50 protein-coding genes and 1 tRNA gene (2 of these 51 running past the window's edge) are annotated in these 57,671 nt (G+C 48.7%); 19 read left to right on the forward strand and 32 right to left on the reverse strand.

What is annotated here, in order from left to right; translation table 11 throughout:
• The 5 genes from pal to tolQ form a co-directional block, all read right to left on the reverse strand.
• Positions 1–390, reverse strand: the 5' portion of a protein-coding gene (gene pal / locus AB1552_05135; protein MEW6053162.1) for a peptidoglycan-associated lipoprotein Pal. It extends 198 nt beyond the left edge of the window; only the first 390 of its 588 coding nucleotides appear in the window; its start codon is at positions 388–390; the stop codon falls past the left edge of the window.
• Between the two features lie 79 nt (positions 391–469).
• Positions 470–1,756, reverse strand: coding sequence for a Tol-Pal system beta propeller repeat protein TolB (gene tolB / locus AB1552_05140; GenBank protein MEW6053163.1), 1,287 nt, complete (start codon positions 1,754–1,756; stop codon positions 470–472).
• Positions 1,753–2,415, reverse strand: coding sequence for a cell envelope integrity protein TolA (locus tag AB1552_05145; GenBank protein ID MEW6053164.1), 663 nt, complete (start codon positions 2,413–2,415; stop codon positions 1,753–1,755). Before AB1552_05145 ends, tolB begins: the two co-directional genes overlap by 4 nt.
• On the reverse strand, positions 2,412–2,813 hold the full coding sequence (tolR, locus tag AB1552_05150) for a protein TolR (protein ID MEW6053165.1): 402 nt from the start codon (positions 2,811–2,813) through the stop codon (positions 2,412–2,414). The genes AB1552_05145 and tolR overlap by 4 nt, the downstream gene beginning before the upstream one ends.
• Positions 2,810–3,439, reverse strand: coding sequence for a protein TolQ (tolQ, locus tag AB1552_05155; protein MEW6053166.1), 630 nt, complete (start codon positions 3,437–3,439; stop codon positions 2,810–2,812). The genes tolR and tolQ overlap by 4 nt, the downstream gene beginning before the upstream one ends.
• 192 nt (positions 3,440–3,631) lie before the next feature.
• Between tolQ and AB1552_05160 the strand changes: the two genes are divergently transcribed.
• A tRNA-Ser gene (locus AB1552_05160) sits at positions 3,632–3,721 on the forward strand.
• A gap of 138 nt (positions 3,722–3,859) precedes the next feature.
• On the opposite strand, the gene AB1552_05165 is transcribed toward AB1552_05160, so the two are convergent.
• Positions 3,860–4,918 (reverse strand): PAS domain-containing sensor histidine kinase, encoded by a 1,059-nt coding sequence (locus AB1552_05165; GenBank protein ID MEW6053167.1) that lies wholly within the window; start codon positions 4,916–4,918, stop codon positions 3,860–3,862.
• A 270-nt stretch (positions 4,919–5,188) separates the two neighbouring features.
• Here AB1552_05165 and AB1552_05170 point away from each other — a divergent pair, with 270 nt between their 5' ends.
• The gene (locus tag AB1552_05170; GenBank protein MEW6053168.1) at positions 5,189–7,063 is read left to right on the forward strand and encodes a bifunctional diguanylate cyclase/phosphodiesterase; all 1,875 of its coding nucleotides are present in this window, start codon (positions 5,189–5,191) and stop codon (positions 7,061–7,063) included.
• Positions 7,064–7,276: 213 nt separating this feature from the next.
• Here the strand turns inward: AB1552_05170 and AB1552_05175 are convergent, their stop codons facing one another.
• The 10 genes from AB1552_05175 to AB1552_05220 form a co-directional block, all read right to left on the reverse strand.
• Entirely contained in the window at positions 7,277–7,912 is a 636-nt protein-coding gene (locus tag AB1552_05175; protein ID MEW6053169.1) for an iron-sulfur cluster assembly scaffold protein, read from the reverse strand.
• Positions 7,909–9,093: a cysteine desulfurase family protein gene (locus AB1552_05180; GenBank protein ID MEW6053170.1), complete on the reverse strand. Its 1,185-nt coding sequence runs from the start codon at positions 9,091–9,093 to the stop codon at positions 7,909–7,911. Before AB1552_05180 ends, AB1552_05175 begins: the two co-directional genes overlap by 4 nt.
• Positions 9,094–9,107: 14 nt before the next feature.
• Positions 9,108–9,527, reverse strand: coding sequence for a DsrE/DsrF/DrsH-like family protein (locus AB1552_05185; GenBank protein ID MEW6053171.1), 420 nt, complete (start codon positions 9,525–9,527; stop codon positions 9,108–9,110).
• A gap of 9 nt (positions 9,528–9,536) precedes the next feature.
• On the reverse strand, positions 9,537–9,758 hold the full coding sequence (locus AB1552_05190; GenBank protein MEW6053172.1) for a sulfurtransferase TusA family protein: 222 nt from the start codon (positions 9,756–9,758) through the stop codon (positions 9,537–9,539).
• 182 nt (positions 9,759–9,940) lie between these two features.
• Positions 9,941–10,234, reverse strand: a complete 294-nt coding sequence (locus AB1552_05195; GenBank protein ID MEW6053173.1) for an SdpI family protein — start codon at positions 10,232–10,234, stop codon at positions 9,941–9,943.
• 214 nt (positions 10,235–10,448) lie between these two features.
• The gene (locus AB1552_05200) at positions 10,449–10,817 is read right to left on the reverse strand and encodes a response regulator transcription factor (GenBank protein ID MEW6053174.1); all 369 of its coding nucleotides are present in this window, start codon (positions 10,815–10,817) and stop codon (positions 10,449–10,451) included.
• Entirely contained in the window at positions 10,795–11,958 is a 1,164-nt protein-coding gene (locus AB1552_05205; GenBank protein ID MEW6053175.1) for an ATP-binding protein, read from the reverse strand. The genes AB1552_05200 and AB1552_05205 overlap by 23 nt, the downstream gene beginning before the upstream one ends.
• Before the next feature lie 72 nt (positions 11,959–12,030).
• Positions 12,031–13,311, reverse strand: coding sequence for a PAS domain S-box protein (locus AB1552_05210; GenBank protein MEW6053176.1), 1,281 nt, complete (start codon positions 13,309–13,311; stop codon positions 12,031–12,033).
• Between the two features lie 21 nt (positions 13,312–13,332).
• On the reverse strand, positions 13,333–16,392 hold the full coding sequence (locus AB1552_05215; protein MEW6053177.1) for a chemotaxis protein CheB: 3,060 nt from the start codon (positions 16,390–16,392) through the stop codon (positions 13,333–13,335).
• Positions 16,393–17,161: 769 nt separating this feature from the next.
• A complete protein-coding gene (locus AB1552_05220; GenBank protein MEW6053178.1) occupies positions 17,162–17,503 on the reverse strand; it encodes a YtxH domain-containing protein in 342 nt (113 codons plus the stop codon).
• A gap of 126 nt (positions 17,504–17,629) precedes the next feature.
• On the opposite strand from AB1552_05220, the gene ftsH reads away from it, so the two are divergent.
• Entirely contained in the window at positions 17,630–19,510 is a 1,881-nt protein-coding gene (gene ftsH / locus AB1552_05225; GenBank protein MEW6053179.1) for an ATP-dependent zinc metalloprotease FtsH, read from the forward strand.
• 35 nt (positions 19,511–19,545) lie between these two features.
• On the opposite strand, the gene rsmA is transcribed toward ftsH, so the two are convergent.
• Complete coding sequence (gene rsmA, locus AB1552_05230) at positions 19,546–20,319, reverse strand: 16S rRNA (adenine(1518)-N(6)/adenine(1519)-N(6))-dimethyltransferase RsmA (GenBank protein MEW6053180.1); 774 nt, start codon at positions 20,317–20,319, stop codon at positions 19,546–19,548.
• A 21-nt stretch (positions 20,320–20,340) separates the two neighbouring features.
• Positions 20,341–21,591, reverse strand: coding sequence for an MFS transporter (locus AB1552_05235; GenBank protein MEW6053181.1), 1,251 nt, complete (start codon positions 21,589–21,591; stop codon positions 20,341–20,343).
• A 77-nt stretch (positions 21,592–21,668) separates the two neighbouring features.
• Between AB1552_05235 and AB1552_05240 the strand changes: the two genes are divergently transcribed.
• On the forward strand, positions 21,669–22,577 hold the full coding sequence (locus AB1552_05240) for a TIGR01777 family oxidoreductase (GenBank protein ID MEW6053182.1): 909 nt from the start codon (positions 21,669–21,671) through the stop codon (positions 22,575–22,577).
• Positions 22,578–22,623: 46 nt separating this feature from the next.
• On the opposite strand, the gene pdxA is transcribed toward AB1552_05240, so the two are convergent.
• The 5 genes from pdxA to AB1552_05265 are packed head-to-tail and all read right to left on the reverse strand — an operon-like array spanning position 22,624 to position 31,368.
• Complete coding sequence (gene pdxA / locus AB1552_05245) at positions 22,624–23,598, reverse strand: 4-hydroxythreonine-4-phosphate dehydrogenase PdxA (protein MEW6053183.1); 975 nt, start codon at positions 23,596–23,598, stop codon at positions 22,624–22,626.
• Positions 23,595–24,011: a secondary thiamine-phosphate synthase enzyme YjbQ gene (locus AB1552_05250; protein ID MEW6053184.1), complete on the reverse strand. Its 417-nt coding sequence runs from the start codon at positions 24,009–24,011 to the stop codon at positions 23,595–23,597. Before AB1552_05250 ends, pdxA begins: the two co-directional genes overlap by 4 nt.
• 7 nt (positions 24,012–24,018) lie before the next feature.
• On the reverse strand, positions 24,019–24,582 hold the full coding sequence (locus tag AB1552_05255) for a hypothetical protein (GenBank protein MEW6053185.1): 564 nt from the start codon (positions 24,580–24,582) through the stop codon (positions 24,019–24,021).
• Positions 24,572–27,274, reverse strand: coding sequence for an outer membrane protein assembly factor BamA (gene bamA, locus AB1552_05260; protein MEW6053186.1), 2,703 nt, complete (start codon positions 27,272–27,274; stop codon positions 24,572–24,574). The genes AB1552_05255 and bamA overlap by 11 nt, the downstream gene beginning before the upstream one ends.
• A gap of 14 nt (positions 27,275–27,288) precedes the next feature.
• On the reverse strand, positions 27,289–31,368 hold the full coding sequence (locus AB1552_05265) for a translocation/assembly module TamB domain-containing protein (GenBank protein MEW6053187.1): 4,080 nt from the start codon (positions 31,366–31,368) through the stop codon (positions 27,289–27,291).
• Between the two features lie 211 nt (positions 31,369–31,579).
• Between AB1552_05265 and AB1552_05270 the strand changes: the two genes are divergently transcribed.
• Both AB1552_05270 and msrB read left to right on the forward strand, forming a co-directional pair.
• Positions 31,580–32,164, forward strand: coding sequence for a DUF4412 domain-containing protein (locus AB1552_05270; protein MEW6053188.1), 585 nt, complete (start codon positions 31,580–31,582; stop codon positions 32,162–32,164).
• Between the two features lie 286 nt (positions 32,165–32,450).
• Positions 32,451–33,500, forward strand: a complete 1,050-nt coding sequence (msrB, locus tag AB1552_05275) for a peptide-methionine (R)-S-oxide reductase MsrB (GenBank protein ID MEW6053189.1) — start codon at positions 32,451–32,453, stop codon at positions 33,498–33,500.
• Positions 33,501–33,526: 26 nt separating this feature from the next.
• Here msrB and AB1552_05280 read toward each other — a convergent pair whose 3' ends face one another.
• The 3 genes from AB1552_05280 to AB1552_05290 all read right to left on the reverse strand — a co-directional run bounded on the left by AB1552_05280 (position 33,527) and on the right by AB1552_05290 (position 36,469).
• Complete coding sequence (locus AB1552_05280) at positions 33,527–33,895, reverse strand: hypothetical protein (GenBank protein MEW6053190.1); 369 nt, start codon at positions 33,893–33,895, stop codon at positions 33,527–33,529.
• A 157-nt stretch (positions 33,896–34,052) separates the two neighbouring features.
• The gene (locus AB1552_05285) at positions 34,053–34,769 is read right to left on the reverse strand and encodes a cytochrome b/b6 domain-containing protein (GenBank protein ID MEW6053191.1); all 717 of its coding nucleotides are present in this window, start codon (positions 34,767–34,769) and stop codon (positions 34,053–34,055) included.
• The gene (locus AB1552_05290) at positions 34,769–36,469 is read right to left on the reverse strand and encodes a cytochrome c3 family protein (GenBank protein ID MEW6053192.1); all 1,701 of its coding nucleotides are present in this window, start codon (positions 36,467–36,469) and stop codon (positions 34,769–34,771) included. Before AB1552_05290 ends, AB1552_05285 begins: the two co-directional genes overlap by 1 nt.
• A gap of 186 nt (positions 36,470–36,655) precedes the next feature.
• Between AB1552_05290 and AB1552_05295 the strand changes: the two genes are divergently transcribed.
• The 6 genes from AB1552_05295 (at position 36,656) to ispG (ending at position 42,615) form a co-directional block, all read left to right on the forward strand.
• The gene (locus tag AB1552_05295; GenBank protein MEW6053193.1) at positions 36,656–37,381 is read left to right on the forward strand and encodes a rhomboid family intramembrane serine protease; all 726 of its coding nucleotides are present in this window, start codon (positions 36,656–36,658) and stop codon (positions 37,379–37,381) included.
• The gene (locus AB1552_05300; protein MEW6053194.1) at positions 37,372–38,232 is read left to right on the forward strand and encodes a zinc-ribbon domain-containing protein; all 861 of its coding nucleotides are present in this window, start codon (positions 37,372–37,374) and stop codon (positions 38,230–38,232) included. Before AB1552_05295 ends, AB1552_05300 begins: the two co-directional genes overlap by 10 nt.
• 181 nt (positions 38,233–38,413) lie before the next feature.
• A complete protein-coding gene (gene groES / locus AB1552_05305; GenBank protein ID MEW6053195.1) occupies positions 38,414–38,701 on the forward strand; it encodes a co-chaperone GroES in 288 nt (95 codons plus the stop codon).
• A 34-nt stretch (positions 38,702–38,735) separates the two neighbouring features.
• Positions 38,736–40,364 carry a chaperonin GroEL gene (gene groL, locus AB1552_05310; protein MEW6053196.1) on the forward strand — a complete coding sequence of 543 codons (1,629 nt, stop codon included), beginning with the start codon at positions 38,736–38,738 and terminating at the stop codon, positions 40,362–40,364.
• 174 nt (positions 40,365–40,538) lie between these two features.
• Positions 40,539–41,579, forward strand: a complete 1,041-nt coding sequence (mltG, locus tag AB1552_05315) for an endolytic transglycosylase MltG (protein ID MEW6053197.1) — start codon at positions 40,539–40,541, stop codon at positions 41,577–41,579.
• The gene (ispG, locus tag AB1552_05320) at positions 41,566–42,615 is read left to right on the forward strand and encodes a flavodoxin-dependent (E)-4-hydroxy-3-methylbut-2-enyl-diphosphate synthase (GenBank protein ID MEW6053198.1); all 1,050 of its coding nucleotides are present in this window, start codon (positions 41,566–41,568) and stop codon (positions 42,613–42,615) included. Before mltG ends, ispG begins: the two co-directional genes overlap by 14 nt.
• Before the next feature lie 101 nt (positions 42,616–42,716).
• On the opposite strand, the gene AB1552_05325 is transcribed toward ispG, so the two are convergent.
• The 4 genes from AB1552_05325 to AB1552_05340 form a co-directional block, all read right to left on the reverse strand.
• A complete protein-coding gene (locus AB1552_05325) occupies positions 42,717–43,169 on the reverse strand; it encodes a 2Fe-2S iron-sulfur cluster-binding protein (GenBank protein ID MEW6053199.1) in 453 nt (150 codons plus the stop codon).
• 121 nt (positions 43,170–43,290) lie between these two features.
• Positions 43,291–43,512 (reverse strand): hypothetical protein, encoded by a 222-nt coding sequence (locus tag AB1552_05330; protein MEW6053200.1) that lies wholly within the window; start codon positions 43,510–43,512, stop codon positions 43,291–43,293.
• Between the two features lie 173 nt (positions 43,513–43,685).
• The gene (gene cimA, locus AB1552_05335) at positions 43,686–45,254 is read right to left on the reverse strand and encodes a citramalate synthase (protein MEW6053201.1); all 1,569 of its coding nucleotides are present in this window, start codon (positions 45,252–45,254) and stop codon (positions 43,686–43,688) included.
• A 16-nt stretch (positions 45,255–45,270) separates the two neighbouring features.
• Entirely contained in the window at positions 45,271–46,545 is a 1,275-nt protein-coding gene (locus AB1552_05340) for an aspartate kinase (GenBank protein ID MEW6053202.1), read from the reverse strand.
• 317 nt (positions 46,546–46,862) lie between these two features.
• Here AB1552_05340 and AB1552_05345 point away from each other — a divergent pair, with 317 nt between their 5' ends.
• The gene (locus tag AB1552_05345) at positions 46,863–48,728 is read left to right on the forward strand and encodes an ASKHA domain-containing protein (GenBank protein ID MEW6053203.1); all 1,866 of its coding nucleotides are present in this window, start codon (positions 46,863–46,865) and stop codon (positions 48,726–48,728) included.
• Between the two features lie 67 nt (positions 48,729–48,795).
• Here AB1552_05345 and AB1552_05350 read toward each other — a convergent pair whose 3' ends face one another.
• Together AB1552_05350 and panC are read right to left on the reverse strand one after the other, a co-directional pair.
• Entirely contained in the window at positions 48,796–49,137 is a 342-nt protein-coding gene (locus tag AB1552_05350) for a hypothetical protein (GenBank protein ID MEW6053204.1), read from the reverse strand.
• A gap of 5 nt (positions 49,138–49,142) precedes the next feature.
• Positions 49,143–50,003 carry a pantoate--beta-alanine ligase gene (panC, locus tag AB1552_05355; protein ID MEW6053205.1) on the reverse strand — a complete coding sequence of 287 codons (861 nt, stop codon included), beginning with the start codon at positions 50,001–50,003 and terminating at the stop codon, positions 49,143–49,145.
• Between the two features lie 119 nt (positions 50,004–50,122).
• On the opposite strand from panC, the gene AB1552_05360 reads away from it, so the two are divergent.
• The 6 genes from AB1552_05360 to lgt all read left to right on the forward strand — a co-directional run.
• A complete protein-coding gene (locus AB1552_05360; GenBank protein ID MEW6053206.1) occupies positions 50,123–50,578 on the forward strand; it encodes a SoxR reducing system RseC family protein in 456 nt (151 codons plus the stop codon).
• Between the two features lie 84 nt (positions 50,579–50,662).
• On the forward strand, positions 50,663–52,765 hold the full coding sequence (fusA, locus tag AB1552_05365; protein ID MEW6053207.1) for an elongation factor G: 2,103 nt from the start codon (positions 50,663–50,665) through the stop codon (positions 52,763–52,765).
• Between the two features lie 15 nt (positions 52,766–52,780).
• A complete protein-coding gene (gene ileS / locus AB1552_05370; GenBank protein ID MEW6053208.1) occupies positions 52,781–55,612 on the forward strand; it encodes an isoleucine--tRNA ligase in 2,832 nt (943 codons plus the stop codon).
• Between the two features lie 67 nt (positions 55,613–55,679).
• On the forward strand, positions 55,680–56,141 hold the full coding sequence (gene lspA, locus AB1552_05375) for a signal peptidase II (GenBank protein ID MEW6053209.1): 462 nt from the start codon (positions 55,680–55,682) through the stop codon (positions 56,139–56,141).
• A 169-nt stretch (positions 56,142–56,310) separates the two neighbouring features.
• Entirely contained in the window at positions 56,311–57,087 is a 777-nt protein-coding gene (locus tag AB1552_05380) for a surface-adhesin E family protein (GenBank protein MEW6053210.1), read from the forward strand.
• A gap of 56 nt (positions 57,088–57,143) precedes the next feature.
• On the forward strand, positions 57,144–57,671 hold the 5' portion of the coding sequence (gene lgt, locus AB1552_05385) for a prolipoprotein diacylglyceryl transferase (protein ID MEW6053211.1). The gene runs 258 nt beyond the window's last position; the window shows 528 of its 786 coding nt (coding positions 1–528); its start codon is at positions 57,144–57,146; the stop codon falls past the right edge of the window.

Raw genomic sequence — 57,671 nt, forward strand, 5'->3', positions numbered from 1 at the left:
ATCGCAATGGCCCTCTATCGAGAGCTTTGCTGAGGTGTTTTTCAGAAGCCATGACGCAACATTCTGCAGGACAGCTTTTGCCTCGGCAGAAATATCATACTGATCATAGTCGAAATAGATATCCTGGAACAGTCCTCTTTCCTCCCTGTACCGGGGGGCTTCCTCCTTTGTCTCCACCTTTGCCATCTGCTGTTCGGTAATCCTTTCCTCGGGCCTGAACACCCCCCGCCTCTCATCAGTGGCTTCGGGTGCAACAGACCGCGGCTGCATCTGCGGTTGTTGCGCCTGTTCAGCCGCTCCCGGCTGAGTCGGCTGCACGACCTTCTTTTGCGCGCACCCGGCAGCAATAAGCGCCGCTGCGAGGAGCGCACATACAAAAAGCTTTTTCATGAATCCTCCTTTTTTCTGCAGCGTAGTATTTGCCCTCTTCCTTCCCCCCCGTCTGAATCCCGCGGGAAAGAAGATGATCCTATTTCGGAGACCACCTCGGATTATAGGCCCTGATACTTCTTGATATAACTCTTTTCTGCGATTCCCCGTTTGCCCTCATTATATAGACGCCCTTCATTCCGTCACGGTCAGAGGAAAAAGTGATATACCTTCCGTCCGGAGAGAACGAGGGCTCCTCATTGTTCCCGCTGGTCGTCAGCTGCATTAAGTCAGTGCCGTCGGGGCTCACAGTAAATATCTGGTTTGTTCCCCGCCTTCCCGAAAACACAAGCTTGTCGCCTTTCGGCGACCAGGCAGGCGACGTGTTATATGCGCCTTCAAAGGTAACCCTCTTCACCTCTGTGCCGTCCCTGCGCATCGTGTAGACCTGGGGGCTTCCGCCTCTGTCCGAAACAAACGCGATATATCTTCCGTCAGGAGAAAACGACGGTGACACATCGATGCCATAGGATGATGTAAGCTTTGTCGCCGCGCCGCTCTTTATTTCAACGGAATAGAGGTCCGGGGTTCCGTCCCGTGAAGACGAAATGATAATATCATTGCCATCCGGATAAAAATCTCCGGCCATATTGGTGCCTTTCGCTGAGAAGACCTTCCTCTCAACCATGCTGGTAAAGTCTAACAAATATATTCCCCATTGTCTATTTCTTTCGAGGGAATAGAGAAGCCTTGAGCCGTCGCGGGCCCAGCGGGGAGAGAGGATGATATTCCCCTGCAACCCTGTCTTCGTCACCCTGTGCCCGTCCCAGTCCATGAGGTAAAGCGACTTCTCGCCCTTCGTGTCTCCCACAAACGCGATTCTCGACCTGAAGATCCCCGCTTCCCCGGTAAGCGCATGGTAAATATCGTTTGCGATTGCATGGGAAACCGGCCTGATCAGTCCTTTCGCTGCCTTGTACTCTTTCCGCAGTATCTCTTTCCCTTCGAACACATCATACAGCGTCACGGATACGACGATCTCCTGCCCTTCCCTTGCAGACCCCTTCACCACTGCCTCCGCACCCAGGGGGGTCCAGTTTTTCGGATTGAACGGCTGGGACGCGGTTTCTATATGGGCATTCTTGTCGATGTATGCAAAAAGCCCGGTAAAATCAAGATCGTCCCTGATCGTGTCCGATATTTCTTCGCCAAACGGGCCGGAGAATTCCTGGACCGCAATCGGGAGTTTTTTCGAGGCAGGCGATGAGATGTCTATATAGACCTTCGCCTCGGCAACAGTACACGGCAAGCAGCAGACAGCAACCAGCAAGAGAAGAACTCGCCAGAATCCGCAGACTGAACCGTGAATATCACATGCGTTCGTCATGGGGAAAACCTTACGCCGATTTCCATTTCATAGGGAGGAGGGGAAAGCGGGCTTGCCTTTGCCAATGCCTTCAGTGCAGACCTGTCAAAGAGCGCGTTCCCTGAGCTTTTCTCAATGTTCTGCACAAGGGCTGTCCCGTCTTTCAGTATCCTCACCGCGACGATCGCCTCGACGGTCTTTTTCCCGGTATCCGGATATACCCACTGCTGCCAGATCTCCCTGGTGATTTTGGCGTAGTAGTCATCGAACATGGTGCTCTTTCCCTGGGGCGCAGGCGGGGTACCTGAATGGCTCGGGCTTTTGGTCCCTGCAGCTTTCAGGGATATCACGGAACGCAGCCTGGCGATCTTTTCGATCTTCTTCTTTGCGGCGATGGCAGATATTTTTTTCTCGATCAATGCCTTTTCCGCGTCCGTGTCCCTGCGGGCTGTCTTTGCAGGTTCCGGCGGCAATGCAATTTTTTCGGCCTCTTTGCTCTTTTCGGCGATTGCCTTTGTCCCGGCGTTGGTCTGCATGTCAGGACTGACAAGGCTGACCGTATAGGGAGGCGGGATGATCACATGATTTGTCTGTCGCAAGACAAGAAACCCGATGAGGAATGCGGTCATGTGGAGGGCAAGGGATATTATGGCCGTTTTCTGGAGGCTGGGTCCCCTCATTTAAGACTGATTTTTGGCTCCGTAATCATACCAAGCTTTTCTATGCCCGCATCCTTTATCTCTCCCATTACCTCCACCACAAACCCGTACTGCACATCTTTGTCAGCTTTCAAAAAGACATTCGGATTGAGCTTGCTGAGGGCTTCAAGTTTCCTTCTCATCTCCTGCAGGGAAACAGGGTTGTCGTTCATATAGATAACCCCTCCCTTCTTGACGATGAGGGTTATCCTTTCCTCCGGGGGAAGATCCTTGCCCTTCGCCTTGGGAAGGTTCACATCGATTCCCTGCTGAAGCAGGGGGGCGGTTACCATGAAGATGACCAGAAGCACGAGCATCACATCAACGAACGGGGTAACGTTTATCTCAGAGAGCACGTTCCGTTCCCTGTTGAATTTCATGCGCTGTCCCCGGTAAAGAAATCGAGCAGTTCCTCAGAAAAGTCCTCCATCTCGATGATCATCCGCCTCGCCATGCTGAGGTAGTAGTTGTAGGCGATAACCGCAGGGATGGCGGCTGCAAGTCCGGCTGCGGTTGCGATGAGGGCCTCTGCGATGCCTGGCGCAACGACCGCAAGTGATGCAGCTCCGGCTGACCCGATGTTCCTGAAAGAATTCATGATGCCCCAGACGGTGCCGAACAGGCCGATAAAGGGCGTTGTTGAGCCGGTCGTCGCAAGGAAGTTCAGATACTTCTCGAGCTTTGCGGATTCGAGGGCTCCGTACCGTTTCAGGAGGCGCTTCGTATCCCTCTTTTCCTTCCTGATTTCGTCTGAATATACCGCCTTGAAAAGGTTCGCGATCGGACTGATCATAAGGCTTTTCGTCGCCTGATACAGTCCCTTTGCATCCCTGCTCGACCTGTACGCCCGCAGGAACTGTTCTGTCTCTTTATTCGCCCGCGAAAAATATCTCTGTTTAAAGAAGATGATCGCCCAGGATACTATGGAGAAAAACAGGAGGATGAGCATCACCACCTTCACCACATACCCCGCCTGCAGGATCAGCTGAATGGCAGAATCTTTCATAGCAACCTCATGATAGTAAATTTAAATCAATTTTTATTAAAATGAATTCAGCCCAAAAAGTCAAATGAAACAATTCCGCTGCGCCGGAGATGAAGGCAGTTCGCAATATTTTCAGGACAGGTTTCTGGTATAATATCACGCGGATGTATTCTGCATGCTTTCCGCTGCTCGCTTTCTTTATTCAATAACGCCGGAGGGGTTGCCGAGTGGTTTAAGGCGACGGTCTTGAAAATCGTTGTAGGGGTGACTCTACCGTGAGTTCGAATCTCACCCCCTCCGCCATTCTACTTCTTGATCTATATACCCAACTCCAGCGATACATAACGCAAACGTTTGGTAAACCGGTCATTCCGTATCGCTGGATTTTGGATCTACATTTCCTCCGGGACACGACAACATTGGAAAGAACAACCTGCTACATTATCCTTTATTTTTTGGCAGGGTGAAGCTGAAAGTGCATCCCTTTCCCGTCTGACTTTTTACCCATATCTTCCCACCGTGTGCTTCAACAATCGCCTTAGCGATGGAAAGTCCGAGACCCGAGCCTTCTGAGTCTCTGTGAACACGGAAAAAGGCATCAAAGATATAAGGAATGTGTTCTGCAGATATACCAATCCCCGTATCAATCATCTGTACCAGAACTTCCAGATTCCAGTCAGCAAGTTTAACTGTAATTGAGGAACCGCCCGGGGAGTATTTGATTGCATTATCAAATAAATTTGTGATAACCCTTTCTATCATTTTTCCGTCAACGCTAATCACGGGGATCAAATTCTCGGGATATTCAAAAGAGATTCGGATGTTTTTCTTATCTGCCTCATGTTTAATTATTTCTATCTGATGGTTTATGGCTTCTTCTATGTTAAATGCACTTTTCAGGGGTCTGTATTGCGTCGCCTCAAAACGGGAAAATTCAAGGAAATCGCTTATCAAGTCTTCAATTTTTGTGAGCTCATCTTTCATCATGTGCAGATAATTTAACTGGGGTTCTGTAAGCGAACCCACTTTGCCTGCAATCAATCTTGATAAAAACCCGCTCACCGTAATAACAGGATTTTTCATATCATGAGCAAACATGGGAAGAATATTATTCCGTTCTCTTTCCAGCTTCTTGATTTCTGTAATATCTCTGAATATTTCAACGCCTCCGATAAAATTCCTATCTTCATCAAAAATAGGTGCTATTGAGGCAAGGATAGTGATTACTTCACCGTTCTTTTGCTTTATATTTGTCTCTGCTGCAGCTGTCTGTTGCTTTTTATCAAGAGCAAACCGAAAGAGCGGACAGGCCTCCCTGTCGGTTGTGCCATGGAACATCTCGAGGTGAGATTCACCAAGCACCTCGCTTTTTGAGAAGCCAGTGATTAACTCGGCCTGAGCATTGAAGTCGATAATCATACCTGCCTCATCAACCAGCATAAACCCCACAGGAAGACTGTTTTTCACTGCCTCATAAATTTGACATTCTTCAATTTTCATCGTCTTCCGATATTGCCATTCAAATCACATTATTGATTATTTTTCCACCAAAGAACCCCTTTGCCTCCATTATAGCAAAAGCATTTTTTCATGTCAGTAATTGTGATGATAAATGGAACTTTCGAGTGCAGGGGAAAGGGGGAGGCAGAGCAGGGGTATTTAAAGACCTTCACTCGTTCACTCATTTGCAAACAACATGAAGACAATTACCATGAAATATTGTATATTCATTAATAATAAGCATCGGCTTTAAAGGGAGACAGATGACTGATGACTGATACAAATAAGACAAAAAGGCAGCTTATTAATGAATTGGCGGAACTGCGTCACCGTTTTACCGAGTTCAAAGAATCAGCAGAAGAAGAACTGGATCGGACACATAACGACTTTGAATTAGAGATGAATGTTCGAACTGCCGAACTGAAAAAACGAACGGGGGAGTTACTGGAGGAAAAGGCATTTACTGAAAATGTATTGAATGCTCTCAAAGATATATTCTTTGTTTTTGATCTGGAGGGCAGATTTCTCAGATGGAACAAGGCAATGAATGATGTCTCAGGATATAGCGACGAGGAAATATCCTCAATGAAACCGACCGCGTTTTTCCTCAAGGAGGACGTTCAGCAAATTGAGGAAGCTATCAACAGAATAACAAAGGAAGGCTATGCCAGCATTGAGGCTTCAGCCGTTACCAAAGACGGGAGGCAAATCCCCTATGCATTTATTGGCAGTATATTAAAGGATTTTAAAGGTAACCCATTGGGTATTTGCGGAATTGCCAGGGATATCACCGAACGCAAGATGTTCGAAGAAAAAATAAAATATTATATCTCTTATGATTTTCTCACTGAACTGCCTAACCGGGCTCTGTTTTTAGACCATCTCAAAGCATCAATGGCCAAAGCAAGAAGAAAAAAGGATTATAAGTTTGCTGTTATCATCATTAACATCGACAATTTCAGGAAAATCATTAAAAGCTTGAACCATGTTGCCGGGGATCAACTGCTGATAGAAGTGGCAAACAGATTGAAAAAGCACGTACGTCCTTATGATGGAGTATCAAGGTTCGAATATGATGCGGTTTCACGCATTGGAGGAGATGAATTTGCGGTTTTGTTGGCAGACATCAAGACGGTCAGGAATGTGATAAGTGTGACTGAACGCCTTCACAACCTGCTCAAAGTTCCCATAAACATAAACAGCCATATTGTAAATATCACGGCAAGTTTCGGGATCGTCATAAGTACGCCGGAGTATACAAATCCCGAAGATATTCTTCGGGATGCTGACACCGCCTTGTACAGGGCCAAAAAGCTTGGCAAGGGATGCTATGTGATATTTGATGAAATCATGCACACCCAGGCAGTCTCGTATTTGCAGTTGGAAAGCAGCATGCAGCAGGCAATTCAAAAAAATCAGTTTCTGCTAAATTATCAGCCTATAGTTTTGTGTGAGACTAACGAAATTGCAGGATTTGAAGCCCTCCTGCGATGGGATTCTCCGGAGAGGGGCCTGGTTGCCCCGAATGAGATCATTCCGATAGCCGAGGAAACAGGCTTAATCATCCCTATCGGCAGATGGGTTCTTCATGAAGCATGCAGGCAGATGCGTGAATGGCACAGGCTTTTCCCTGCATATTCACACTTAACAATAAGCGTAAATATCTCCATCAAACAGTTTACAGTCGACCTCGTGAAGATGACAAAACAGATTCTGAGCACAACCGGTCTCAATCCAGACTGTCTGAAACTGGAAATTACTGAAAGCGTTATCATAAACAATCCTGAAATTGCTGCTAAAGTGTTTTCAAAGTTAATGGCAATGAATATAAAGATCCAGATCGATGATTTTGGGACCGGTTTCTCCTCTTTAAGCTATCTTCACAAATTCTTGTTCGATAATCTCAAGATTGACAAGTCTTTTGTACAGTCTATGTGTACCAACAAACCGACAATGGAAATCGTCAAAACTATTATTACAATGGCTCATAACATGAAAATGAAGGTGATTGCAGAAGGGGTTGAAACAATTGGGCAACTCGAAGAATTGAGAAAATTGAAATGTGATTATTATCAGGGCTACTGGTTCTCAAAACCTTTGGGCTGGCAAGATGCTGAAGCATTGATAGCAACGAATATTCAGTAAACCGTCTATCGACCTGTCTCCCACCCTTTTCAAATATACGGGGAAAAAGGACAATAATTATGATTTTTCTCGTACGGAAGGTTTTTTTAATAGGCACAAGGGCAATACCAGTTTCTCCTGCGCTTTTGCATCTTGCGCATTGAAATGCCTCGTTATCTCTCCCCTATTCCGAATTTCCCCATTTCTTTTTCGTATCTCGCGCTCTTCTTTTGTTCAAGCAATGAAATCAATCACAACCTCTTTGATATCCCAGAGGGGCTCAATCTTTTCCCTGATCTCCTCCCTGATCGAATTGGAAAACTGATGATCGGGAGGCAGGTCTATCGCTATACGAACGCTGCCATCCTTCAACTGTACTTCCTTTACCAGGTTGGTCCGCTCCAAATCAAGCCCTGACAACGGATTCATCACCTTCCTGAGTCGCCTGTGTATTTCGTCTTCCGTTGTCGGTTTTTTCTCCCTGACCAGTCCATGGCGCTCCTCGTAGTTCTGTATTGCTGAACGCAACCCCTCCACCGCGAGCACAGAACAGTGGGCTTTTATTTTTGGCAAGCCTCCAAGCGCTTCCGAAGCAGTCTTCCAGTTGATCTTCCTGGCTTCATCAAGCGTTTTTCCCTTTGCAAGTTCAGTGATGATAGATCCGGTCGCAATATTTGATGCACAGCCGTAAGATTCAAATTTGATGTCACTGATAGTTTTGCTCTCAGGATCAACTTTTATATAGACGGACACCATGTCTCCGCAGGAAGGACTCCCTTCAGTCGCTTTCCCATCGGCATCCTCGATTTGTCCTACGTTTCGCGGGTGGCGAAAATGTTCCAGCACTATTTCACTGTAAGGAAATTTCATTTCATATCCTCCGTTTTTTCTTTTCCAAGCGGGCTGATCATTCTTAGTTCCTTCACGATCTCTGCCAGTGTCCCGACTATTTCGTCAATTTCGCTCATTGTATTGTAGCGACCAAAGGTGAAGCGTATAGAGCCATGTGCCCTTTCGTGGTCTCCGCCAATACCCATGATGACATGACTGCTTTCCAGAGAACGGCTGAAGCACGCAGAGCCAGTGCTTACAGCATAACCGTGCATGTCCAGATGCAGGGTAATAGACTCGCCTTCGACAAAGTGAAAGGTGATATTGGCATTCTGCGGCAGCCGTTTCCAGCGATGCCCGTTCAGTGTGGTATCCGGTATTTCTGCGAGTACGCGGTCAATAAGCCGGTCCCGCATAGCCTGCAGGTTCCGGGTTTCGTCCGAGGTCACAAGTTCCACCGCCTTAGCAAAGCCCGCCGCTCCTGGTATATTTTCCATACCAGGACGGATATCAAATTCCTGAAAACCTCCATCGATCCATTTTGTTATCGGTGTTCCCTTCCTTACATAAAGGCCGCCTATGCCTTTCGGACCGTGGATAGTATGGGCGGATACCGTAATCAAATCAACAGGAAATCGCTTCACATCAATAGGGACTCTGGGAAAGGTATGCGTGGCATCGGCATGAAACAGCACGTTTTTCTCTCTGCAGATTTCTCCAATCTTTTCGATATCCTGGACGGTGCCGATCTCCTGATTCGCATGCTGAATCGACACCAGGATAGTTTTGTCGGTAACTGAGGTTTTTAACTGATCGAGGTTAATAAAACCCTCGCCGTCCACTTCCAGATAGGTTGCCTGAAAGCCCTCCTTTTCAAGAGCCCTCGCGCTATGCAGCACCGGGAAATCTTCGATTTTCGATGTCATGATATGCTTCCCTTTTTTCCTGCTGAGCGCAAGCGCAACTCCTTTGAGAGCAATGTTAGAAGATTCGGTGTTTCCCGAAGTAAAAATAAATTCTTCGGAACCGGCACCAAGGGATGCGGCGAGGATATTGCGAAAGCTATCCAGGGCCTCCCTGGCATCGATGCCCTCTGAATAGGCAAACTCAGAGGTGGCAACCGCATAATTATCAAAAAAGTATGGTTTCATCGCATCCAATACCCTGTTATCCATACGAGTTGCCGCGGAATTATCGAAATACACACGCTTTCCGGTCACAATTCAGCCTCCTGTTAAATGAAAAGAGTGATGGATGAATCCCGTGCTTCATTCACATACGTGCCGACAGCACAGTAATCCGATATCAGATCATCTCTCAACTCCTCTTTCTTGATTCCCATAATTTCCATCGTCATATCGCAGGCGAGTATTTTGCCGCCAAGTTCCGTAAAATCTTGCAACATCCTCTCCAGAGACGCAACTCCCACTTTCTTCATTTTGAGCTTAACCATCAGTTTTCCCAGCCCCAGCATATTCATTTTTGAGAGGGGGCCCTTATCCAGGCCACCCTTTTTGAGACGCTGAAGCCCCCAGAAGGTAAAAAAGATTGACGCCTCCATGCCCATGGAAAGTGCCCCATTGGCTATGATTAGCGCACTGTATATTTTATCCATATCACCACTGTGTGCTATTATGGTTGCTTTGTTTGCCATGCTTCCCCCCTATCGGCGAATTCTGATTGTCCAAATACCTGCATCTTCCTTAATATCCAGCAATTCCAGCCCTAACGCCCTCACTGCCATCGGTATTTCTTTCTTAGACGCCGGATGCGTGCCAATTACTACGACGACATCACCTTCCTTTGCTTTTCTCAGGGCTTTACGGGTTTCTACCAAGGGAACCGGACATGTTTCATTGGAACAATCTACTACAATCTCGGCCATACGATATCACCTCCAGCATAGATATCTCAGTGACTATACGACAGACCAGGTTATCACCATCCTTATAATAGAAATATATAAATTATCATCGAAAAAAACAAATTAGGACGTGTCAGATATACACGCCCTTGTCGCAGAATCCTGTTTTGATGAGCACCACAGCCATATTAATCTATCCGATACTACAGCTTTTTTGTATAGAGATAAATGACAAAAATGCTTATCGCCAGTGGAAAAAAAAGACCCGTTATATGAGCCCACCAAGGGACAGAGAACGCAATTGCAAGATAAATGAGGCTGGATGCGACAAACAGCCAACCTCCAAATCTGTTGGCAGCATACCATATACGATCATCTGAAAGTGTCTTGCAAGTGCGTACCCCATAAAACCTGTTCCTTGGTATCCATCCTATAATAAGCGGTATTGCAATAATTATCAGAATGACTGAAGGTATCAGAAAGGGCGGGTTATCCATATGCGTGAAATTTATTCATAACAATATCATTGCTTACCGTTAATTCTCATCCAAAATTGACCCCTTTGATTTACGTAGTCCACCTACAATGCTTTAGACTCGAAAATTCAATATTTCTTCATCAACTACGCATTTTGGTTGACGACTATTGAGAGCGGAGTACATATGTAAATAGATAGCCTTTACGCCTGGCATTGCCTATGAAGAAGGTATCCTATTTCCCCTGAATCACCTTTCTTATTGCATCAATGAGATCTGCCGGAGCGTGATCTTTCGTAAGGTAACCGGCTGCACCCTCTTTTATTGAGAGAGCACCATAATCTTCCCCTGAATATGAACTTAACATCAAAACAGGTATTTTATTCCCCCGAACTTTTAATTCCCTTAAAATAGAAAACCCGTCTCTTTTTGGCATATTAATATCCATCACTATAACATCAATACTGTTCTCCTTCGCCTTATCAAGAACTTCCTCACTGTCAGAGGCTTCATCGACCACTTGAATATCCTCTGTTTCCTCAAGTATCATCTTCAGTCCCTCACGCAGTATCAAATGATCATCAACTATCAGAACTCTTATCACTACTCTCTTCTCCTTGCAACTCTAAAAGATGTTCCTGTCTTTCAGGGATGGTAAAGTAAAATGTTGCACCCGAATCTGGTTTCGACTCAACCCAAATTCTTCCACCATGGTGCTCTACAATCCTTTTACAGAGTGCAAGACCCAATCCTGTCCCCGGATATTCTTGCTTTGAATGCAGACGTTGAAAGATGACAAAAATACGCTCAGCCTGTTCCGGATCAATGCCTATAGCATTATCCCTGATTGAAAATGTCCATTCATCCCCTTCCCGATGGGCTGATATGTGAATCTTTAATGGCTCTTTGCCGCGAAACTTGATGGCATTGCCTATTAAGTTCTGGAATAACCTGATGAATTGGGCATCATCACCCATTACAGTCGGCAACAGGTCATAGGTAACTTCAGCACCACTTTCATCAATAGCTGAGCGAAGATTGTAATATGCCTGCTCCAAGGCCACCGAACAATTTACAGGGCTTACAACCTTGTTTTTTGCGCTTACCCGCGAATACTCCAGCAGGTCGTTAATAAGCATCTGCATCCTCTTGACATCTTCAACAACATAATCGATAAACTCATCAGCCTTTTCATCAAGTTTGCCCTTGTACCGCTTCTGTAAAAGTTTTATGAAGCCCTCAATTCCACGCAAGGGCTCCTGAAGGTCATGCGAGGCTGCAGAGGCAAATCGATTCAAGTCTTCATTGGAACGTTTCAGTTCATCCGATAAATGCTTCAATTCCTGCTCAGTATGTTTGCGTTCCGAGATATCTTCGATCAAACCATCATATCTTATTAATGCTCCATCTTCATTATAGTATGGAGCCAAGGTGTTACGAATCCAGATTAATCCTCCATCTCGACGTATTATCCGGTGTTCTATTGGAAAAACCTTCTTGCCCACCATAATCTCTTTGATTGTGTTTTCAACAATTGTCTTATCGTCTGGATAGATCATCGAGTACCATAAATGAGGATCAGATTTAAATTCCTCTCTGCTGTAACCAGTTATTGGCAGACATCCTATGCTGTGCTCGCTATAAATTACATTACCTTTGCTTACCTGAACTGAATAAGTATATACAGTTACTGCTTCGACCATTTTTTTGTAACGCTTTTCGCTTATTTCAAGCGCACCCTGCATTCTCTCGCGAACTTCTATTTCAGCTTTCAATTTATCATTTAAGCTTTGAAGTTCTAGATTATTTTTTTTGAGTTAGGCTGTACGATCTTCTACTAATCCCTCAAGGTGATGATAGTATTTTTTTAATTCTTCCTCAGTGGAGAACTTTTGAATTGCTTCGCCAATGAGAGGAGACATTGACTCAAGGAATTCCACCAGCGTCAAAGTCACCATTCCTTCCTTTTTGTCTGCAATATGGATTGCACCAAGTATTTGCTCCTGGTAACGAATTGGGATAACAGCAACAGAAGTAAATCCATTCAATACGCAAACGCCTCTAAATCTTGCTTGCTCCTCTTCTGGAAGTTCACCGACAAACTTCATTGTATTATCAGATCGGAAAGAACCAAATGGCGTCATAGCAGAAATGTCTTGCAGTTCTGGTTTCCCCAATATTACACGGATGCAAGCACATTGATGATCTCTGACTGAAAGCCAGTTTTCAGATTCCCAGAATTCCTTACTAAAGCCAACATATGACTCATAAGGTATCTTGCCATATATGTCTAGTATTCTGATCCCCACGCAGCAACAGCCGCTCCAGCTGTGGATCAACTCTACTACAGAGTCGAGATACTCTTTTCGGGAGGATTTTCTTGTGAATAGTTTCAGAAGGGCATTGGTAGATCTCACTTGATTTTCAGACCCTTTACGCAGAGCAATTTCATTCAACAATGCTTCATTTACTATTGTCAAATCAGCGGTACGTTCTTTAACTTTTATCTCTAATTCATCATGTGCTTTCCGCAATGCTTCTTCCGCTTTCTTGCGTTCGCTGATATCAATTACTGAAGTCCTGCATACGTTATTGTGATAGGAATCATTTATCATTATGCTCTCCAACTGCGCGTAAAACTCACCCGCTTTTCTCCTTAGTCTTATTTCACATGTCCGCCGGTCTTCACCTTTAAAAACTTGCTGAAGGTGCAGATCAAATATATTCTTGTCTTCGATAGGGATATAGGTTCGGAATGGTTTGTCAATAAGAAGGCTCCTTTTTACACCTAACTCAGATGCGGCGGTAAGGTTTACTTCCAGTATCAGCCCGTTTTTGTCAAAGGTAAAATAGCCGACAGGGGCAAAGTCATAGAGGTCAGAATATCTGCGTCTTGATTCTTCAAGTTCTGCCTGTGCTTTACGAAGTTCGTCATTCTGCATCTCCAGCTCTATCTGATGAACCTGCAGTTCATGGATCAACTGCTGTGTATCGCTATCAGACATTACCCCATGTTGGGCTGTTTGAGATTTTAGTTTCTCCTCTGCTCTTTTGCGAAGTTCGGAAGGATTTTTCTGTCCTGTTTTTTTTGATTTCATACGAAACTTTCTTCCTGTTTACTATCCAGCTGCTTCTGTATCCTCTTTCGCTGTAATATCCTCAATAGCAAGAAGAATAAGCTTGCGCTGGCCGGGACTATCAACAACACGCGCATTCAGAAGCATCTTCTTCTGCCCTATGACTGGGAATTGGTGAGTGACTTTGAAGTCATTGAATGAATTCCTCTTCGGAATAATCTCATCCAGCAGTTCATGGAGTTTAGGTATATCCCACTGGCCGTTTCCAAGGTTGTAGACAAGTATGTTTTCAGTCTCTTCCGGAGAAGTTTTGAAGGTCTTATAGAAAGACCTGTTTGCTGATACTACTTTCAGACGCTCATCAAGGATCACAAGGGAATCACGAACAGTATTAAGTATACTCTCGGCAAAGATCCTTGCAGATTCTCCCATCTGCTCTGCCTTTTTGCGCTCGCTTATATCCATAAACGCAATAACAACCCCGTCAATGGTATTTTCAATTGTCCTATATGGCAAAATGCGCATGGAATACCAGTTGCTGTTTTCGGTCTCAACCTCGAACTCCCGTTTTTGTAAATCCTTCAGCACTGTCCGGACTTCCTGAGAGACATTAACAAATGGAATTTTTGAGGTGATGTCACTGATAGGACGGCCTGCATCTTCCTGAATAAGGTTAAAGAAGTTTTTCATGGCAGGTGTAAACCGCTTGATCCTGAGATTATTGTCCAGGAAGATGGTACCGATGTCTGTACTTGCAAGAAGGTTGTTGATATCGCTGTTGGCCTGCACCAACGCCTCTATCTTATCCTGAAGCTCTGTGTTTACGGTAACCAGTTCCTCATTGGTCGATTGCAGCTCCTCCTTGGAGGTTGCCAGCTCTTCATTGGTGCTCTGCAATTCCTCATTCGTTGACTGCAGTTCCTCATTTGCCGATCTCAGCTCTTCGTTGGTTGTCTGCATTTGCTCAACAGTTGCCTGTAGATACTCTTTTGTTGACCGGAGCTCGTTTTCAAGGCTTGACACCCTCAGATCATTTTTTGCATCCCTGGAAGTCTTTTTCTTCTTCACGCCTTTTTCCTCGGGAAATGTTTTCTCTTCAAATATGACCACCTTGATTTTCTGTTTCAGGTCCGGCTGCAATATCGTTCGCACTACTATCTCAACAGTCTGATAGCCTTCTTTCTGTTTTATCCGGAACGTTTCCCGGAGAACAGTCTCTTTTTGTCTTGCGGACTTGCTGAGCAATGCGCTGATCTGATAGCGAAGGTCTTCGCGCACCATTGCAATGAGGTTAAAGCTTGGTTCACCGGCTGGCTGAGTCAGGTACCGGTCAGTTGATCCCTGAAAATAGAGGATGTTATATTCTTCATCAATGAAAACACACGGTGGAGCATATTCGTCAAGGATAAGCCTTTCTGCAATTTCCCGCATATTTATCTCTTTAAGAACAGTCTGTCCCGGTTTTTTCATGTATTCCGGATGAGCATCAGCAGCAGGAGCATAAAGATAATCCGGAACCTTCCCGGCAAAAACGTCTTTGCGCTGGTATATTTTCCACTTTGTATCAACCGGTGAAAAAAGCCCGCTGAACTCTCCTATGCTCTCAGATGATCCCAGGAAAAGATACCCGTTCCGATTTAGAGTGTAATGGAATAACGGGATAATTTTCTTTTGGAGCACTGAATCCATGTAGATCAGGATATTTCTGCAGCTGACCAGGTCAAGTTTTGAAAAAGGAGGGTCTGAGATAATGTTCTGGACAGCAAAGACTACCATATCGCGGATCGTTTTCCTGATCCTGTACCCCCCGCCTTCCTTTATGAAGAACCTTACTAACTTTTCTGCCGGAATATCCGCTGAAATGCCTTCTGGGAACCTGGCAAAGCGGGCCTTTTCAATAGTCTCTCTGTTTATGTCTGTGGCAAAAATCTGGACATTCAGGCGTTTATTCAACCTCTCCATGGTTTCCTGAAAAAGCATCGCAATGGAGAATGGTTCTTCACCGGTGGCACAACCCGGAACCCAGACCCGCACTATAGAATCAGGTTTTTTATTTTCCACTATTGCCGGAATAATTTTTTTGCCGAGGACTTCAAATGCCTCATTGTCTCTGAAAAAACTGGTCACCTCGATAATGAGGTCTTTGAACAGGCTGTCCGCTTCAGCTGGTATTTCTTTAAGATACCGGACATAATTTTGGATATTGGTAATTTTGTGGAGAGCCATGCGGCGTTCTACTCTGCGGTGAACGGTATTCTGTTTGTAATGGCTGAAATCATGGCCGGTTCTGGACCTTACCAGCATCAAGACCTTCTGGATGGCGTCAAGATGCTCAGCGCCGACACGAGTCTTGTACCCTTTCACATAGGGTTGTTTTATGTACCCTATGAGTTCCTTCGGCATCTTTTCTGCCGGCAGAACATAGTCTACAAGACCTGTTTCTATGGCGCTCCTTGGCATACTGTCATACTGTGCCTGTTCCGGATTCTGAACCATTATCATTCCGCCGGAACCCTTGATCTCCTTGATACCCAGGGTTCCGTCTGATCCGCTTCCGGACAGGATGATGCAGACAGCATTCTCGCCCTGGTCCTCAGCCAGAGACCGGAAAAAATGGTTAATCGGAAGCCTTACAGGATGGGCTTCAACCGGATCTGTCAACTGGAGTTTGCCATTGAAGATGTTGATTTCCTTGTCAGGTTTATTGAGATACACAGAGTTGGGTTCAAGTGCTATACCGTCTTCTGCCTGTAATACCCTCATAGTGGTATGTCTCTTAAGAAGTTCATCCATAATGCTTTTGTGCTTGGGGTCTAAATGCTGGATAATAACAAAGGCTATGCCTGTTTCAGGCGGCATATGGGCGAAGAAAAGTTCCAGCGCCTCCAGCCCTCCGGCTGAAGCGCCGATTCCGACAAAAGGAAATCCTGATGCAGGCTTCTTAACTGCGGCAGCATATTCTGCAGAAGGTAGTTTTAATTTAGATCGGTCAGACAGTCCGCCGCGTTTTGGAGAAATGATTTTTGCAGATTTCTTGTCAGACAAAGCTCTTTTGGAAACAGAAGCGCTCTTTCTTACCGGAGCAGCTTTCTTTTTGCCCATCGTTAACCTTTTTATATTAATTTACATTTTTATATTAATTTACATTAAAATTGTAACAAAAAACATATTCATTAGCAATCTTTCGAATTGCCTCATCAAAAATCTATATGAAATTGATTCGTTGCCTCATTTAAAAATCTATACGAAAAATCAAGTACTGTCTCTGTCAGCAAGCTGGACGCAGGAATGCGGTCAGCGGTCAAAGAAAAACAGGCGGCGACTAAGACCCAGTAAAGCATATCCCCAAATAGAAGAAGCTCATACACATCTCAGAATTCATACCAAAAGCATGTCAGTATCTAAATTGCTTTCATATAGATTTTTGGTGAGGCAACGAATACCCATTTCGTATAGATTCCTACGTGAGGCAACAGGTCTTTCTTCACCCTATCACTGGAAACCTTGTATTGCGAGTTATTTTTGGTAATCAGCAGGGGACATAATTTTTTAAACGCTCATTTCTATGTAAATGCCTAGTTCTATCAGAATCTTACGTTTTGTTTATACCAGGAAGAATGTGAAAAAAGATTTAACAGTTTTTATGCATACAAATTCTGACTTGCACGTCTCATCACCTGCCAATTAAATGGTGCAGGCGGATTTCATTTTGCTTGCACTGAACACGGATAATTCCATAAACAGCACTCATTCAATGCCCGTTCGATGAATGGCTTGACCCCCTTGATTAGCAGCGTTTCTCGTGAGTTTGAATCTCACCCGCTACGTGTTTCCTGCATATAAAAGTATCCGCAGACGGCAGGCAGGCTCCTTACATTCCGAGGGCCTCGATAAGTCTCTTTTTCTGTTTTTCAATCACCTTCTGGCCGTGATCAAGGTTTTTCAGAATCTCCTTTTTTGCACTCTCGGAAAGATCCTTTCCCTGGTCAATGACATCCGAGACCTTATCCTTTACATCAACCGTAAAATCATTGATACTGTCTATCGCATCATTTACCAGATGGACTGTCTCCCGCTTAATGCGCCGTGCAGTCCTTGTGATATCTTTTCTGGTCTCTCTTCCTGATTTAGGTGCATACAGAATGGCAATGGCTGCACCGATAACTCCCCCGATCAGAAATGCTCCTGCGATCTTTTTATAGTCGTCGTCCATATCGACCTCCTTCAGGATGTATATGATAAAACTTTAACAGGTATGCGCGAGAGAGTCAACTTTTCCGGCGAAGCGCACACAGGGAAAGTCTTTGCTTTTTTGCGCATATTATATAATATGGTATTCATGACGGAAGAAAAGAAAAGCCTTGCGGACAAGTTAAAATCCCCGCAGTGGAGAATCACCATCGCGGTACTGGTGTTCTTTCTTTTCATGTACCTCTGGACAGTCTTTCTCAATCTCGAAGGCTCCCGGCAGCATTCCATCAGCTACAGCCAGTTCATGGCCCAGCTTGAAGCCGGCAACATCCGGTCCGTTACCATCAAAGACCTGCAGGTGACCGGGGATTTCATCAAGGAAATATCGGTGCCGCTTCCCGACCAGAAAACAACGATCACCATGAAAAAGTTTCAGACGTTTCTGCCTTCCTTTCAGGGTCAGGAGCTTCTGAAAAAACTCCAGGACAAGAACGTCATTGTCGATGTGGAACCTTCCGAGAAGGGGTCCCTCCTCTGGCAGTTTCTTATCGGTGTTCTGCCATGGGTAATCATTATCGGCGTATGGATTCTGATCATGAGACGGGCACAGCAGGTCCAGGGCGGTCCTGGCGGGCTCTTCACCTTTGGCGCAAGCAAGGCCAAACTCTTCGACGCAAAAAAAGTCAGTGTTACGTTCAAGGACGTTGCGGGCATGGAGAAAGTGAAGCAGGAACTCAGGGAGACGATAGAATTCCTGAAAGACCCCTCCAGATTCAAGAGACTGGGCGCAAATGTCCCGAGAGGGGTGCTTCTGGTCGGGCCTCCGGGAACAGGGAAAACCCTTCTGGCACGGGCCGTTGCAGGCGAGGCGGGCGTGCCTTTTTACAGCATAAGCGGTTCAGAATTCATCGAGATGTTTGTCGGGGTCGGGGCGTCACGCGTGCGGGACATGTTCAAGAAGGCGAAGGAATCTCAGCCGAGCATCATCTTTATCGATGAAATCGACGCGGTCGGAAGAACAAGAGGCGCAGGACTGGGAGGCGGCCATGATGAGCGTGAACAGACCCTCAACCAGCTTCTGAGCGCAATGGACGGGTTTGAATCGCATGAGGAGGTGATTGTGCTGGCTGCAACCAACAGGCCTGACGTGCTCGACCCGGCGCTGCTCAGGCCGGGACGATTCGACAGGCATGTCGTCATCGACAGGCCGGGCCTGAAAGAACGGAAGGCAATCCTTGAGGTACACACCGGCAAAAAAATTCTTGCGGACGATGTTGACCTTGAAAAAATCGCGCGGGGCACGCCGGGCATGACAGGTGCCGACCTCGAGAACATTACGAATGAGGCTGCACTTATCGCCATAAGAAGAGACAAGGAAAAAATCGATATGAGCGACTTCGAGGAAGCGCGGGACATCATCCTCATGGGTGCGGTGCGGGAGGAAACGATCAGTGATCTCGAGAAAAGGATCACCGCCTATCATGAGGCAGGGCATGCACTGGTTGCCTGGAACCTTCCCGGAACAGACCCCATCCATAAGGTCAGCATCATCCCGCGGGGCATGGCAATGGGGGTAACGCAACTGCTCCCGGAGGAAGACAGGCATTATTATCCGAAATCCTATCTTATGAACCGGCTGAGCGTTGCGCTTGCCGGCAGGGTTTCTGAAAAGATCGTGTTCAATGATATCAGCAGCGGCGCCCAGAACGACCTGAAAGAGGCGACTATGCTTGCGGAAAAGATGGTTGCGCAGTGGGGCATGAGCGAAAAGGTCGGTCCGCTGAATCTCGGACGGGGAGAGGAACACCCCTTCCTCGGGAGGGAACTTGCCCTTCCCAAGCGATACAGCGAGGAAATGGCATGGCTCATGGATCAGGAGATACGTGAACTGATCACCCGCGCGGAAGCAAAAGCGGAAGAGATACTGGCGACTAACCGGCATATCCTTGATAACCTTGCCGATGCGCTGATAAAAGACGAGGTTCTGGAGAGAGATAACATCGCGCGGATTATCAGGGAATCGCAATGAAAGAACTTCAGGAAAAACTGTCAATCACGCTTCATTCATTCCGGCTGCATATCTGACAATACATCGGCAAGCCTCGCAAATTCTTCCATATGCAGGGACTCCGGTCTTCTGTCCGGATCTATTGCCGCTTTGTGCAGCCATTCTTTCGGATCTCCCCGCATACCCTTCAGCGAATTCGAGAGCATCTTGCGCCTTTGGGAAAATGCGGTTTTCACGATCCTGAAAAACAGCTGTTCATTCCTGACTTCAACCGAAGGCCTGTCGAGCAGACGGATATGCACAACCGCTGAATCAACCTTCGGTACAGGCCTGAATGCCTCCCCCGGGATAACGAATGCGAAATGCGTTACTGCATAGTACTGGACCATGATCGAAAGCACCCCGTAGTCTTTGCCTCCCGGTGACGCAACAATCCGCTCCGCAACCTCCTTCTGTATTGTCAGCGTCATGGAACAGAGATTTCTCCTCGCCTCAAGAAGCCTGAAAAGTATCGGGGTTGTCACATAGTAAGGGATATTTGCGACAACCTTGAAATCCGGCAGCCCGCCATAGTCGAACTCCAGGGCGTCAGCGAGTATAAGATCAATGTTGCCGAACCCGGCCAGATCCCTTTTCAGCCTGTCATATAACCGTTCATCAAGCTCGATCGCGATCACCCTGCCGGCCTTCTCTGCAAGCATCTTCGTCATTTTTCCATGGCCGGGGCCTATCTCGACAACAAGGTCATAAGGCTCAAGCTGCGCGGCCTGGATGATCCTGCTGATCACTGCAGGGTTATCGAGGAAATGCTGTCCGAGCCTTCTTTTCATTATCCCTGTATCCCTTTTTCTCTATCCTTTGCCCGGCAGGGATTTTTCCGCAGGCATATCCGGCGCACCTTCCTTAACCGAATACAGGATCACCATGCCGATAAGGAAAAATGCTGCCACAGAGAGTATGGCAGGCCGCTGACTGCCGAATGTTACCGACATCTGCCCGAAGACCAGTGGACCGATGATCGCAGACGATTTTCCAACCAGGGAATAGACACCGAAATACTCCGCTTCTCTCCCTTCCGGAATGAACCGGGCATACAACGCCCTTGACGCTGCCTGAACTGTGCCGAGCCCGACTCCTGCACAGGACGCAAGGACCCAGAAATGCGTTTTCATATGCACAAAAAAGGCGAGCACAGAAACAGACGTCCACAGCAGGAGTGCCAGAAACACGACTTTTTTCGGTCCCCACACATCAATTGGCTTTGCCATTACCAGTGATCCGAGCAACGCGGTGCATTGCACAACCAGATAGAGGACAATAAGCTCCTGCGGCTGAAACCCGAGGGTTGTTGCAGCAAATATGCTTGAAAATACAATGACGGTGTTTACGCCGTCCTCATAGACAAGATACGAGAGGAGAAATTTTTTCGGTTCTTTCTTTTTCCATATTTCCCGGAGCGTCACTATCGTATGTCTGATACCCCTCATTCCGGCATGAACGGGTGACAGGGTTCCCCTCTGATCCTGCGGCAGATAAAGAAAGGCCGGAAGTGAGCAGATACCGAAGAAAATCGCCACCATGACCCATGTTTCCCTGAAATGTCCTGAGGCAACCAGCGGAAGGGCGATCAGGAGTGATACGATGGAGCCTGCATAGCCGACCATAAAACCCCAGGCAGAGACCCTGCCCTGATATTCACGGGGGGCGATGCGCGGCAGAAAGGAATTGTAAAAAACAAGCCCCCCTTCCATCCCGATGTTTGCGGCGACGATCAGGAGGAATCCTTCCGCGAGCATTCCTTTTTCGAGAAGGGAAAGACTCGCGATGGCGCAGACGCTCAGCACGGTATAGAGAAAGAGGAATTTCTTTCTGAACCCGCTGAAATCAGCGATGCCTCCGAGAAGAGGTGAGCTCACGGCAACAACCGCCATGCTCAGGGATATCGCCCTTCCCCACCACAGATCGCCCAGACCGGATTCGTTCCCTGCGATGCTGTTGACATAAAACACGGGAAATATCACCGCAATTATGACCGCGGAGTAGCTCGAGTTTGCAAAGTCAAACAGTGTCCAGCTTATGATATGTCTTTTATTCAGGGACATCGGGCATTTTACGCATTACCGTTATCATACCACGACTGGAAAAAGACAAATGCCGCATATCCTGATATAATTTGTCCATGAAAGTGCTTATTTGCGGCGGCAGCGGTTTTATCGGACAGCATCTTGCCGGGCATTTTCTCGATAACGGCCACCAGGTCGTTATCCTGGACAGGAACCGTTCGAGAATAACGTCACCTCAATTGCAGTCTCACGTAGTCGACCTGCTGAAACCTGAGATGTTCAGCAAGGCATGGTTTGAAGGCGTGGATGCGGTAATAAACCTGAGCGGCAAGGATATTTTCACATTCTGGAACAAAAAGGCAAGACAAGCGATCAGGGAAAGCCGGATTGCCGTGAACAGAAATCTTGTCGATTTCCTTTCAGGACTCGGACAAAAGCCGAAGGTGTTTGTCTCAGCCTCTGCGGTAGGATTCTATGGCAACCGTGGGGATTCCGAACTTCTGGAACATGAGGGCCCTGGTCAGGGGTTCCTAGCCGACGTCTGCAAAGCATGGGAAGCGGAGGCACGCCGGGCCGAAAAAGCGGGAATGCGTTCTGTTCAGGTGAGAACCGCACCGGTGCTCCTTAAAACCGGGGGGATTCTCTCCCAGCTGCTCAAATCCATGCATTTCGGGTTCACGCTCATGTTCGGTTCAGGCAATCAGTGGTTTTCCTGGATCCACATGACTGACCTTCTCCGCATCTATTACGCAGCGGCAACTGACCCCGACATATCCGGACCGGTCAATGCCTCTGCGCCGAATCCGGTGCATTTCCGGGATTTTGTCGATCATCTCAGGAAATATAAAAAGGCGGTTGTTGTTCCTTTCCCCGTATTCATGCTGAAACTGATACTGCAGGAGACGGCAGATGTGGTGCTCTTCAGCCAGAGAATGATCCCGGGAAAGATGCAGGAGAAAAAATTCCTGTTCACCTATCCGCTACTGGATGATGCCCTGAGAGATGTCTTTGCCGACACACGGTAGGGTGTTTATACTCCTGTTACTCCCTGCGGGGACGATCGAATAAAATTTATACCCGCAGCCGTGCCGCCAGCATGATCGCTTCGATCATGCTCGAAGGATCTGCAATGCCCTTCCCGGCAATATCATATGCGGTTCCATGGTCCGGGGACGTGCGGACAAACGGAAGTCCGACGGTAACATTCACCCCCTTATCGAAAGCGATCATCTTGAGGGGGATCAGTCCCTGGTCATGATACATGCAGACGACCATATCAACTTCACCTTTGTACGCCTTGTGAAAAAGGGTATCCGGCGGATACGGCCCTGAAATGGGAATGCCCTCTCTTGCCGCCCTTCTTACTGCGGGAATGATAATCTTCATCTCTTCGTCACCGAACATGCCTTTTTCCCCTGCATGCGGATTCAGCCCTGCAACCGCTATCCTCGGCTTTTTTATCCCGAGCATAGTACATGCCCTGTGCGCGAGACGAAGTGTTCTTGCAACTTTCTGTGTGGTAATCAGGCTCGGCACAAGCTTTAATGCGGTGTGGATGGTGACAAGAATAACCCTCAGGGGGCCGCCCGTAAGCATCATCGCATAGTCCTTGGTCCGTGTTAACTCAGCGATCATTTCCGTGTGTCCCGGCCATCTGAAGCCTGCAATCTTCAGCGCTTCCTTGGATATGGGGGCAGTAACGATCCCGTCAACCTTTTTGCTCAGGGCAAGCGCCACGGCCTTCTTTACATAGCTCACACTGGCATTGCCGCCCCTGGCAGTCGGTCTGTGTGCCGGAATCATCCTGCATGCTGCCAGATCGATGAGATCTATAGTCTTCCCGGAATCTCTCGAATCATCAGGAGTGTCAACTGCCCTGATTTTCAGGGGCAGCTTGAGAAGATCAATGGTTTCGTGCATAACGGAGAGATCGCCGATGACTACCGGGGAGCAGCATTTTCTGACCAGGGGAGACAACAGTGACATCAGGACGATTTCAGGTCCTATTCCTCCCGGGTCGCCCATGGTGATCGCGATTTTTTTCATTCCCCGATAATCTTGACCAGCACCCGCTTCTTCCTTCTTCCGTCAAACTCGCCGTAAAAAATCCGTTCCCAGATGCCGAAGTCAAGCCTCCCGTCCGTAACCGCCACCACAACTTCCCTGCCCATGACCTGACGCTTCATATGGGCATCCGCATTGTCCTCTCCCACGTTATGACGATACTGTGAAACCGGTTCATGGGGGGCAAGTTTTTCAAGCCAGACCTCATAGTCGTGATGGAGTCCGGGTTCATCATCGTTGATGAAAACAGAGGCGGTGATATGCATGGCATTTACCAGCACAAGTCCCTCCCGTATCCCGCTTTCCCTGAGGCATTTCTCTACCTCAGGGGTTATGTTGACAAACGCCCGCCGGGTTGGTACATGGAACCATAATTCTTTCCGATAGGTTTTCATGGTGTTGTTATTCAGCGCCTCCTGAGATCTTTTTCTGATCATCTTCCTGATGCAGCTGGACCTTTATACAGGAGTCCTGCCTCAGTTCGCTGATATGCGCCTTGAGGCGCTGGTTCAGTTCTCTTTCGACAAGATAGTTCTCAATATCTTCCCTGACATCATCGAGTGCCTTTCCCTCAAAACTGCTCATATGCCGGGCATAATATGCCTCTATATCTTCCTCCCGTATCCTGATAAACGCCTTGATCTTCAGGTCCACGTATTCCTTGAGCAGGTCTTCCTCAGAGGGAGCTCCCAACCTGATCTTTGCGGCCTCGCGCAGGAGGAGGACCCTGTTGACCATGGTATTCAGCACCTCATCCCTCGTAATATTCGGCGTCACCTTCACAGTATTCTCGAAACGCTTTTCCAGTTCGCTGAGCGTTATCGCCGTATTGTCCACATACGCAACCACCCGGTCTTTTGTCTGCGCGATGAGCACGGCAGGAAAAGCAAGGAAGACGGAAAGAATCACAGGGCATACAAAGAAAAAGGCTCCCTGCACAATGCCCTTCGCTGTTTCAGAATGCATGGCCAATGCTGAAATGCAGTTCACCGGTGCTCTCCCCTTTTTCCTTTTGAAGCTTCCGCCCGTAATCGATCCTGATAGGTCCGACAGGAGTATTGTATCTCACACCAAGCCCTGCCGTAAATCTGAAATCAGAGAGGTCCATATCCTCGGCCTTCACCCATACATTCCCCCCGTCAAGAAAGGCAACGATCCCCAAATTCTTTGTAACGGAAGCCCTGATCTCAACATTTTCCATGAGAAATGCGTTTCCGCCGGTCGGGTTTCCGTCTGCCCCCTTTGGCCCGAGCGTGTCCTGTTCATATCCTCTCACCGTCGTTCTGCCTCCGAGAAAAAAACGCTCTACGATAGGCAGCTCCCTGGTATCATTATATCCTTCTGCAATACCTCCCCTCACAGACGCTGCGAGCACTATCCCGGTAATCAGTTTATGATAGATGTTGCAATGCATCATGAGCTTTACAAAATCCGTTTCCGAAAGGAACACGGGGGTGGTCATCTTCGTGGACACTCCGGCAAGCACCCCTTTGCTCGGATAGAAAGGATTGTCACGCGTGTCATAAATCAGACTCAGCCGGACGCCGCTTATGACGAGCGTCCCCGTGTCCTCCTTGCTCAGGATTACATCAGGTTTCACATCATAGGTTTTGACGAGGGAGAATTCATAGTACAGTTCTGCCTTGATATTCTTTCCCAGCTTCTTTTCCGTTCCGGCATTCGCGCTGTGTCGTGTGAGGCGGTAACGTACATCCCGGGTATCGATGTCGATTTCACGCCTTTTTTCCCCCAGCAGGAACAGGCGGAAAGGAATAGGTTTTTCCAGAAACCATGGTTCATAGTACTGAAACAGGTACCTTTGCTCGATAGTGCTCAGTTCGAGCCGCAAGGAAGCCTGTTTGTTCATGCCCCAGAGGTTCCGGTAGCCGACATCCATGAACCCCCTGATTCTTTCGTAATCCGTATATCCGATACCGAATTCGACAGTCCCTGCATCGCTTTCGCGGAGCCTGACAAGGATGTCCCTTTCCTGTTCGCTTTCATTCAGGGTTCGCAATTCGACATCTGAAAATAGTCCCAGGCGGTAGAGTTCCTGTCTCTCCTGGGTCATCATACTGTAGTCAAAGGGAAGTCCCTCCTTCTTTTTGAGTTCGCGCCCGATAATATGGTATTTTGTCCTGGAATTCCCCGTGATGATCGTTTTCCCGAAAAATACCTTTGCCCCTTCATTTATGGTAAACCCCAGAGTAGCGTTCGTGCCCTCAATCTCTCTCTGCACCACCACCTTCACATCAGGAAATCCCCTGTTGCTGTAAAGCTCAATGATCCTGTACCGGGCATCCGCAATATCAACCTCATTATAGGGATCTCCGGGTTTGAGCCTGATCACCCTTTTTATCTCTTCAGGTGCAATCTGCGCTGCGCCTGTTACAGATATCTGACCTATCGTGGTCTTCTCCCCCTCATTGATGGTTATCACGAGTTTCATCTGCCGGGAAGCTTCATCATAGGAGGTCTCAAAGTCGTCAACAGATACGGACAGATATCCCAGTGCATAATAAAAATTTTTTAGTATCTCTTTGTCCGCTTCAATGAGGTCGGGGTTGTATTTTTTGCCTTCCTTCAGAGAAAGAACGTTCCTGAGTCTTTTCTCGGAAAAGCTGCTCCCCCTGATCGTAATACTGCCCACCTTCACTTCAGGGCCTTCAAAGACAAAAAACTTTACCGCTGCAGAACCGTCTTCCTCTGTAACAACAGGGGCTATCTGTGCAAATGGATATCCGTTTTCATAGTACAATGATATCATCCTGTAGACAGCCTCCTGAACGATATCCTCATTGAAATCCTCGACAGTGAAAAAAGGGATCTCATGCATGAGCGTTTTTTCAGACACCTCTTCATTTCCTTCGATCGAAACGCGGAGCTTTCTCCCGGGATTCACCGCAATACTCAGCTCACCCTCGGAAAAGGAGTAGCTGCTGATCAGCGGCCTGTAGTAGCCCTGTTTCTTCAAAAGAGCCCTTATTCTGGCGATGTCCTTCTTCAAGACAAGCTGGTCATACACATCGCCCTCGGATAATTTCATGAATTCTTTCAGCTCTTCCGCCACACCGGAGATTTTTATCGACTGTATGACTTCGGGGGTTCCCGTTTCTATGAAAAGGCTGATATTGACACGGTAGGGTTCTTCCAGTCTTTCAATCTCAGCTTTGACGCTTGCCCGCGGGTACCCGAGCTGCGCCAATTTGGGGTTCAGATCTGCGACCGCCTTTTCGACCATATCGCAGAGAAGAAACCCTTCTTCTTTAAGGATGAGCATTTCCCTGAGCGTCTTTCCGGAGACACTGAAGTTTCCTTTCAGGGTAATCTTCTCGATGAAGTCCCTTTCAGTGATATCGACAAACACATCTGTCTTTTCTCCGCCTTTCGTTTCGACCGCAATATCCTCGAAGATGCCTTTCATGAAAGCCCTCTTAATGCCGCTCCTGATAATATCTTCATTAATGGTTCCCCCCGGGCTGATACCGAGAAGATGGAGGAGTTCTTCCCGTTCGATGGAATAAAGCCCCTTCACTTCAACATTGCCGACAACAGCAGCCGGCAAAGCCGCAGGGAAAAAGAACCATACAAGAAGCAGGGCACAGAAGAAAAAGGGGGTAAATACTCCCTTCCCCGATACAGGCGGAGCATCTGACAAGGAATTCATCATATTCATTTGAATCTGAACCGCAGCTTCACATCACCCCCGATACTTCCCTTCTCATCCCTCACGCCGATCAGAGAGATGTTCTTGTTGAAGCGGTATTCAACCTTGAGGACTTCTTCGACCTGTGATCCCCACAGGGTGCTGTAGGTAACAAAAAGTTTATCTCCTAATAGCCGCTCGGAAACCGTTACTTTCGGACTCACGGTGCTTGTTGTCTTTGATATGCTCGGTTCAACCTGGAACCTGTCTATTCCTGTGATGGTCCGTACCCGCTCTTCAAGCACATCCTGAACCTCACCAGTCAGAAAAGACGTCGCCTCTCCCGCGCCGATACCTCCCTCGAGCCCTTTGAGTTCCTTGCCCACATGGCCAACAGTCAGCAGGGCAAGCACATCAACCTCTTCAAGGTGTGGATCAGACGATAGGGAGAGATTAAACTGGTCCATCTCTCCGTCAAGGTTCAGCGTAATATTATAGCCTTTCACATCTGTCTCTGCGGTGAGATTGATGACTGGCTTGATCCTGTTGGGGTCCGCAAAGTCAACGCTCGCATAGATGATCCTGAACTCGTTGTTCTTGAAATAGGCGTACCCGTCCTTTGTCTCGAGCCTTCCGAACAGGATGGGATTCGACAATGTCCCTTTGACGATCATGTCACCCCGTATGTTTACAGGGGCCCGTGCAATATTATTGTCGATGGAGATATGGTCACTTCCGGAAATCCTTATATTGAGTTCAGCTTTTTCGAGAACCGACACCTCTGTTTTCGGCGTCTCGATTGCCTTTGCGGTAAGCAGCCACCGTCTCCATTCGACCATCTGCCTGTATGTCGCCCTGTTGATTTTTATGTCACCTGTAATGCTCTGTGCATCTTTCGTCCCCTTGTACACAAGGTCTCCGCTGAAATTTATCGAGAAATCCCGGTCAAGCACCGGGGCAATATTGTCGAGTTTCGCCTCAAGATAGTATTTCCTGGGCGTAAATCCCTTAAGGTAAAGAATACCTGACAGGGCAATATTGCCGCCTCCAATCTTTCCTGAAAGCCTCTCCAGCACGACTCTGTCACCTTCGATGTAGAGATAGCCGTTGATCGAACTCATGTAGGCAGCATAATCCCTGAGGCCGAAAGAGGCGTCAAACAGGTTCATGCCTCCGTTGATCTCTGGCTGCTCCCATTTCCCCTTCACCGCAAAGACGAAATCCGCATCTCCCTTCAGATATCCTATCTTTTTTGACAACCCCTTCAGCGGGGAAAGAGACGAACTGCCGTTCATCACAATATCATATTCCCTGCCGATTTCCATGCCCCCTTTGAGGCTGAAGGAGGTTGCACCGCTTCTTACCGCGAATGCCCTGAAAGACAGCTTCCTGTTTTCCATCTGAAAAATGATATCGGAATCATTCGAGAGGGTCTGCCCGAACAGGGCAAGGGTCAGGTGGGCAATACGCACAGATGCCGAAATGTTTTTCCTGTCACCCTTCATCTGGACATTGCCTTCGAGATTAAGCTGGAGGTCTTCAGGAACATCTTTGAGGACTGAACTGACAATGAAATCATATCTTCCCGGCTGGAAGGAGAGTTCCGCATTCCAGGGGAGCGCATCATTGAGATATCCGTGTCCTCTCAGCTTCATCCTCTCATTAAACAGGGCGGCGTTCACCGTAATGTTCCTGTTCCGTATGAGCGCCTGCACGATGCCCTTCCCCATGTTCCTCCCCTTGAACGTGCCTCCTTCAACTGTGGCATTCAGCTCTATGGACGGGTTATCAAAGGTGCCGTGTCCTTCCGAGCGGATGCGCACTACTGCGTCATCCGGCATACGGTCAAGTCCGAAATCCCTGATGAAAACTTTTTCCGACGAAATGCGGTAGGAAAATCTCCCGTCATAGGAAATACTTCCCTCCCCGGTCAGATTCGAATTCCTCTTCCTGACGGAAACCCCTTTCAAGGAGAGCTCTTCATTCGCATATGCCAGGGACATGGATGCGGTATCAAAAGGAACCTTGTATACCGAGGCCTTCTCGAGATATGCCTTTCCTGTCAGATACATTTTTCTGTCTCTGCTGCCGATCCTGATATCCGCGTTCATCCGGCCCTGGCCTGAAAAATCCCGGTAGAACATGCGGACAGTCTGCCCGAGTTCCGCATTCCTGAGGGTTGCTTTCAGGTCATACACCGGCATCAATAATTCGAAGAGTTCTTTTGCGTCCGGGAATGAGATCTTCCCCTGAAAACTGTGCTCCTGCCCCGGTGCCTTCAGGGACGAACTGCGGATTTCAAGGAGCTTTTTCTGATATGCAAAATCCGCAGTAACGCTGTGCAGCGGATAGCCTTCAATCACGACGTGGGAAAGATCGGCCCTGCCGGACATTTTCGGATTGTCAAAATGGCCGGTGAGCTCCCCGGAAAATTCTCCGCGACCCGTAACTTCCCGGTAATACGGCAGCGTAAGGTCTGAGATGTTCCCTGCCGAAAGCCTGCTTCTGAAAGTAAGCTGTTTGCGGGGGATGTCAACGGTCCCGTTCAGATTCAGGTTTGATACTGAAGTAGTAATCAGCAGGCTGGGGAATGATACGTTGCCGTCCCGCAGGGAAAAATTTCCCTTGATATCCCTGATTCTGTACAGGACATCTTCGACAGGTTGCTGCTGTCCCTGCTTCCTTGTTCTTTGCCCCGCACTTAAGGATCGGTACACAAACTTTCCGTCCGGATTGAATGCGCTGCCGGAGGTTGACAGTTCTCCTTCAACCTTGCCATCAGGGATGTCAGGCTCCCACCCTATCAGCTTAAGGATCGGCCTGCTGTCAGCATTCCTGAATTTCACATTCAGCGTGTAAAAGTCAACAACAGGGAGGTGTATTAACGCATCTGCCTCGGCCGAGCCGTCATACAGCGATGCACGGCCCTTTTCGAACTTCATTTCTCCATCATGGTAGAATACCTCGCATTTGAGAGAGTCTATGTCGACGCCATAGAGATTTCCCTTTCTGAGCCTGGTCTCGGCTGTCCCCGTGATATCGGAAAGGCGTCCCTTAATATCACCCTTGAAATCAACAAGTCCCTCAAGCTGGTCTTTCACTTCCAGCAGTTCCATGAGAGTCTGGAGATAGAAATCGCCGCTCAGCTTGAGATCCAGAAATATATCCTGCAGGCTGAACCCGGCCTTTTTCCCTGCTTCAAGCCTTACCTCCGGACGCAGACGATCCGCCCTGAGAGAAAGCTCTTCTCTTCTGCTTTTCTCGAGCCTGATCACGCCTTTTGCAGCAATCCTCCCGTCGCCCCTCTGTCCCAGCCTGAAAATACGTTTTATTGAATCCATAATCAGCGCCACATCAGTCGTTAGGCTGCCCTGCTCTTTGGAGTAAACTCCCGCGGTTTTCAGCCGGGACCCATGTGAGCCTATTTCAAGGTGCTTTATCTCAACCTTCTCCTTTTTCACTATGATGGCGGTATTGATATCGCATTCTATTTTCGGCCATCCCTCTTTTTCCAGGACAAGCTCCTTCACTGTGGCTTTTATCCTCTCGTATTCACCCAAAATTAGTTCTCCGGCCAGACCTTTTATGCTTACCGTACCATGCAGATCATTGTCTCTCAGATTGGCCGTGCCCTTCACGATCTCGACAACCTTAACCTTCACCTTGAATACAGTCTTTTTTTCTTCCTCAAGATACGCCTTTATGTTATGTACTATACCTTCTATCTGCGTTCGTTCGGCTGAGATGTCAGGCTGGTATATTGCCAGCCTGCGAATTGTAATATTTCTGTCGAACAGTCCCGGGAGTTCAACATACCCCTTCACCTTTTCGACTGAAAGGATCTTCCCTTCTTCCTGACTGGTTACTGTTAATCCTCTGGCTTCTATGAACAAAGGGAACAGATTCAGATACATCTTTTCGGCGGTGACTTTCTGGCCTGAAGCCTGCTGCAGCTCGGGAAGGATGACATTCTTCAGGGCATCTGATACATACCGCCCACGCGCAAGGAGCATGCCCGCGATGATGATCGCGGTAAACAGGATAAGAAATGCTAGTTTTTTCCGCCCTTTTCTCTTCGGTTGCGCTATGTTTTCGTATTCGGTCATCCTGTAATATTCAATCTATTTATTTTAACAGTTCCCTGTCTTCTTGACCATGCTGACAGCAGGTTCCCGTAAACCGCGTTTGACAAAACCGCCATGAGTTTTTAGAATGTGAAAAAAGCAGGACTACACCTGAAAAAGTATGTCATACTAAGAATGTATGCGGTGTCTTAAACTGTTACACCTGTCGAAATAACCCAATGTGGAGGATATTATGCTTAAGAGGCTTGCAGCGGCAGTAGTGTGTATTTTTCTTTTTGCCGGTACGGTTTCCGCAATCGAATTCTCGGCCGACACCATCTCGACGTATAAGGGTGAGCAACGGGTAGAGGGCAAGATGTACTTTAAACCTGACAAGTTCCGCATGGACATAAAGACGTATGAGGACATGTTCATCATCACAAGGATCGACAAGAAAGTGGTATGGAATATCATGCCCGAACAGAGGATGTACATGGAGATGCCTTTTGACCTCACACATAAACCGAAGGTTGAAGAAAAATTCGAGGGTGAGATAGAAAGAAAGGAAGTCGGCCGTGAAACCATTGACGGACACCCGACCATAAAATATCTGATCACATTTATCACGGAGAACAAAAGGGAACAGGCATATCAGTGGCTGGCCACTGATATCAATTTCCCTGTCAAAATGTCCGCAGTCGACGGGTCATGGACCCAGGAATACAGAAATATCAAGATTACCGGACAACCGGACAGCCTTTTCGAGGTCCCGGCAGGATTTCAGAAGATGCAGATGCCCCAGATTCCGGGCGGGCTCAATTTTCAGCACATGAAATAACGCACTGAGGTGCACTACAGCATTATTCGATGTATTGCAGGGAACCTGGTCACAGATGCTTATATGCGGAAAAACAGGATCGGGACGACTTCCCGGTCACTTGTCATCATCTGCTTTCCCTTCTTTTCCCTACAGGGAACTCGGGGAACGACTGCATTTCCTCAGGAAAGGGAACACGGGTCTTGCAGGAAAAAAATTCTGTTCCCGGGTGAGGAGAATTGAAAAGGAAGACGCCCCTGCACTGCGCTGGCATGTGGCTGTTCTTGTGTTGTGTATCGGCCTCGCCATGATAACCACTGCATGCGCAAACAGCGACCAGAATAGAAGTCCGGCAGTGTCTGCCAATAAACTGGAAACCGCGATCTTTGCCGGCGGATGTTTCTGGTGCATGGAGCCGCCGTTTGAGAAGCTGAACGGAGTCAAGGGAGTTGTCCCGGGATATACCGGGGGCACCAAAGAAAATCCGACATATGAAGAGGTATCCGCAGGAGGGACCGGACATGTCGAGGCAGTTCAGATCCTCTATGACCCTACCAGAATTACCTACGCAGAACTCCTTGATGTCTTCTGGAGGCAGATTGATCCGACGGACCCCGGCGGTCAGTTTGTCGACAGGGGTTCCCAGTACAGGAGCGCGATTTTCTACCTTAACCAAGAACAGAAGCGGCTGGCTGAAAAATCAAAAAGAGAACTTGCAAAGTCCGGGCGGTTTGCAAAACCCCTTGTCACGGAGATCCTTCCTGCAGCGCGCTTCTACAGGGCAGAGGGATATCACCAGGATTACTATAAAAAAAATCCGATACGGTACAAATTCTATCGTTTCAATTCAGGCCGTGACCAGTTGCTGAAAAAAATATGGGGAGGAAAAGATATGGAAAAGAGCGCAGGAAGCAGTGCATTCCAGAAACCTTCCAGAGAGGAACTGAAGAAACGGCTGACTCCTCTGCAATACAGGGTCACCCAGGAAAATGGCACTGAAAAGCCTTTTGAGAACGAATACTGGAACAATAAAAAAGACGGGATATATGTGGATATTGTCTCCGGCGAACCCCTTTTCAGCTCGCGTGACAAATATGACTCCGGGACAGGATGGCCGAGTTTCACGAGGCCGCTCGAACCGGACAACATCGTCGAAAAGGAAGACAGGAGCCTTTTCGTGAAGAGAACCGAGATAAGAAGCAGAAAGGGAGATTCCCACCTCGGACATGTCTTTTCAGACGGACCGCCTCCAACAGATCTCCGTTACTGCATGAACTCCGCAGCCCTCCGTTTCATTCCGAAGGAGGACCTGGAAAAAGAAGGGTACGGCAAATACAAAAAACTGTTTGAAAAATAAAAGAAGCGCACTCCGGCAGGAAGACTTTACTGTTTAACAAGCCACTCTATTGCAAGCTCACGCGTATCAAAAATAGGCACATTGCGTTTGGACACCGCCATCACGAAATTATACGCCAGTTTCATCAGCGGGCTCGTGATCCCGACCACCGCTGCCGCATGGACATACGGCTTGTTGTGTATGGTGAAATCCTTGAAATGATTGAGTGTCTCGGTATCATACCGGGCATTCGTCACATCGGTTAATGTCAGTACGGAATTCGGCTGTTTTCCGTGAAACCATTTCTTGGCGTCGTCAATAATAGGCTTTATATCTTCCTTTTTGCAGTCGGAAAAATCAAAAAGGAGAATTTTTTTGTCCCCTATCTCGAGCAACTGAATCTCGTTTCTTATCATATCCCCCTGCGCCGGAGAAAGATGCCCGACGAATCATTTGCATCAACACCTTCTGCAATGATACTACATTTTCCGGCCAATCGCAAAATCCAGGTGGCGTGCACAAAAAAATCGGGACACGAGGTCCCGATTGGCAGTCCGTTTTTCGGAAAAAAGCTCAGTGCCCGTGACTGTGTCCGTGCTCTTCAGTTTTGCCATGGCCATGGCCCTCATCATGCCCCCCGTGGCCCTCATCATGGCCGTGACCATGCTCTTCATGAATCTCCTCATATCCCTTGAACATCGCGATGATATGTGCCATGGGAGTATGGCCGAGCGTGGCAAGATAGAAATGCACGATCATAAATGCACTGAAGAATATCCAGAGGAGCACATGAATGAGGTCGACAATCTGCAGTCCTCCGAAGAGATTGATAGCCGGCTCAAAGAGCTTCGGGTCCCAGAGGAACAGGCCGGTTATCAGCTGAAGGGGGATCAGCAGTACCATAATCATGAGGTATGAAACCTGCTGCATGGGGTTGAACTTGTTATAGAATGTGGGATGGTGCGGATTGTCATCCCCGACCATAATGCCGTATCCGTAAAATTTGGCCTGAATCAACGCCTTCCTGGCAAACTCCACCGGCCTGTGCAGGGGGGGGATATAGATCTTGATATTGCCTGTTACCAGGTAGTACACAAGCCATATGAAATAATTCGCGATGAGGACGAACCCCAGCCAGCTGTGAATTTCAACAGCGGTCTCGAACGAGAACAGATTTATCTTTCCACCCATTTTTATCTGAGCCCCTGTAAGTATCAGCACGATAAAGGCAGCCAGATTCACCCAGTGCCAGATTCTTACCGGCAGTGCATGTAAAAATATCCTTTGCATTATTTCTTACCTCCCTTCCCCATGCGGCGAAGTGATCGTATTGGAGAAAATATTATTCGACAGGTAATATGGCCTATTGGAACGGCGATGCCGCCTATCAGCGCTACAATGAAGAGTATATCGAACAGCTCGATACTCGTGGCACCGAGTACGTAGAACTTGCTCATCGGGAGTATTGACATGATAGAGGTAAGGACTTCGCTCTTTGTGTTAAGAAGCAGAGGTTTCTCGTCCTCCTTCTTAATCGCGATCGCGACATTTCTGAACAGTTCTGCATTCGGAAGATGGCATTTTTCGCAATCCTTCACAGCCTCAGCCTTCGGACCGATCAGGTGCGCGTCGGCCCCGCTCAGAACATCCACTTTTCCGTTAAATAAAACGATGTATCCTTTCTTGAACAGGAGGGCGTAGAGATTCCATAATTCCTTCGGATCGACGCTTCCGTCTCCGTTGGTATCGATTTTCTCCATAATTCCGGAGGAGTCTGTTTCAAGTGCCTGGAGCAGCTCCCCTTCCGGCAGGGGCTTGCCGGTTTTTCTGTTGTAGAGGCTCAGGAAAACTCCGCGCGCTGCATTCGGGGCAGCATGGCATGCCGCGCAGGAAGCGGATTTGAAATGGGCATCAGCAAACGTCGGCATCGCAATCGGCGGATTCGATAACCATTTGTTGTGGAGACGTGACGAATCCCTGTGACAACCGAGACAGCCGTCCTTTATGTTCGTGGACATGGCAGTCGCTTCGACATTGTGCGCATTATGACATGATGCGCAGGTGGGGGCTTCCGGATCTCCCTTGATCCTTGCCTTTCCATGCATGCTGGCCGCATATGAACTGTTCATGTCGCTGTGGCATTTGTTGCAGGAGGCAATCCCGATATTCTTGTCCTTTTTCGGGCTCACTATCGCATGATCCCCGTGACAGTCCGCACAGGCCGGAGCCTTCTTATTGCCGCCCTTCAGCATCTCCGAATGGACGCTGGCTTCATACTCCGTGTAAACCTTGTCGTGACACTGCCGGCAGCTTTCTGATGCTGCGATCGTGTATGCACGCCTGCTGCTGAACGAGCGGAACGGATGCACTGTCTTTGAAAACTCCTTATGGCAGTCGGTGCACTGGAGTTTCCCGTGGACAGAACCGGTGAACACGTTCAAATCTACATAGACAGAGAGGGTCTCGCCGTTTTTCATGGTCATGCTGATTCTGTTGCTATGGCATGTCAGACAATACTGATTCTCTTTTACCCCGACTTTTGCAGCAGCAATGTCTTTGATATAATGGGCTCCGTGACATTCAACACATGTTCCCTTTGCAGCAAGAGAACTGTGAATCGGCTGCCTCTTCTGCAACTGTTCGGCGGTGTGGCAGGCCGAACATTTCCTGGAGGCATTCGCCGAATACTCGCGTTTGCTCCTGATCTGCTTGACTACCGGGTGATTATCCAGAGTAATATCCGGATGGCAGCCTGCACAGCCCACCTGGCCATGGATAGACGCTTTGAAATCACTCCCGCTGATATAGAGGGAAAGGATTTCTTTGTTCATCAGCTTTTTGTTCATGGTCCTGTCGGAGTGACAGTCAAGGCAGAGATCGACCGGAGATTTATGAGCAGTTTTTGCAGCGCTTTTTGCGGCGCTCACATACACGGGGAAAATCAAGAAGGCAAGGAACAAAAGCAACGATATGGTCTTTTTACTATCCATAAAACCCCCTCCAAGAATTTTTGACGATTTATCGACCGTAGAAGTTATAGCATATCTAAATACTATAATGCAAGCATGAATTACCCGTGTTTTCTTTTGACAGAAAAGCCTCCTTGACGTATAATTTTCTATGTTTTTTATCTATTTTTCTCTGTGTTACAGGGAAGCTGACGATATGCGGGCAAATTGTCCGGAAAACAGGCTGCCAGTCACTTCCTTGAAGGGGACAACGCGTTGATCCCCTATAAGGATGATAACCCGACCTCTGTGTTCCCGGCCGCCACCATTGCTATCATCGCGCTGAATATCCTGGTTTTTCTGCTCCAGATAACAGCCCGTTCAGGGATGCGTGAAGTAACCTACGCCTATGGCGCCATCCCCCAGTATCTGCTCTCCTTTGAGAAGGCCCAGCCGGTGCATCCCGCAATGACGGTGTTTTCGTCCATGTTCATGCACGGCGGACTGTTCCATTTGGGAGGCAATATGCTGTACTTATGGATTTTCGGCAACAACATAGAGGACAGGCTGGGACACATCCGGTTTCTCCTGTACTATCTCTTCTGCGGGATTATTGCTGCATATGCCCATGCGGTCACAAACCCGGACTCAACGATCCCGATGGTCGGAGCAAGCGGCGCAGTTTCCGGTATCCTTGGCGCATATCTGCTGCTCTTTCCGCATGCGCGGGTACATATGCTGATATTTTTAGGCTTTTTTATAACGACGGTAAAGATTCCTGCCTTGATAGTTATCGGATTTTGGGCTATTATACAATTCATCAATGGCATGATAAGCACAGGACTTCATGAGGCTCAGGGAGGAGTTGCGTGGTTTGCACATATTGGCGGGTTCCTCATAGGCCTTGTAACGATACGAATCTGGTTGCCAAGGAGGAATAGACGGTGGTTGTAATATGCCCTAAATGCAAAACAAAGCTGAAGATTGCGGACGAAAAAATATCCCGGGCAGGGTCACGGTTCAAATGCCCGAAATGCAGCACAGTGCTGCTGGTAAAAAAACCTGCTCCTGCTCCCGAAAAACCGGTAGACAATATTAAAATCCTTGTTGCGCATTCAAACCCGTCTGCCATGCACACGATAACCACCTTACTGAATAACAACGGTTATCGGACTGTTACTGCCACTGACGGCATAGAAGCGATGGTCAAGTCAATCAAGGAACTTCCCTTTCTTGCGGTCATTGAAGTCAGTCTTCCGAAGATATACGGAATCGAGGTCTGCAAGAGGCTCAGGCTGAGGCCTGAAACGAAGCATATCAAATTCATCCTGATAAGTTCCCCTTACGACAAGACCAGATACAAAAGAGACCCTGAATCCCTGTATGATGCAGACGACCATATCGAAGATCATCAGATTGCAGAGCAGCTCATGGATTCTGTCAATGCACTCAGGAAAAAAGAGTCGGGGATAAAAGAGCCTGCAAAAGAAACACCCGAAGAAATTCCTGCACCGCAACAGCCCCCGGCAGAGGCCGGAGAGAAATATGCAGAGCCCGCCAGCGATGACAAGACAGAACGCGCCAGAAGACTCGCAAGGACTATCGTCTCCGATATCTACCTCTACAACACGGCAAAAGCGGAAGAATCCATACGGAATAACACCTTTATGTCCGTCTTTTCATCAGAACTCCGCGAGGGGCTGAAGCTGTATGAGAACAGGATATCGCCGGAGGTGCGAAACCGGGGTGATTTCTTCATGGAAGTGATACACGATTTCATTGAGAATAAAAAGAAATCAGTATAATCTGCAAAAAAATTAAAAAAAAAGAGTAATCTTCCAAAATTTGCAGTTTTTCACGTTTCTCCCCCTTTTTTCTGCCATAAGGAAACCTTGCCTTAACCTGTCAATAATTATTATATTAGCACTCACTGACTTCGAGTGCTAACAAAATAAAAACCTAAAGGAAAGAAAGGAGAGCTATGCTATGAAGTTCAAACCACTCAGGGACAGAGTATTAGTCAAGTTTTCTTCAGAGGAGGAAAAAACCGCGGGGGGGCTTTACATTCCTGATACCGCGAAAGAAAAACCCCAGAGGGGCACCGTTGTTGCAGTTGGACCCGGCAGGGTTACAGACGACGGCAAGCGTCACCCAATGGATATCAAAGTCGGCGATACGGTACTCTTTGATAAATATTCCGGATCAAAGATAAAAATGGATGATGATGAGTACCTCATCATCAGGGAAGAGGATATCCTGGGGATAGTCGAATAAAAAATAACCAATACTTGCAAGGAGGAATTCGTTAATGGCTAAACAGCTTATCTTTGATGAGGCAGCAAGAAGTGCGATACTGAAGGGCGTGAGTGTGCTCACGGATGCCGTGAAGGCAACGCTGGGCCCTAAAGGAAGAAACGCCATACTGGACAAGAAATACGGCGCTCCGACAATCACAAAGGACGGAGTTACCGTTGCAAAGGAAATCGAACTGAAAGACCCGTGGGAAAATATGGGCGCCCAGCTCGTAAGGGAAGTTGCGTCAAAGACATCCGATACCGCCGGTGACGGCACAACCACAGCCACAGTGCTTGCGCACGCAATCTACAGGGAAGGGATGAAGAATGTCGTGGCAGGCGCAAATCCCATGGATATCAAACGCGGGATCGAAAAAGCGGTTGAGGCCGTGGTCGAAGAGCTGAAAAAACAGAGCAAGCCGGTGCAGGACAAGAAAGAGATCGCCCAGGTCGGCACAATCTCTGCAAACAACGATGCATCTATCGGCGAACTGATTGCAGAGGCGATGGACAAGGTCGGCAAAGACGGTGTCATCACGGTTGAGGAAGCAAAGAGCATGGCCACCACGCTTGACGTTGTCGAAGGCATGCAGTTTGACAGGGGGTACACCTCTCCTTACTTCATCACAGATCCTGAAAGGATGGTCTGCGTACTCGAGGATGTTTCCATCCTTATCCATGAAAAGAAAATCTCGAGCATGAAGGACCTTCTTCCGCTTCTCGAGCAGACCGCGAAGATGGGAAAACCGCTCCTGATTCTCGCTGAGGAAGTTGAGGGAGAAGCCCTCGCAACACTCGTTGTTAACAAACTTCGCGGAACTCTTCAGGTATGTGCGGTCAAAGCTCCGGGTTTCGGCGACAGACGCAAGGCAATGCTCGAGGATATTGCGGTACTGACAGGTGGCACAGTGATTACGGAAGACCTCGGGATTAAGCTCGAGAACATCAAGATGTCTGATCTCGGAAAGGCCAAGAAGGTCAATATTGACAAAGAAAACACCACCATTGTCGAAGGTGCGGGAGACTCTGCCAAAATCCAGGGAAGGGTCAAACAGATCAAGACCCAGATTGAGGAGACGACATCGGATTACGACAGGGAAAAGCTCCAGGAAAGGCTCGCAAAGCTTGTAGGCGGGGTTGCGGTCATCAATGTCGGCGCCGCCACAGAAACAGAAATGAAAGAGAAAAAGGCGCGTGTTGAAGACGCACTGAACGCAACAAGGGCAGCCGTTGAAGAAGGCATCATCCCCGGCGGAGGAGTTGCGCTTCTGAGGTGCCTTCCTGCACTCAAATCCCTAAAGCTGCATAATGACAGGCAGATAGGTGTCGAAATTATCAGAAGGGCCCTCGAGGAACCCATAAGGCAGATCGTGAACAATGCAGGGATTGAAGGTTCTGTGGTAGTCGAGAAAGTAAAACATGCTAAAGATGTGAACTCCGGGTTTGATGCTGACAAGGAAGAGTATGTAGATATGATTAAGGCCGGTATCATCGACCCGACGAAGGTCACAAGGTATGCACTCCAGAATGCCGCATCAGTTGCGGCACTGATGCTGACCACGTCAGTGATGATTACGGATATTCCTGAAGAAAAGCCTGAACCCCCGATGCCTCCGGGCGGCGGAATGGGCGGCATGTACTAAAATCGCAGGAGACGCTGAAGACGTCTTTCAGTCAGGGGGAATCCTCTGTTTGCCACAGAGGATTCCCCCTCAGTTTTTTCATGATATCTCTGCAGCAGGAATGCTGCCGGGGTTGACAGACCCGCACTGTTCAGACAATTGACTATCATTCGTGGATTCTGTCATCCTAACACAATGAAGAAAAATGTTTCGGCACTTCTTGCCGGCGGTATTCTGTTTCTGCTTCTGTATGCCGGGATACAGCTTCTTATGCCACTCCCCATTGCAAACAGGAATATCGAAGTGCAGATTCCGAAGGGAGCGACCTTCAGGCAGGCCATAGACCTCTTTTCAGAAAAGGGCGTCATCAGGGACAGGAATCTCTTCCTGCTGATCGCACGGGTAACCGGTATAGACAGAAAAATAAAGGCAGGATACTATTCCATTTACGGGTCAATGAATGCCCTTGACCTTCTGAACGTCCTGAGAAAAGGACAGATTGTCGAATACGAGATCACGGTTATCGAAGGCGATTCCCTGGGGGAAATATCGGACAAACTGGCTGAAAGGGGGATTGTTTCGAAGGAGCGTTTTTTCCAGCTCGCCACTGACAGGCATTTCCTCTATTCCTATGAAATAGATGCTCCTTCACTGGAGGGCTACCTTTTCCCGGACACTTACAAAATCCCGAAGGGAATGGCACCCGAAGATGCGTTAGGCATGATGATCAACACACTGAGGGAAAAACTCACCTTTGAAATGTCGGAGAGAGCAGAAGAACTCGGATTGTCCGAAAACGAGATACTGACCCTCGCGTCCATTATCGAAAAAGAGGCAGCAACCGATGAAGAGCGTGCCCTGATTTCCGCCGTATACCATAACAGGCTCAGAAAGAAAATCCCTCTCCAGGCAGATCCGACCGCGATCTACGGCATCAAACGATCGAAAGAGGGAGTGACTGCAGGCGACCTGAGGCGAAAAACCCCATACAACACGTACACGATAAAAGGCCTGCCTCCCGGACCTATTGCTTCCCCCGGGTTAAAATCCATTATTGCATCACTCCATCCAGCCGATGTCCCGTACATCTATTTTGTCTCAAATAATGACGGCACCCATAGTTTTTCTGTTACCGCACGGGAACATGAGGTCGCAGTGCGTGCATACCGCGAGAAAAAACAGATGGAGAAGGAGAAAAAGAAACAGGAAACGGTTCTCAGGGATGAAACCTCGTAAAAAAACAAGAGTAGTGCATGTCGGCAATGTGCCTGTCGGCGGAAGGCACCCGGTGATCGTCCAGTCCATGACGAAAACGGACACCGCGGATATAAAAACAACGGTCAGGCAGATCAGGTCACTTGAATCCTCCGGATGTGAAATAATACGGCTTGCAGTGCCTGACATGAACGCGGCAAAAGCCCTTGGAAAAATACGGCAGGCCATTTCAATCCCCATGATAGCCGATATCCATTTTGACTGGAGGCTCGCCGTCGAAGCTGTCAGGCAGGGTGTTGACGGCCTCAGGATCAATCCCGGGAACATAGGAGCACGGTGGAAAATCAGGGAGGTCGTTGCTGCTGCTTCTGACAACAGGATACCTGTAAGGATCGGTGTGAACGCAGGCTCGCTTGAAAAAGACCTGCTCCGCAGATATGGACACCCTTCACCGGAGGCTCTTGTGGAAAGCGCGGGAAGACATGTGCAGATACTTGAAAGTCTCGGATTTACCGATATCAAGGTGTCTCTGAAGGCATCTGACGTGCTGAGGACCGTCGAGGCGTACACCCTGTTTTCAAAAAAATACCGCTATCCCCTTCATATCGGGATTTCAGAGGCCGGCCCGCCTTCCACCGGGATCGTGAAGAGCGCTGTCGGACTGGGAATCCTTCTCGCTGAAGGCATTGGTGACACCATACGGGTATCCCTCACGGCGAGACCGGAGGAGGAAGTAAGGGTAGCCTATGCAATACTCGGATCACTCGGCATCAGAAAGAGGGGTGTTGACATCATTTCCTGTCCAACCTGCGGCAGATGCAGAATCAACCTGAAAAAGCTTGTGCGGAAAGTAGAAGACAGGGTAAAGCAGCTTGATGGACCGCTCACGCTTGCGGTTATGGGGTGTGTCGTCAACGGTCCCGGAGAAGCAAGGGAAGCGGATTTCGGCATCGCGGGAGGCAGGGGGAAAGGAATTGTTTTTAAAAGGGGGAAGATCGTCAGGCAGGTTGAGGAAAAAGATCTCCTGAGCGCTCTCTTTGAAGAAGCGGAAATATAAAATACCCCGCTTGTCCTGAATTCCGGATACCGTGCAGTGAGCAGTCCGGATCAGATGAACAGGTCTTCCTCCTTCTCGACGAGAGGAGCTCTCGGCCGCACTCACGAATCATACGAGTATTTCGATGCCCAGTTGATCGCCTTGATTATCCTCGGATCCTCCCCGCAGGCACAGCCGTCGGTATTCAGGGCTTCCTTGATATCCTCTTTTGAAGGATTCAGCATTCTCGCAAGGAGCGCTACAGCCCGCATAATCTGTCCGCCCTTGCAGTAATCGCACTCTTTGACCTGCTCCTGCTCCCATGCCCTTTTTACCGGATGGTCCTGCGGAATACCCTCTATCGTCCTGATCCTGTCACCGTCAAGGCTGCTGATTTTTGTCTGGCAGGCCTTTTGCGGCTTATTGCTTACGAGAACGATACAGGCGCCGCATTCCCCCTTACGGCATAACGTCACAGAACCCAGAAGACTGAGACGGTCCCTGAGAATAGGCAACAATGTCTCGTCAGGACCTACATCAATCTCATGGTATTTGCCGTTAATCCTGAGTCTCATACTGGTATGCTGTTTCTTCTCTTTGTAATATCGAGCATATCACCGTTGCTGACGCCAGTCAAGGACGCACATATGCATGTTTCCGGCTCCTCCGGCCCGAAACACGCATTTTGGCGGATTTCTATTTCAGCATCCATGCCCGAATGTCCTTCATGGCAAATGATCTCTCTATCTGCTTTTTCAGATCGATTGCATCCAGAACCCACTGATCTTCATGATGCCAGTCCGTTTTGCCAAACCGCAGACGCTTGGGAAGAATTTTCCGCAGTGAGGTTTCGCCCCGATAATTGGTATAGATAATACTTACCGTCTGCTTTTCAATACTTATGCCGGGTTCAGACATGTCTGCCTCCTTTTGATTCCTTCAGTTATTTCTCCGCCACCCCCCCCGCCATCCCCTTTTTCTCTCACGAGAGGGCCAGCACTCTCTCTGCAAGAAAAATGTTCCCCTTAAAGAAATACGCAACAGTACCGCCTCTGCTTACAGTTCAGCTATTGCATTCAGGAAAAGCAGGACTAAAGGTGCTCTTTAAGGAGCTTGTACTCTATACTGTCAACAAGTGCCTGATAGGACGCCTCGATGATATTTTCTGATACTCCGACAGTCCCCCATCGTTTTTCGTCATCACCTGATTCAACCAGGACTCTTACCTTCGCAGATGTACCCTTGCCTGCGGCAAGGACACGGACCTTGTAATCGTGAAGTTTTACGTTTTTCAGTGCGGGATAGAACTTGTCAAGCGCTTTTCTCAGGGCATGGTCAATCGCATTCACAGGACCGTTGCCTGTTGCCGCGGTATGCTCGATATGCCCCCCCACCTTAACCATGATAGTCGCCTCACTGAACGGATATTCCCCTTCTTTGCGCTTTTCCACAATAATCCTGAACCCTATAAGGTCAAAAAATCTTTTGTGAAGCCCGAGGGCCTTTTTCATCAGGAGCTCGAACGAAGCCTCCGCGCCCTCAAACTGGAACCCTTCATTCTCCAGCTTTTTCAGGGTAGTGACAATATCCTGCAATTGCGGTGAATCAGGATTGAGATGTATCCCGAATTCCTCCGCCTTTCGCAGTATGTTGCTCTTGCCCGCAAGATCTGATATCAAAACCCTCTGGGAATTTCCGACCTGGTTCGGCCTTATGTGTTCATATGTCTCGGGCCTCTTCCTCACGGCGCTGACATGCATGCCTGCCTTGTGGGCAAAGGCGCTGTCACCAACAAAAGGCTGCCTTTTGAAATGCCTCATGTTGCTTATTTCGTTCACATACCGGGAAACGTCACGCAACCTTCTCAGCTGATCAGGGCTGATGCAGTCCAGTCCGAGCTTGATCTGCAGATTGGGGATTATCGAACACAGGTTCGCGTTGCCGCAGCGCTCACCGAGCCCGTTCATGGTACCCTGCACCTGAGACGCCCCTGTCTCTATGGCGATGACCGAATTGGCAACAGCACACTCAGAGTCATTGTGCGCGTGGATGCCGAGAGAACTCTTCGTATCCTTTTTGATTTCCCGGATAATCCTTCTTATGTCATGAGGCAGCGTACCTCCGTTGGTATCGCAGAGCACAAGGCAGTCGGCACCGGCCTTTTCGGCTGCAATAAGGCATTTCAGCGCATATTCCGGGTTGTCCCCGTACCCGTCAAAAAAATGCTCTGCATCAAAGAATACCTTTGCCACATGCTTTTTCAGGTATGCAACCGAATCATGGATAATATCGAGATTTTCTTCGAGCGATACCTTCAGGGCCTCTCTTACGTGGAAATCCCATGTTTTTCCGAATATCGTGATGATTTTTGCCTTCGAATCAAGCAGGGCCTTCATCAGCATATCTTCTGCAACCTTGTGTCGTGGCCGGTGCGTACTCCCGAAGGCAACGACCATCGAATGCTTCAGCTTCAGTCTCTTCGCTTTTTTGAAATACTCGATATCCCTCGGATTTGCTCCGGGCCAGCCCCCTTCCACAAAATGGACCCCAAGTTCGTCGAGCTTTTCGGTAATGCGAAGCTTATCCTCAACAGAAAACGAGATATCCTCTGACTGTGCTCCGTCCCGCAAGGTGGTATCGTATATTTCTATTTTCCGCATCCTGTGTTGCCCTGTCCTATCCCTTTGATCTTTTTCTGGAAGCAGCCTTGCCGGTCGCCCCTGATTTTGGCTGTTCGCCGGTACCCAGCTTAAACGCATCGTGAAGAACGCGCACCGCGAGTTCGGTATATTTTGAATCAACGATACAGGAGATCTTTATCTCGGAAGTGCTTATCATCATGATATTGATATTGTTTTTCGCAAGCGTCTCGAACATTTTTGCCGCAACACCCGAGTGGGTCCTCATCCCAACCCCTATTATGGAGACCTTCGCAATATCATCTCTCACCTTCACATCGTCGGCCCCGATTTCGGAAACGATATCCCTTGTAATCTTCATGGCCTTCCTGCTGTCGGCCTTCGGTACCGTGAAGGATATATCTGTCGAGTTGCCGTCACTGCTTATGTTCTGCACGATCATGTCAACAACGATATTTGCCTCTGCGATGGCATTAAAGAGCTTCGCCGCAACCCCCGGCTTGTCATGTACCGCAATCGCGGTCACTTTCGCCTGATTCTTGTCATAGGCAACACCTGAAACAACAACCTTTTCCATATCCTCATCCTCCTTAACCACGAGCGTGCCGGGGTTATTGTTGAAACTCGATCTGACCACCACAGGAATCCCGTATTTTTTTGCAAATTCAACAGACCGCGTCTGGAGCACCTTAGCGCCCAGACTCGCCAGTTCGAGCATCTCCTCATACGATATCTTATCGAGTTTTTGTGCGTCAGGGACGATATTCGGATCTGTGGTATACACTCCGTCGACATCCGTATAGATCTCACAGAGGTCTGCCTGCAGCGCTGCGGCAATGGCAACTGCGCTCAGATCAGACCCTCCCCGTCCGAGGGTCGTTACATCAGAGGTTTCTGTTACACCCTGGAACCCCGCAATAACAGGGATGATGCCCTTTTCCAGCGCCTTTCTCACCCGTTCTCCGGAGATCCTCTCTATCTTTGCCTTCGTATGCGCCTGGTCCGTAATAATCCCGACCTGACGTCCGGTAAAAGACATTGACCTGAAGCCCAGTTCGTTGACCGCCATCGCCGTAAGCGCAGCGCTGATGCGTTCTCCCGAGGAAAGCAGGAGGTCCATTTCTCGTTCATCCGGAGTTGAAGAAATCAGGTGCGCAAGATTTATCAGTTTGTCAGTTTCTCCCGACATTGCGGATACGATAACGACCACATCGTTTCCCTGATTCCTTGTATCGGCAACGCGCCTTGCCACAGACTGTATTCGTTCAAGGCTGCCGACTGAGGTACCGCCATATTTCTGCACAATGAGCATTTCTGCTGAACCTTTCTCTGTCAATTGAATTTTTGCCGCATACTTTCCCGGCAGGTTAGCAAATCATGCCTCAACGAGCCGGATCAACGCATCAGAGGTACCGGCACGACAAGTTGTTTCTCAAGTCGCCATGAACGTGAAAGCGGAATAACTGCGGAAGCGCGGTTATCGCACATCGCTTCACGGAAACCTCCTTTTCTCTGCAGCGGAATTATTTTGATTATAACAAAAAAACTCCCAAATGTTTGTAGTGCAGAAGGTTCCGGCACTGATATGCCGGCATATGGTTTCCTTTGTGATAGAATAGATGCAGCACAATGGATATCGTATTATCGACCGGCAAACAGCTCGACATCAAAAGCGGGGAAACCCTTCTGCAGGCTTTCAAACGTCAGGGTGTGTATCTCGTTGCCTCCTGCGGCGGGAAGGGATCATGCGGCAAGTGTCGCATCAGAGTCATGGAAGGTGAGTACAGAGCAGCATCACCGGGCAAACTCGACCCGGCCGACATACGGTCAGGAATTGCTCTGGCCTGCCAGACATTTCCACGGGAAAATCTCCTTATCGACATCCCCAAGGAATCCCTGCTGACTGTGGGAGATACAATCGAAACAGCACGGTCTGAAAATCTCCTTGAACTCTTCCAGACCCTCGACAGTACAATTTCTCCCCTTGTGCACATGATCCACCTGAATATCCCTCCGCCGACAATTGACAACAATATCAGCGATCTTGAAAGACTGCAGAAAGCGGCTGAGGAAAAGGGTGTGGAAGGCCTCAGGTTTTCCCACGATTTTGTCTCTTCCCTTGCCCGCTCCCTCAGGGATGCAGGATGGAATATCGATCTTTTCTGGACCGACAGGCAAGAAGCACTCTTTATTGCACCCCACCGCGACAGGAAACGTTGCGGGATTGCCGTTGATATCGGCACCACCACCCTGGTTCTGTACCTCATCAGCTTGGAGGACGGGAGGATTCTTGATGTCAGTTCGACCTATAACTCGCAGATGCGGTACGGAGACGACGTCATCACAAGGATCGTGCATGCAACCGAAGGCGGGGGCCTCGAAGATCTGAGGAATGCAGTGATAACCGATATCAACGACCTGCTCGCACCTGTTATTGAAAGACATTCTCTCACTGCTGAAGACATTGAGTCTGCAGTGATAGCGGGGAATACGACCATGTCCCATCTCTTCTGGGGACTTACCCCTGAGCATATCCGTGCAGAGCCTTACACCCCGACCGCGGGACTCTTCCCCCCGTGGCATGCCGGCACCGCGGGAATTCGCGTCAACGGACATGCTCCGGTCTACACGGTTCCCTGCGTTGCCAGTTACGTCGGAGGCGACATCGTAGCCGGGGTTCTCGCCTCATCAATGCATCGCAGCGACGAGATATCGCTCTTTATGGACATCGGCACCAACGGTGAGATTGTAATCGGGAACAGGGAATGGCTTGTGACCGCCGCATGTTCTGCAGGTCCATGCTTTGAGGGGAGCGGCATCAGGCACGGCATGAGGGCGACCGAAGGGGCCATTGCATCCATACAGCTTGCACCGGAAACATTCGAGCCTGTTTTCCAAGTAATCGGAAACGGCAAGCCGCAGGGGATATGCGGCTCCGGCATGATTGATGCCCTGACAGAGATGTTTCTGGGAGGAGTCATTGACCAGAAAGGAAAGTTCGTGCAGGGGGTGTCTGCAGAACGCATCAGGGAAGGAATCGAAGGGCCGGAGTTCCTTTTCTCCACCGACGGGAGGAGGGAAATCGTACTGACAGGAGTAGACATCGAGAATATCCTGAGGGCAAAAGCCGCAATGTTCGCGGGTGTTTCCCTTCTTCTGAAAAAAGTGGGACTTGGCTTAGATGATATCCGGCATGTGTATATTGCCGGAGGATTCGGCAACTACCTGAATGTCGACAAGGCGATCATTATCGGCATGCTGCCGGATATCCCGAGAGAGAAATATTCGTTTCTCGGCAACACCTCTGTGGCCGGGGCATATCTCTGCCTGCTGTCCGGAAAAATGCGCAGAGAGGCAGAAGAGATTGCCCGCACAATGACCAATATCGAACTCTCGGTTTCCAGAAGGTTTATGGACGAGTACATGTCTGCACTTTTCCTGCCGCATACTGATATCAGTCTTTTCCCGACAGTGCAGAAACTCCTCCGGAAATAAGGCATGAATGTGCCCCGTACAAAGCCTGCAACTCCTCTGGCGCCCCCGGAGGGGATAGCGGACCCTTTCAGTGCGCAGGGCCCGAAGACAGCAATTTCTCCACTTCTCTTCGTATGGCAGTAGCAGGGATGCCGCCGTGTATCTTCAAAATTCCGTTGATCAGCACAATGGGCGTGCTGAGTGCGCCCAGCCTCAGAAGCTCCTTTATATCATCAAACTCTTCTTCTCCGTCCATGAACAGGTCCACATATTCAACATACACGACAGACGGATAGAAATAATTCATTTCCTTGGACAGTTCATCCGTCAGCACCTTATTCGTCCCTGAAGCATCTTCCGTTGAGTTGTCATCGAAGAGGATACTCTCCACAGGACTATCCAGCACCTGGATGTGAACCCTTTGAAACATTCACACTACCTCTCTTTCCTTGCACTTACCAGCATATTGTCTATGAGCCTCGTATTCCCGATTCTTGCCGCAATCGCAAGCAGCACGTCACGGTGAATCTCGGAAAGCTCCCGGAGTGATTCAGGATCATAGACGCCGGCATAATCAATCGCTGATACCGCAGGTTCTTTTCTGAGCATATCCTGCATAGCTTTTTTGAGAATATCAGCTTGTATTATACCAGAATTGATCAACACGGAAGCCTCCTTCAGGCTCCTGTAAAGAATGGTTGCCGCTTCCCTCTCTTCTTTACCCAGATAGGAATTCCTTGAACTCATTGCGAGGCCATCCCGTTCCCTGACTGTCGGGCATATGACGACTTCGATATCCATATCAAGGTCCCTTGCCAGCCTTCTGATAACCACAGTCTGCTGGAAATCCTTCTGGCCAAAATATGCCCTTGTCGGTTTCACGAGATTGAAGAGTTTGGTAACGACGGTAGCGACTCCCCTGAAATGACCGGGACGGAGGGCACCGCAGAGACCTTCTGAAACATTTTCTACATCAATATATGTTGAGAATCCAGCCGGATACATCAGAGATGCATCCGGCAGAAACAGGACGTCAACTTCTTCCCTCGCCAGTTTTTCCGTGTCGCCCTCAATGTCCCTCGGGTATCTCTGAAAATCCTCTGAAGGGCCGAACTGAATCGGATTTACGAAAATGCTCACCACAGTGATGTCGTTCTCATGTCTTGCCCTTCTTGCAAGGCTGAGATGACCGTCATGAAGAGCTCCCATGGTCGGAACAAGCCCTATGGTCTTTCCGCGACGCAGACAGCCAATAACACTGTTCTGCATGACGCGCGGGATTCTGATGACTTCCATGGACACCTCGACAGAAAAATTTGCCCTGTGCAGGCTCTCGCTCGATATAAACTATCCAATAGATGATGTTTTTGTCAAACACCTGATCCACGCTCAGGCGGGATTTTTAAATACCTGATATGGTAAAATTCAAAATTGTGGAAGAAGTTGGCGTTGTGAAGGGCATCAATGGCTCCCTCGCAACGGTTTCTGTACCGAAGAAGAGTTCCTGCGAGGGATGCACACTGAAGACATGCAGACCGGCGGATCAATTCATGGAAATAGAGGCATTGAATCCTGTGGCTGCCCGGATCGGGCAGAAAGTGAGGATCACAATGAAGCCCCATACGTATCTCAGGGGATCGATCATCGTCTACGGCATCCCTGCTGCTTCCCTGATTGCAGGTGCTGTCGTGGGGAAGGAGCTGCTCAGCAGCTTTTTTCCGGGTCTTGATCCGGATACGGTATCTGCACTCTCCGGGGTTGGTGCTTTTGTAGCATCCTTTCTCCTGATAAAGGCATGGAGCAGACGGGATTTCGGAAAGTCTGACTGCACGCCGGTAATCAAGGAAATACTGAATGACCAGACGGGTTGAGGCTGAAGTAAAGCGCAGGAATCTCCGTATACCTTGCTCTTTACCTTGATCTCAACCTTAATTTCTTGAATACAGGGGGAACATATGGCAAATTTTGAAGTTGACAAAATCCGGAATATCGCTGTCCTCGCACACGGAGGGGCAGGCAAGACATCACTCGTTGAAGCAATGCTCTTCAATGCAGGGGCGATAGACAGACTCGGAAACGTTCAGGACGGCAACACCACAACGGATTTCGAACCCGAAGAGATTGAACGCAAGATAACAATCAGTTCTTCCCTCGCATTCTGCACGTGGAAAGGGTCCAGGATAAACGTGCTTGATACGCCTGGGTTCATCAATTTCCTTGAAGACACGCGGGGATGCCTGCGGGCGGCAGACGGTGCGGTCGTCATGGTGAGCGCAATCTCCGGAGTGAAGGCCGAAACCCAGAAGATATGGAAATATGCGTCTGAATTCGAACTGCCAAGGATTATCTTTATCAATAAAATGGATAAAGATACAGCCAGTTTCTCTCGGGCAGCCGGTGAGATAGAAAAGGCGTTCGAAACAGAAGCCCTGCCTCTCCAGCTTCCGATCGGCTCGGGAGAAGGATTCAGGGGAATCGTTGACATTATCACTATGAAGGCTGTGGTGTTTACGTCAGAAAAGGCAGAAGAAGCCGAAATACCGCCGGACATGCTTCCTGAAGCGGAAGAATACAGGAAGAAGCTCGTCGAAAAAATCGCTGAATCCGACGATACCCTGCTCGAGAAATACCTTGAAGGAGGAGAGCTCTCACACGATGAGATAATAAAGGGCGTAAAAGAAGGGTCACTCACAAAAAGATTCATCCCGGTCATCTGCGGATCTGCGCTCAGGGATATCGCTGTGCCGCAGCTCCTCGACACAATACTCCTCTGCCTCCCGTCGCCTGCCGAAATGGCCCGCATCGCTCCGATCAGAGGGAAAAACCCGAAGGACGGCACCGAGGTACAGAGAAAACCTTCTGCAGACGAACCCCTTGCAGCATATGTATTCAAAACGATCGCCGATCCGTTTGCCGGGAGGCTCTCGATATTCAGGGTCTTTTCCGGAACTCTCAAAGCCGACTCCTCGGTACTGAATGTTACGACCGGCGCAAAGGAAAGGATCGGTCAGGTATTCTTTCTTATGGGCAAGAAGCAGATACCGGCGCAGACGATAGGGCCGGGTGAAATAGGCGTCGTCGCCAAGCTGAAAGAAACCTATACCGGGGACACCCTGTCCGACGAGCCCAATCCGGTTTCCTTCGAAAAAGTGAAATTTGCTGATCCAATTATTTCCTATGCAATCGCGCCGAAGTCCAAAGGGGACGAAGACAAGGTCAGTACAGGATTAAACAGAATTCTCGAAGAAGACCCGACCCTGAGATTCCAGAGAGACGAAGAGACAAAGGAAATGCTGCTCTCGGGTATGGGTCAGGTGCATCTCGAAGTGACTCTTGAGAGGCTGAAAAGGAAATTCGGCGTCGAGGTTCTCATGAAGACACCGAAGGTGCCCTACAGGGAAACCATCAAGATTTCTACTAAGGCACAGGGAAAATATAAAAAGCAGTCAGGCGGCCGCGGCCAGTACGGTGACTGCTATCTCGAAATAGAACCGGTTGCACGGGGCGGAGGGTATGAATTCGTCGACAGGATTGTCGGGGGCGTTATCCCGCAGCAATACCGGCCTGCGGTCGAGAAAGGCGTAGTGGAGACCATGAAAGAGGGTGTTATTGCAGGGTACCCGCTTGTCGATATAAAGGTCACCCTGTATGACGGTTCCTACCATTCGGTGGACTCATCGGAAATGGCCTTCAAGATTGCCGGCTCAATGGCTTTAAGAAAGGCCGTAAATGATGCGAAACCGATACTGCTGGAACCCATAATGAAGGTTGAGGTAATTACTCCCGATGATACCCTCGGCGCGGTAATCGGGGATCTGAATTCAAAAAGGGGCAGGGTACAGGGGGTCGAGCCCCAGGCAGGCGGCAATCAGAAAATTAACGCACAAGTCCCCATGTCAGAAATGCTCGTATATGCTAACCAGCTGACCAGTCTGACGTCCGGAAGAGGGCTTTATTCCATGGAATTTTCCCATCACGAGGAACTTCCCAGCCACTTGACACAGAAGATCATCGCTGAACGGGAAGCTCAGAAGAAAGAAAAGGAAGAAGAGAAGTAAGAGGGGTTTCAGCTCATGCCAAAAGACTACAAGGATACCCTGAATCTTCCGCTGACAGATTTTCCCATGAAAGCCAATCTGGCACAGAAGGAGCCCTTTCTTCTCAGGTTCTGGGAGGAAAAGGAAATATACGCCAGAATCCAGGAAAAAAACAGGAAAGGCACGCACTACATTCTTCACGACGGCCCGCCATATGCAAACGGACATATCCATATCGGGCATGCCCTGAACAAGATACTCAAGGATATCATCGTGAAGTACAAATCGATGAAGGGTTTTTACGCTCCCTATGTGCCCGGCTGGGACTGCCACGGGCTCCCGATCGAACTCCAGGTTGACAAAAATCTCGGCGACAGGAAAGACACGCTTGATATCCTTGAAAAAAGAAGACTCTGCAAGGGATATGCAGCGGAATTCGTGGATATTCAGCGGGACGAATTCGTCAGGCTCGGGGTTTTCGGTGACTGGCAGACACCCTACCTGACCATGTCGAATGCATACGAGGGGACAATCGTAAGGGAATTCTGCCGTTTTTTCGAGAACGGATACGTCTATAAGGGGAAGAAACCCGTGCACTGGTGTCCTTCCTGCATTACCGCCCTTGCCGAGGCAGAGGTTGAGTACGGGAATAAAGAGTCCCCGTCAATATTCGTGAAATTCCCCCTTGATGAGGAAAATATCCGGCGATATTTCCCCGAACTGGAAGGGGAAAAGGTATCTGTACTGATATGGACAACCACTCCCTGGACCCTTCCTGCAAACCTTGCAGTGGCGTTTCATCCTGACTTCGGGTACATTGCCGTCAGGCAGGACAGCGAGACATATCTCATCGCAGAAGGAAGGCAGGAAGCCCTCAGGGAAAAAATCGGCCTTGGAGGGAATACCGTCTCAAGAAAAACCGGGAAAGAACTCGAGGGCATGCATGTTCGCCATCCTTTTTTCGGGAGACATTCCGTCGCAGTGCTCGGGGAATTCGTCTCACTCGAGGATGGAACCGGCATTGTCCACATTGCACCTGGGCATGGTGAAGACGACTATGAGACCGGGCTGAAATACAATCTCGATATCTATGCTCCCGTTGACAAGCATGGCAAGTTCAGGTTCAGCGGGACCGAACAGGACTCGTCCCTGCAGGGGAAGTTTGTGTTCAAGGCGAATGCGGAAATAATCGGAATCCTGAAAGAACACAATGCCCTTGTTATGGAAGAAAAGATCACACATTCATATCCCCATTGCTGGCGATGCAAAAAACCCGTCATTTTCCGGGCAACAGCGCAATGGTTCATCTCCATGGACAGGAAAGGGCTGAGGCAACAGGCTTTGTCGGAGATAGGAAACGCCACCTGGATTCCGAAATGGGGGATGGACAGAATTCAGGGGATGGTCTCCAACAGGCCTGACTGGTGTATCTCAAGGCAGAGGGCATGGGGGGTACCGATTACGGTGCTGAGATGTGATGCATGTGAGGAGTTTGTCTCAGACCATGATGTGTTATCACGCATTGTTGCCCTGGTGGAGGAACAGAGTGCCGATGTATGGTTTATGAAAAATCCCGAGGAATTCCTGCCCGCAGGATACGTGTGCAGGAAATGCGGCAGCTCATCCTTTTCGAAGGAAACGGACATCCTCGATGTCTGGTTCGACTCCGGTGTCAGCCACGCCGCTGTCATGGAGACAGACGAAAGGCTTTCCTGGCCTGCCGATATGTATCTTGAGGGGAGCGACCAGCACAGGGGATGGTTTCAGAGTTCCCTTCTCGCGTCTGTCGGAACCAGGGGGAAAGCCCCTTACAGGACTGTGCTTACCCACGGGTTCACGGTCGACGGTCAGGGCAAGAAGATGTCCAAATCCCTCGGAAACGTGGTCGCACCGCAGGAGGTCATTAAGAGCAACGGCGCGGAGATACTCCGCCTGTGGGTTTCAGCTGAGGATTACCGGGATGACGTAAGAATCTCGAAGGAGATACTCGACAGACTCACGGAGGCATACCGGAAAATCAGGAACACCTGCAGGTTTCTGCTGGGGAATGTATATGATTTCGACGGGCAGGATTACCGTTCAGACATGCTGGAGATTGACAGATGGGCAATGAGCAGGCTGCAGAGCTTCACCCGAAAAGTCGTATCCGCCTATGACAGCTTTGATTTTCACGAGGTATTCCACAGCATCTATAATTTTTGTGTTGTCGATATGAGCTCTTTTTATCTCGATGTCCTGAAGGACAGGCTCTATACATTCAAATCCGACTCACGGGAAAGACGTGCTGCCCAGTGGGTCCTGAGCCGGATACTGTCGACGATGACAAGGCTGATGGCCCCGATACTTTCGTTTACCGCAGAGGAGGTCTGGCAGAATATAAGGCAAAAGGGCGAAAATCGGGAACAGAGTAAAACAGGGGTTGTGGAATCGGTATTCCTCGCTTCATTCCCGGAGGTCAATGAAGAATTCCATGACCCGAACCTTGAGAAAACATGGAACGATCTGTTCATGCTGAGAAATGAGGTAAACAAGGCAATCGAGATCAGGAGGATGGAAAGATTCCTCGGCAATTCTCTCGAAGCACGGATCGTGCTCCGGCTTCCGGAACAATACAAAACCCCTGTTGCAGAGAGAAAAGACTTTCTCGCAACCTTTTTCATCGTCTCATCAGTAGCGCTCTCCGGGGAAAGCAATCCTGATGCTTTCAAAAGCACAGAGATCGAAGGACTCGAGATCAGTGTGGAAAAGGCCTCTGGCACAAAGTGCCAGAGATGCTGGAACTGGAGTGAGGCCGTCGGCACATTTGCAGATGCTTCCGACCTCTGCGACCGCTGTCATAAGGTCGTGTTCGGCAAAGAAGCACGTTGATTTCTTTCCCGGAATACCGGCAGGATGTCACCGGAGTAGCGGTCTTTTTGCACAGGGCGGGCAGAGAATGAAAAGAAATGCATATGTTTTCCTGATTGTTGTTGGTATCGTGGTGCTCGATCAGGTCACCAAATACTGGATCGCCAGCTCCATGGGTCCGACCGATTCCATAGAGCTGTTCCCGTTCCTCCACATCGTCAATGTAAGGAACACCGGCGCCGCATTTGGGAGTTTCAGAGAACTCGGGAGCAGTTTCTTCATTATTGTTTCGGGAATGGCCATTGTCTTCGTGATATATCTTCTGCACAAAAGGCTCTATAATACCATTGGACTTTCCCTCATCCTTGGGGGAGCCATAGGCAATCTCATCGACAGGATCGCCTACGGCCAGGTTGTCGATTTTATCGATTTTTCTGTCGGCAGGTTTCACTGGCCTGCGTTCAATGTGGCGGACTCCTCCCTTACCATCGGTATCGGGGTGATCTTTCTGACTTCGTTTCTCAAAAAGCAGCCTTCGCCCACACAATAAGTATCCCCTGCAGGTACCGGCAATCCCCTGCAAAAGATCATGGTGCAATGATCTGTGCCATCTTTCCTGGTAACCCGGAGCACAAACCCCGGTGACGGCATTTGACTTCTTCCCCCTGTTTGGATAATAGTAAAGGGAACCTTCACCGGAAAGGGGGATTTTCAGGGGGATGAAATACACGGTATCCACACTGTGTCTTGCCATGAGTCTTTTGGTTGCTGCCGTCACTGCGGGTGGTGCGGAATGGGAATATCTTGGCGCAGACAAGAACGGGATTCCGCTTTTTTATGACAAAAAGAATATTACTGAATCTGACGGCATAATAAAAATCTTTCAGAAGCAGGCATATCCCGAAGAGATGCTGCAGCGGATAGGGGAAAGGTTTGGCGCCAGATACGCGGATTTGAAGAAGATCGTGAACCTGGTAGAAATAGACTGTGAAAGCAGAAGTACCAGAACCAGCTCCGTCACCTATTATGACGCAAAAGACAACATCATCGAAACAAAACAGGGAGATAGAGAGTGGACATCAATTCCGTATGCACATGCATCAGCATCAAACATCCTTTATGAACTCTCCTGTCCTGCCGAATGGACTCATATCACCTCGTCAAAGGAGCAGGATTATTTCCTGAATGCACGCAGAATCTCATCCAGCACCTCTGATGTGACATTCTGGATGAAAGGGGTTGACCGCACAACCTCACTGGACACGGAAAAGGACAAATTCACGATAAGATGCAATAACGGAACCTATGCCCTCAGGTACCACGTCAAATATGCCCCTGACGGCACGGCATCGACAGTAAAATCCTATGAACGTCTCGCAGAATGGTCAAAGATCGGCAATGATACAATAATCGGCTTTTTCCGGCAGGTCCTGTGCACTGATGGTCTCGCAAGGAAAGATATCAGGGAGCATCTGAACTATCTTACACAGAAATAGCAATCGCCGTTTTCTGCGCTGCAGTCTGATTTGGCCTTCTGTGCTATTATATGTAAATGTATCCGGTCCTGTTCAAATTTGGCCCTCTTACAGTTCACACGTACGGCTTCCTCGTAGCGCTTGGCTTCCTCATCGGATTGAGCTTTGCCGTAATACAGGCAAAAAAGGAGGGGGTTTCCTCAGAGAAAATCATCGACCTCTCATTTTACCTGCTCCTTTCCGCAATAATCGGTTCAAGACTTTTTTTCGTCTTCATTAATTTCGACCACTATCTCAGCAAACCTCTTGACATATTCAAGATATGGGAAGGCGGCCTGGTCTTTTACGGCGGAGTGCTCCTCGCAATTCCCACCGTACTGTGGTACGTGAAAAAACACAGCCTCCCTTTCTGGAGTACTGCAGATATATTTACACCTTCAATTGCAATCGGACATTCCTTCGGGAGGCTCGGCTGCTTTGCTGCAGGCTGCTGCTACGGGAAGACCGCTGAACTGCTCCCGTGGGGAGTAATCTTTACCGACCCCGAATGTCTTGCACCCACCAGGCTTCCGCTGCACCCAACACAACTCTATGAGTCTGCAGGA

This window comes from Nitrospirota bacterium, assembly GCA_040754395.1.
Taxonomy (GTDB): Bacteria; Nitrospirota; Thermodesulfovibrionia; order Thermodesulfovibrionales; family SM23-35; genus JBFMCL01.

What these genes read in the sequence shown, in the direction of transcription:
- tolB (MEW6053163.1), bottom strand. Translation starts at nt 1,756, where the DNA reads ATGACGAACGCATGTGATATTCACGGTTCAGTCTGCGGATTCTGGCGA.
- AB1552_05145 (MEW6053164.1), bottom strand. Translation starts at nt 2,415, where the DNA reads ATGAGGGGACCCAGCCTCCAGAAAACGGCCATAATATCCCTTGCCCTC.
- tolR (MEW6053165.1), bottom strand. Translation starts at nt 2,813, where the DNA reads ATGAAATTCAACAGGGAACGGAACGTGCTCTCTGAGATAAACGTTACC.
- tolQ (MEW6053166.1), bottom strand. Translation starts at nt 3,439, where the DNA reads ATGAAAGATTCTGCCATTCAGCTGATCCTGCAGGCGGGGTATGTGGTG.
- AB1552_05165 (MEW6053167.1), bottom strand. Translation starts at nt 4,918, where the DNA reads ATGAAAATTGAAGAATGTCAAATTTATGAGGCAGTGAAAAACAGTCTT.
- AB1552_05170 (MEW6053168.1), top strand. Translation starts at nt 5,189, where the DNA reads ATGACTGATACAAATAAGACAAAAAGGCAGCTTATTAATGAATTGGCG.
- AB1552_05175 (MEW6053169.1), bottom strand. Translation starts at nt 7,912, where the DNA reads ATGAAATTTCCTTACAGTGAAATAGTGCTGGAACATTTTCGCCACCCG.
- AB1552_05185 (MEW6053171.1), bottom strand. Translation starts at nt 9,527, where the DNA reads ATGGCAAACAAAGCAACCATAATAGCACACAGTGGTGATATGGATAAA.
- AB1552_05190 (MEW6053172.1), bottom strand. Translation starts at nt 9,758, where the DNA reads ATGGCCGAGATTGTAGTAGATTGTTCCAATGAAACATGTCCGGTTCCC.
- AB1552_05195 (MEW6053173.1), bottom strand. Translation starts at nt 10,234, where the DNA reads ATGGATAACCCGCCCTTTCTGATACCTTCAGTCATTCTGATAATTATT.
- AB1552_05205 (MEW6053175.1), bottom strand. Translation starts at nt 11,958, where the DNA reads ATGCAGGGTGCGCTTGAAATAAGCGAAAAGCGTTACAAAAAAATGGTC.
- AB1552_05210 (MEW6053176.1), bottom strand. Translation starts at nt 13,311, where the DNA reads ATGAAATCAAAAAAAACAGGACAGAAAAATCCTTCCGAACTTCGCAAA.
- AB1552_05215 (MEW6053177.1), bottom strand. Translation starts at nt 16,392, where the DNA reads ATGGGCAAAAAGAAAGCTGCTCCGGTAAGAAAGAGCGCTTCTGTTTCC.
- AB1552_05220 (MEW6053178.1), bottom strand. Translation starts at nt 17,503, where the DNA reads ATGGACGACGACTATAAAAAGATCGCAGGAGCATTTCTGATCGGGGGA.
- ftsH (MEW6053179.1), top strand. Translation starts at nt 17,630, where the DNA reads ATGACGGAAGAAAAGAAAAGCCTTGCGGACAAGTTAAAATCCCCGCAG.
- rsmA (MEW6053180.1), bottom strand. Translation starts at nt 20,319, where the DNA reads ATGAAAAGAAGGCTCGGACAGCATTTCCTCGATAACCCTGCAGTGATC.
- AB1552_05235 (MEW6053181.1), bottom strand. Translation starts at nt 21,591, where the DNA reads ATGTCCCTGAATAAAAGACATATCATAAGCTGGACACTGTTTGACTTT.
- AB1552_05240 (MEW6053182.1), top strand. Translation starts at nt 21,669, where the DNA reads ATGAAAGTGCTTATTTGCGGCGGCAGCGGTTTTATCGGACAGCATCTT.
- pdxA (MEW6053183.1), bottom strand. Translation starts at nt 23,598, where the DNA reads ATGAAAAAAATCGCGATCACCATGGGCGACCCGGGAGGAATAGGACCT.
- AB1552_05250 (MEW6053184.1), bottom strand. Translation starts at nt 24,011, where the DNA reads ATGAAAACCTATCGGAAAGAATTATGGTTCCATGTACCAACCCGGCGG.
- AB1552_05255 (MEW6053185.1), bottom strand. Translation starts at nt 24,582, where the DNA reads ATGCATTCTGAAACAGCGAAGGGCATTGTGCAGGGAGCCTTTTTCTTT.
- AB1552_05265 (MEW6053187.1), bottom strand. Translation starts at nt 31,368, where the DNA reads ATGACCGAATACGAAAACATAGCGCAACCGAAGAGAAAAGGGCGGAAA.
- AB1552_05270 (MEW6053188.1), top strand. Translation starts at nt 31,580, where the DNA reads ATGCTTAAGAGGCTTGCAGCGGCAGTAGTGTGTATTTTTCTTTTTGCC.
- msrB (MEW6053189.1), top strand. Translation starts at nt 32,451, where the DNA reads ATGATAACCACTGCATGCGCAAACAGCGACCAGAATAGAAGTCCGGCA.
- AB1552_05280 (MEW6053190.1), bottom strand. Translation starts at nt 33,895, where the DNA reads ATGATAAGAAACGAGATTCAGTTGCTCGAGATAGGGGACAAAAAAATT.
- AB1552_05285 (MEW6053191.1), bottom strand. Translation starts at nt 34,769, where the DNA reads ATGCAAAGGATATTTTTACATGCACTGCCGGTAAGAATCTGGCACTGG.
- AB1552_05290 (MEW6053192.1), bottom strand. Translation starts at nt 36,469, where the DNA reads ATGGATAGTAAAAAGACCATATCGTTGCTTTTGTTCCTTGCCTTCTTG.
- groES (MEW6053195.1), top strand. Translation starts at nt 38,414, where the DNA reads ATGAAGTTCAAACCACTCAGGGACAGAGTATTAGTCAAGTTTTCTTCA.
- groL (MEW6053196.1), top strand. Translation starts at nt 38,736, where the DNA reads ATGGCTAAACAGCTTATCTTTGATGAGGCAGCAAGAAGTGCGATACTG.
- mltG (MEW6053197.1), top strand. Translation starts at nt 40,539, where the DNA reads ATGAAGAAAAATGTTTCGGCACTTCTTGCCGGCGGTATTCTGTTTCTG.
- ispG (MEW6053198.1), top strand. Translation starts at nt 41,566, where the DNA reads ATGAAACCTCGTAAAAAAACAAGAGTAGTGCATGTCGGCAATGTGCCT.
- AB1552_05325 (MEW6053199.1), bottom strand. Translation starts at nt 43,169, where the DNA reads ATGAGACTCAGGATTAACGGCAAATACCATGAGATTGATGTAGGTCCT.
- AB1552_05330 (MEW6053200.1), bottom strand. Translation starts at nt 43,512, where the DNA reads ATGTCTGAACCCGGCATAAGTATTGAAAAGCAGACGGTAAGTATTATC.
- cimA (MEW6053201.1), bottom strand. Translation starts at nt 45,254, where the DNA reads ATGCGGAAAATAGAAATATACGATACCACCTTGCGGGACGGAGCACAG.
- AB1552_05340 (MEW6053202.1), bottom strand. Translation starts at nt 46,545, where the DNA reads ATGCTCATTGTGCAGAAATATGGCGGTACCTCAGTCGGCAGCCTTGAA.
- AB1552_05345 (MEW6053203.1), top strand. Translation starts at nt 46,863, where the DNA reads ATGGATATCGTATTATCGACCGGCAAACAGCTCGACATCAAAAGCGGG.
- AB1552_05350 (MEW6053204.1), bottom strand. Translation starts at nt 49,137, where the DNA reads ATGTTTCAAAGGGTTCACATCCAGGTGCTGGATAGTCCTGTGGAGAGT.
- panC (MEW6053205.1), bottom strand. Translation starts at nt 50,003, where the DNA reads ATGGAAGTCATCAGAATCCCGCGCGTCATGCAGAACAGTGTTATTGGC.
- AB1552_05360 (MEW6053206.1), top strand. Translation starts at nt 50,123, where the DNA reads ATGGTAAAATTCAAAATTGTGGAAGAAGTTGGCGTTGTGAAGGGCATC.
- fusA (MEW6053207.1), top strand. Translation starts at nt 50,663, where the DNA reads ATGGCAAATTTTGAAGTTGACAAAATCCGGAATATCGCTGTCCTCGCA.
- ileS (MEW6053208.1), top strand. Translation starts at nt 52,781, where the DNA reads ATGCCAAAAGACTACAAGGATACCCTGAATCTTCCGCTGACAGATTTT.
- lspA (MEW6053209.1), top strand. Translation starts at nt 55,680, where the DNA reads ATGAAAAGAAATGCATATGTTTTCCTGATTGTTGTTGGTATCGTGGTG.
- AB1552_05380 (MEW6053210.1), top strand. Translation starts at nt 56,311, where the DNA reads ATGAAATACACGGTATCCACACTGTGTCTTGCCATGAGTCTTTTGGTT.